The sequence below is a fragment of the Janthinobacterium sp. PSPC3-1 genome (genome assembly GCF_049896105.1).
GTDB lineage: Bacteria > Pseudomonadota > Gammaproteobacteria > Burkholderiales > Burkholderiaceae_D > Janthinobacterium.
The window spans coordinates 1-46,773 of sequence record NZ_JAFCTQ010000039.1 but is presented as its reverse complement, the minus strand read 5'-3'; the positions used below and the strand labels follow the sequence as shown (position 1 = coordinate 46,773).

The 46,773-nt window shown below is 62.2% G+C and carries 37 protein-coding genes and 1 pseudogene; 28 read left to right on the top strand and 10 right to left on the bottom strand.

Features of this window, described 5'->3' with window-relative positions:
- The first annotated feature begins 165 nt into the window (after positions 1-165).
- The 4 genes from ACP7B7_RS26690 (at position 166) to ACP7B7_RS26675 (ending at position 3,120) form a co-directional block, all read left to right on the top strand.
- The gene (locus tag ACP7B7_RS26690; RefSeq protein WP_426078703.1) at positions 166-774 is read left to right on the top strand and encodes a hypothetical protein; all 609 of its coding nucleotides are present in this window, start codon (positions 166-168) and stop codon (positions 772-774) included.
- A gap of 128 nt (positions 775-902) precedes the next feature.
- Positions 903-1,232, top strand: a complete 330-nt coding sequence (locus ACP7B7_RS26685; RefSeq protein ID WP_426078702.1) for a hypothetical protein — start codon at positions 903-905, stop codon at positions 1,230-1,232.
- A 3-nt stretch (positions 1,233-1,235) separates the two neighbouring features.
- Positions 1,236-1,559 carry an immunity protein Imm33 domain-containing protein gene (locus tag ACP7B7_RS26680; protein WP_426078701.1) on the top strand — a complete coding sequence of 108 codons (324 nt, stop codon included), beginning with the start codon at positions 1,236-1,238 and terminating at the stop codon, positions 1,557-1,559.
- 94 nt (positions 1,560-1,653) lie between these two features.
- The gene (locus ACP7B7_RS26675; RefSeq protein WP_426078700.1) at positions 1,654-3,120 is read left to right on the top strand and encodes a serine hydrolase; all 1,467 of its coding nucleotides are present in this window, start codon (positions 1,654-1,656) and stop codon (positions 3,118-3,120) included.
- A 259-nt stretch (positions 3,121-3,379) separates the two neighbouring features.
- Here ACP7B7_RS26675 and ACP7B7_RS26670 read toward each other — a convergent pair whose 3' ends face one another.
- The 5 genes from ACP7B7_RS26670 to ACP7B7_RS26650 form a co-directional block, all read right to left on the bottom strand.
- Positions 3,380-4,153, bottom strand: a complete 774-nt coding sequence (locus tag ACP7B7_RS26670) for a ferredoxin--NADP reductase (protein WP_308921213.1) — start codon at positions 4,151-4,153, stop codon at positions 3,380-3,382.
- Between the two features lie 242 nt (positions 4,154-4,395).
- Positions 4,396-4,971: a DJ-1/PfpI family protein gene (locus ACP7B7_RS26665; protein ID WP_308921212.1), complete on the bottom strand. Its 576-nt coding sequence runs from the start codon at positions 4,969-4,971 to the stop codon at positions 4,396-4,398.
- Positions 4,972-5,037: 66 nt separating this feature from the next.
- Positions 5,038-5,964, bottom strand: a complete 927-nt coding sequence (locus ACP7B7_RS26660; RefSeq protein ID WP_308921211.1) for a Gfo/Idh/MocA family protein — start codon at positions 5,962-5,964, stop codon at positions 5,038-5,040.
- 42 nt (positions 5,965-6,006) lie between these two features.
- A complete protein-coding gene (locus ACP7B7_RS26655; RefSeq protein WP_426078699.1) occupies positions 6,007-6,993 on the bottom strand; it encodes an aldo/keto reductase in 987 nt (328 codons plus the stop codon).
- 15 nt (positions 6,994-7,008) lie between these two features.
- Positions 7,009-7,785 carry an SDR family NAD(P)-dependent oxidoreductase gene (locus ACP7B7_RS26650; RefSeq protein ID WP_308921209.1) on the bottom strand — a complete coding sequence of 259 codons (777 nt, stop codon included), beginning with the start codon at positions 7,783-7,785 and terminating at the stop codon, positions 7,009-7,011.
- A gap of 137 nt (positions 7,786-7,922) precedes the next feature.
- Here ACP7B7_RS26650 and ACP7B7_RS26645 point away from each other — a divergent pair, with 137 nt between their 5' ends.
- Positions 7,923-8,864, top strand: a complete 942-nt coding sequence (locus ACP7B7_RS26645; RefSeq protein ID WP_426078698.1) for a LysR family transcriptional regulator — start codon at positions 7,923-7,925, stop codon at positions 8,862-8,864.
- Here the strand turns inward: ACP7B7_RS26645 and ACP7B7_RS26640 are convergent.
- Positions 8,844-9,671 (bottom strand): DUF2306 domain-containing protein, encoded by an 828-nt coding sequence (locus tag ACP7B7_RS26640; RefSeq protein WP_308921207.1) that lies wholly within the window; start codon positions 9,669-9,671, stop codon positions 8,844-8,846. The genes ACP7B7_RS26645 and ACP7B7_RS26640 overlap by 21 nt on opposite strands.
- A gap of 134 nt (positions 9,672-9,805) precedes the next feature.
- On the opposite strand from ACP7B7_RS26640, the gene ACP7B7_RS26635 reads away from it, so the two are divergent.
- From ACP7B7_RS26635 to ACP7B7_RS26585, 11 genes are all read left to right on the top strand, one after another.
- Entirely contained in the window at positions 9,806-10,885 is a 1,080-nt protein-coding gene (locus ACP7B7_RS26635) for a sensor histidine kinase (RefSeq protein WP_426078697.1), read from the top strand.
- Positions 10,886-10,895: 10 nt separating this feature from the next.
- Positions 10,896-11,654: a LytR/AlgR family response regulator transcription factor gene (locus ACP7B7_RS26630; RefSeq protein ID WP_308921205.1), complete on the top strand. Its 759-nt coding sequence runs from the start codon at positions 10,896-10,898 to the stop codon at positions 11,652-11,654.
- Positions 11,655-11,724: 70 nt separating this feature from the next.
- The gene (locus ACP7B7_RS26625; RefSeq protein ID WP_308921204.1) at positions 11,725-12,825 is read left to right on the top strand and encodes a hypothetical protein; all 1,101 of its coding nucleotides are present in this window, start codon (positions 11,725-11,727) and stop codon (positions 12,823-12,825) included.
- A gap of 139 nt (positions 12,826-12,964) precedes the next feature.
- A complete protein-coding gene (locus tag ACP7B7_RS26620) occupies positions 12,965-13,474 on the top strand; it encodes an RNA polymerase sigma factor (RefSeq protein ID WP_426078705.1) in 510 nt (169 codons plus the stop codon).
- Positions 13,471-14,475, top strand: a complete 1,005-nt coding sequence (locus ACP7B7_RS26615; protein WP_426078696.1) for a FecR family protein — start codon at positions 13,471-13,473, stop codon at positions 14,473-14,475. The genes ACP7B7_RS26620 and ACP7B7_RS26615 overlap by 4 nt, the downstream gene beginning before the upstream one ends.
- A 98-nt stretch (positions 14,476-14,573) precedes the next feature.
- Complete coding sequence (locus tag ACP7B7_RS26610) at positions 14,574-16,973, top strand: TonB-dependent siderophore receptor (RefSeq protein ID WP_426078695.1); 2,400 nt, start codon at positions 14,574-14,576, stop codon at positions 16,971-16,973.
- A gap of 8 nt (positions 16,974-16,981) precedes the next feature.
- Positions 16,982-18,169, top strand: a complete 1,188-nt coding sequence (locus ACP7B7_RS26605) for a PepSY-associated TM helix domain-containing protein (RefSeq protein ID WP_308921201.1) — start codon at positions 16,982-16,984, stop codon at positions 18,167-18,169.
- 32 nt (positions 18,170-18,201) lie between these two features.
- Positions 18,202-18,582: a DUF2946 domain-containing protein gene (locus ACP7B7_RS26600; protein ID WP_308921200.1), complete on the top strand. Its 381-nt coding sequence runs from the start codon at positions 18,202-18,204 to the stop codon at positions 18,580-18,582.
- A gap of 130 nt (positions 18,583-18,712) precedes the next feature.
- Positions 18,713-20,782 carry a TonB-dependent receptor gene (locus ACP7B7_RS26595; protein ID WP_426078694.1) on the top strand — a complete coding sequence of 690 codons (2,070 nt, stop codon included), beginning with the start codon at positions 18,713-18,715 and terminating at the stop codon, positions 20,780-20,782.
- Positions 20,782-22,299 carry a PepSY domain-containing protein gene (locus ACP7B7_RS26590; protein ID WP_426078693.1) on the top strand — a complete coding sequence of 506 codons (1,518 nt, stop codon included), beginning with the start codon at positions 20,782-20,784 and terminating at the stop codon, positions 22,297-22,299. The genes ACP7B7_RS26595 and ACP7B7_RS26590 overlap by 1 nt, the downstream gene beginning before the upstream one ends.
- Positions 22,300-22,342: 43 nt before the next feature.
- Positions 22,343-25,546, top strand: coding sequence for a PAS domain S-box protein (locus ACP7B7_RS26585; protein WP_426078692.1), 3,204 nt, complete (start codon positions 22,343-22,345; stop codon positions 25,544-25,546).
- Positions 25,547-25,809: 263 nt separating this feature from the next.
- On the opposite strand, the gene ACP7B7_RS26580 is transcribed toward ACP7B7_RS26585, so the two are convergent.
- On the bottom strand, positions 25,810-25,974 hold the full coding sequence (locus ACP7B7_RS26580) for a hypothetical protein (RefSeq protein ID WP_308921196.1): 165 nt from the start codon (positions 25,972-25,974) through the stop codon (positions 25,810-25,812).
- A gap of 88 nt (positions 25,975-26,062) precedes the next feature.
- Between ACP7B7_RS26580 and ACP7B7_RS26575 the strand changes: the two genes are divergently transcribed.
- The 8 genes from ACP7B7_RS26575 (at position 26,063) to ACP7B7_RS26540 (ending at position 34,844) form a co-directional block, all read left to right on the top strand.
- Positions 26,063-26,908, top strand: a complete 846-nt coding sequence (locus tag ACP7B7_RS26575; protein WP_308921195.1) for an IclR family transcriptional regulator — start codon at positions 26,063-26,065, stop codon at positions 26,906-26,908.
- Positions 26,909-26,914: 6 nt separating this feature from the next.
- Positions 26,915-28,300 (top strand): sodium:solute symporter family protein, encoded by a 1,386-nt coding sequence (locus tag ACP7B7_RS26570; protein ID WP_426078691.1) that lies wholly within the window; start codon positions 26,915-26,917, stop codon positions 28,298-28,300.
- A gap of 70 nt (positions 28,301-28,370) precedes the next feature.
- Positions 28,371-29,540 (top strand): porin, encoded by a 1,170-nt coding sequence (locus ACP7B7_RS26565; RefSeq protein ID WP_426078690.1) that lies wholly within the window; start codon positions 28,371-28,373, stop codon positions 29,538-29,540.
- The gene (locus ACP7B7_RS26560) at positions 29,530-30,054 is read left to right on the top strand and encodes a sugar dehydrogenase complex small subunit (RefSeq protein WP_308921192.1); all 525 of its coding nucleotides are present in this window, start codon (positions 29,530-29,532) and stop codon (positions 30,052-30,054) included. The genes ACP7B7_RS26565 and ACP7B7_RS26560 overlap by 11 nt, the downstream gene beginning before the upstream one ends.
- Before the next feature lie 19 nt (positions 30,055-30,073).
- Complete coding sequence (locus tag ACP7B7_RS26555) at positions 30,074-31,708, top strand: GMC family oxidoreductase (protein ID WP_308921191.1); 1,635 nt, start codon at positions 30,074-30,076, stop codon at positions 31,706-31,708.
- Complete coding sequence (locus ACP7B7_RS26550; protein ID WP_426078689.1) at positions 31,705-33,105, top strand: c-type cytochrome; 1,401 nt, start codon at positions 31,705-31,707, stop codon at positions 33,103-33,105. The genes ACP7B7_RS26555 and ACP7B7_RS26550 overlap by 4 nt, the downstream gene beginning before the upstream one ends.
- Complete coding sequence (locus ACP7B7_RS26545; RefSeq protein WP_426078688.1) at positions 33,102-34,694, top strand: methyl-accepting chemotaxis protein; 1,593 nt, start codon at positions 33,102-33,104, stop codon at positions 34,692-34,694. Before ACP7B7_RS26550 ends, ACP7B7_RS26545 begins: the two co-directional genes overlap by 4 nt.
- Positions 34,695-34,703: 9 nt before the next feature.
- Complete coding sequence (locus ACP7B7_RS26540) at positions 34,704-34,844, top strand: hypothetical protein (protein WP_426078687.1); 141 nt, start codon at positions 34,704-34,706, stop codon at positions 34,842-34,844.
- A gap of 9 nt (positions 34,845-34,853) precedes the next feature.
- Here the strand turns inward: ACP7B7_RS26540 and ACP7B7_RS26535 are convergent, their stop codons facing one another.
- Positions 34,854-37,826: a Tn3 family transposase gene (locus ACP7B7_RS26535; protein ID WP_314632330.1), complete on the bottom strand. Its 2,973-nt coding sequence runs from the start codon at positions 37,824-37,826 to the stop codon at positions 34,854-34,856.
- A 751-nt stretch (positions 37,827-38,577) separates the two neighbouring features.
- On the opposite strand from ACP7B7_RS26535, the gene ACP7B7_RS26530 reads away from it, so the two are divergent.
- The 4 genes from ACP7B7_RS26530 (at position 38,578) to ACP7B7_RS26515 (ending at position 45,328) form a co-directional block, all read left to right on the top strand.
- A complete protein-coding gene (locus ACP7B7_RS26530) occupies positions 38,578-39,927 on the top strand; it encodes a TolC family protein (RefSeq protein ID WP_314632331.1) in 1,350 nt (449 codons plus the stop codon).
- The gene (locus ACP7B7_RS26525; RefSeq protein WP_308925938.1) at positions 39,924-41,495 is read left to right on the top strand and encodes an efflux RND transporter periplasmic adaptor subunit; all 1,572 of its coding nucleotides are present in this window, start codon (positions 39,924-39,926) and stop codon (positions 41,493-41,495) included. The genes ACP7B7_RS26530 and ACP7B7_RS26525 overlap by 4 nt, the downstream gene beginning before the upstream one ends.
- The gene (locus tag ACP7B7_RS26520) at positions 41,492-44,647 is read left to right on the top strand and encodes an efflux RND transporter permease subunit (RefSeq protein WP_426078686.1); all 3,156 of its coding nucleotides are present in this window, start codon (positions 41,492-41,494) and stop codon (positions 44,645-44,647) included. The genes ACP7B7_RS26525 and ACP7B7_RS26520 overlap by 4 nt, the downstream gene beginning before the upstream one ends.
- A 423-nt stretch (positions 44,648-45,070) precedes the next feature.
- A complete protein-coding gene (locus ACP7B7_RS26515; protein ID WP_426078685.1) occupies positions 45,071-45,328 on the top strand; it encodes a hypothetical protein in 258 nt (85 codons plus the stop codon).
- A gap of 161 nt (positions 45,329-45,489) precedes the next feature.
- Here the strand turns inward: ACP7B7_RS26515 and ACP7B7_RS26510 are convergent, their stop codons facing one another.
- Both ACP7B7_RS26510 and ACP7B7_RS26505 read right to left on the bottom strand, forming a co-directional pair.
- Positions 45,490-45,894, bottom strand: coding sequence for a flagellar basal body rod protein FlgB (locus ACP7B7_RS26510; protein ID WP_426078704.1), 405 nt, complete (start codon positions 45,892-45,894; stop codon positions 45,490-45,492).
- A 231-nt stretch (positions 45,895-46,125) separates the two neighbouring features.
- Positions 46,126-46,773, bottom strand: a pseudogene (locus ACP7B7_RS26505) (hypothetical protein); the annotation flags it as partial.

The window sequence follows — 46,773 nt, the reverse complement described above, 5'->3', positions numbered from 1 at the left end:
AGGCCGGATATAAGACTGCGACCTCAACTGAACCTATCGTGTGAAGTTACTTGACCTCCGGGAGGCGTCCATATAAGTGCTTCCCTAAACGTCAACGTACCCGCGTATTTCAACACAATAGGCCGAAGACGGACAGTCGGATATGACAAACTTGTACTGAGGAATATGAAAGAATTACTGGAATCCTTAAACGAAAATTTTGACGATGCTGAAGGTTGGATTCGACTTGTCGATGCTAACTGGTTTGCAAATGACCTCAAGTTAAATCTGTCGATTCAATTTTACGATGGCCGTGACCCGGAAATGTGGGAGATTTCTTGTCTTGGAGTCGTCGAGGAGTCTCTTTGTTCAAGCGGGGCAGAGGCGCTTTCCCTTTCGAATGATTCCCCATTGCTGAAGCCTTTTCTAGAGCCGGTAGTCGACATCATGTTTTTCAAAAACGCAGTGGCGCCTGAGACTTTGTTCGGTATTGTTTGTTCATGCTGCATAGAAGTCATGGGCAGGCCGGAAAGCATCGCAAGATTCATGAATGCGGCGCCGACCATCAAGGGAATATCCAGTTCGAACTACGGACTACTCGGGAGATTCCCCGAGTCGGTGGCAAAACACATTCTGGCGGCGTTAAAGGACAAGCCCGTTACCTCGAACGCATTACCCGGCCACCTGCCAACGCGCTGGGACGGTTCAAAGCACGTGGGCTATGGGAAACTGCAAGTACTCGAATTTGGGCGGTCGTATATTGTTGCAGAGCAGTTTAGTGCCTGTCGCGTCTAGCAAGGGGCAGAAGATTCCTCGCCAGGGTTGAAGTGCAGCTAGCTACCGGCGTAAAAGGTCGGTCGAGTAGATGTAGAAAATCATGCGGCTTGTGTCAAATTTCTTTATCTACATAATAATCATCTTTTATGGATCAAAATAGAATCAAACAAGCCCACGCCTTGGTCAGCGAGTTGTTGGCCGCCATCAATACACGCGATAGTGAAGCCATACAAACGCTGTGCTGTTTTTCCAGCGCCTGCGCGGACGAAGTATTCGAGGCAATCGACAGTTATTTCCAGCGCGGCGTTACCCTTGCGCTAGGGCCTGCCCCCGACTGGTATCCGATGAACAATGGCGCGCTGGGCATGGCGTGCGAGCTGTTTGCCGATGGCGAGCCGGGCGAGGCGCGGCTGCACCTGGACGTTGCCGACCAGGACGGCGTTCTGATCCTGCATTACCAATACATAGGATCGTGAAGCATGACCATCAACGAAAATCAGCAGCAAATCTGCGCCAGGCACGGCCTGGCCGCGCAGGCGCCCGAAGCGATGGTGGCCGTGGCGACCGCCAGCCTGGACCAGTCGCCCATCTACGGCACCCGCATCGCCTTGCCCGAGAACGGTACCATTAGCTGGTTTATCCATTGCGGCGAACATTCCGATGCGGCGGATTTTTACCAGCCGCTGCACACGGCGCACCTGCGGGAGCTGCTGCCGCAGGTGCTCGACTACCTGGCCTTGCCTAGCGGCGCGAAGTTCATTCTCGACCGCGATGGATACGAGGATGTGTGGATGGAAGAGTAAGCAGCGCGTGCCCCGCGATTTGTTTTGACCTTGATAAATAGATATGCAAGACTGCGAGTCCTTCTTGTAATATTTCTATATGGAAAGAGTCACCATGAACCGTCGCCTGCCGCTGGCTGCCCTGCTGATCGCGCTCGTTGCCGCACCTGCCATCGCCAGTGCTGCGGCCAAGACGGCGCCAGCCGGCCAGGCAAGCACGGTCGAGCAGGGCGTCGCCGCCTTTTTGCAAAACGAAATGCAGGAGCGGCAAATTCCCGGCTTGCAGATTGCGGTGATACAGCACGGCAAGGTAGTCCTGGCGCGTAACTCTGGCCTGGCTTCCCTGCAATTTGGCGTGCCGGTGGTTGACTCCAGCCTGTTTTCCATCAATTCCGCCACCAAGGCATTCACGGGCGTGGCCATCATGCAGCTGGTGCAACAGGGCAAGGTCGAGCTCGACGCGCCCGTCTCGCGCTATCTGCCGGACCTGCCGCAAGCCTGGCAAGCCGTGACGGTCACCCAGTTGCTGAACCATACGTCCGGCCTGCCCGATGTGCTGAACCAGGCCACCGGCAAGCTGGTCGGACCGCAGCCCGATGACAATGATGCGGCCTGGAAAGCCGTGCAGGCGTTGCCGATGGACTTCCAGCCGGGCCAGCGCTACCGCTACAACCAGACCAATTACGTCTTGCTGGCACAGCTGATCGAGCGGCAAAGCGGGCTGGCCTTCGTGGAGTTCATCCGGCGCGGGCAGTTCGATCCTGCCGGCATGCCCGACAGCGGCTTTGGCGACGCCAAGGACGTGGTGCGCAACAAGGCCACCTCCTACTATCTCGCAGGCAAGGATTACCGCAATGTGATCGAGGATTTCCCCGTCTTCATGCGCGCTGGCGCCGGCATCAACAGCAATACGGGTGAACTGGCCAAATGGCTGATCGCGCTGCAGTCCGGCCGCTTGCTGGAAGCGGCCAGCGTGACACGGCTGTGGCAGCTGAGCACGCTCAATGATGGCAAGCCGGCGCCGTGGGCGCTGGGCTGGCCCGCCATCCGCCGCGACGCACACCGCGCCGTGGCCGGTATCGGCGGCGCACGCTCGGCCTTTTATGTGTATCCAAACGACGACCTGGCGATCATCATCCTGACCAACCTGGCCGGCGGACAACCCGAGCAGCTGATCGATACGGTGGCCGGCTTTTATCTGCCCGCCTTGCGCCAGGAACTGGGCGGCAGCCATGCCCTGTATTTGCTGCGGCAAGCCATCGGCAAGGGCGGCTTTGACAAAATGGACCAGCAACTGGCGTCCATCCGCCAGCAGCATGCGCTGCCCGCGCCGGACGAAAACGACCTGAATGCCTGGGGCTATCGCCTGCTGCGCCGGCAGCAGGCCAGCGACGCCATCGCCGTGTTCAAGCTGGCGGTAAGGCTGTACCCAGGGAGCGCCAACGGCCACGACAGCCTGGCCGAGGCCGGCGAGGCGGCAGGCGACACCGCGCTTGCCGTCACCCACTATCGCCGCTCGGTCGAGCTCGATCCGGGCAACCAGCACGCCATCGCCCGCCTGAAAGCGCTGGCGCCGAACTAGGCTACAGGGCCTGCACGGCGGCGTCGACCAGCGCCCTTGGATGACTTTCTTGCGATAGGTCGAGGCCAGGCGCTGATGTTGATTCGCCAGGTAGGGCAGCACGCCGTCTATCCATATGTCGCCATTGCCGCCGCCATTCGCGCGTACGTCGATGATCAACTTGCTGACGCCGCTTTTCCGCATAAATCACCGCTGGAAACGCCAAGGGCCTGGCGTTGCCGCGTACGGCAAGGCCAGGCCCCCGGGAGCAGGAGAGAGATTACTTCTCGGCGAATGCGCGCTCGACGACAAAGTCGCCAGGCGTGGAGGTGTTGCCTTCCTTGAAGCCGCGCTCTTCCAGCATTTCCTTCAGGTCGCGCAGCATGTCGGAGCTGCCGCAGATCATCACGCGGTCGACTGCCGGGTCCAGCGCAGGCACGCCCAGGTCTTCGAACAGCTTGCCGCTTTCGATCAGGGACGTGATGCGGCCCATGTTGCGGAAGTCTTCGCGGGTGACGGTCGGGTAGTAGCGCAGCTTGTCGGTCACCATTTCGCCCAGGAACTCGTGGTTCGGCAGGTGCTCGACCAGCAGGTCGTGGTAGGCCAGCTCATCGACCTGGCGCACGCCGTGCACGAGGATCAATTGATCGAAGCGTTCGTAGATGTCCGGATCGCGCACGATGGACAGGAAGGGTGCCAGGCCAGTGCCGGTCGACAGCATGTACAGGCGCTTGCCTGGCAGCAGGTAGTCGGACACCAGGGTGCCGGTCGGCTTGCGGCCGACGATCACGGTGTCGCCCACTTCCAGGTGCTGCAGGCGCGAGGTCAGCGGGCCGCCCGGTACCTTGATGCTGAAAAACTCCAGGTGCTCTTCGTAGTTGGCGCTGGCGATACTGTAGGCGCGCAGCAGCGGCTTGCCGTCGACGCGCAGGCCGATCATCGTGAAATGACCGTTCGAGAAACGCAACGAAGGATCGCGCGTAGTCGTAAAGGAGAACAGGGTATCCGTCCAGTGGTGCACGCTTAAGACGCGCTCTTCATTCATCGAACTCATAGTATTTGTTTGCTGGTCAAAAAAATGGTTAGGTGCTGGCAACTGCTGGCAAAAAAAGTGACATCCTGCGTAGGTCAACCCCTATTGTAACGGCCCCGACGCGAAATTGTTACCGTCTATCGCCGCCAATGTCGCCGCACGCGGTGCCGACATTATAGTGCCGATGGCAAGATCCGGCTGCAAAAGCACGAAAATGGGGGCGTGGACAGGGCGAAAATCTTGATCTGAGGCAGTTTTGGCGCTTATCCTTGCCGGCCGTGCTCGGCGGCATGCAAGGCCAGGTAACCCTTCAAGCCATCATCGGCGATGCCCAGCGCCGCCAGCACGGCCGCCGTAAATGTCACCGGCGCGGTGCCGGGCGCCGTGATCACGCGCCGGTCCGCCACCGCATGCGGCACGTCCTGGTACAGCGCCGCACCGGCATAGGTGATGATGGACGCCAGATTGTCGGCCGAATTCGAGGTATGGCGTACCTCGTCGAGCACGCCCGCCTGCGCCAGCACGCGCGTGCCGTCGCAGATGCCGGCCAGCACCACCTGGCGCCGGTGCGCGTCGAGCAGCAGGGCCTTGATATCGGGCGCATCCGCGCCTTGCCAGGCCGGGCCGCCGCATACCAGCAGCACATCGAGCCCATCGAGCTCAATGTCATCGATGGCCAGCTGCGGCGTGACCAGCATGCCGCCCGACGACAGCACGGGCTGGCCTTGCGGCGTGGCGAAGCGCGTGTCGAAGTTGTAATACAGGCGGGCGGTGGCATTGAACAGACCGGTTTCCCAGTCGGCGAATTGTTCGGTAAGGATGGTGATGGCGCGCGGCATGTGAATCTCCTGTGAAGTCAGATTGATATGATAGGCCGCGCGCCCGTCAGTTCCTGTCAGCAGCGATCAGCTTTCGAACGCGTCGACCACCTTGCGCTTGCCCAGCATAAAGGCGTCGGCCACATGGCGCAGCGGCGACAGGTCGACGTCGGATTTGCCGCTCTGCACCAGGCCGGCGAAATGGCGGTACAGGGAAGGGTACTCGCCTTCGTCGCCCAGTTCCTGCGCCACGTCGTCCAGCCACAGTTTCGCGCCGCCATCGGCCATGCGCAGCACGCCGGCCTCGGTGGTGACGATGATGTCCCAGCTTTGCTTGCCGGTCTGACGCCAGTCGAATTCGGCATGGACATCCAGGCCGTTGGCGTCGGTAAAGCGCAGGTCGGCGGCGATCGGCGCGTCGCGGTTGGCCGGGAACTCGAGCACGCCGGATTTGAGGAACATGGCGTTCGGCAAAATTTCAGTGACGATCGACAGGGCGTTGATGCCCGGATCGAACACGCCCAGGCCGCCCGCTTCCCAGATCCATTCCTGGCCCGGATGCCAGTGGCGCACGTCTTCCTTCCAGATCACCTGCACCTGGCGCGGCGCATGCTTGGCCAGGAAAGCCTTGATCACCTGCACCGCCGGCGCATGGCGCGAATGCCAGCTGGCGAACAGGGTCACGCCCTTGGACCGGGCCAGCTGGTCCAGGTCTTCCACTTCCGACAGGGTGGCGCCGGGTGGCTTTTCCATGAATACATGCTTGCCGGCCAACAGCGCGGCCCGCGCCGCCTGGTAGCGGTGCTGGGGCGGCATGCACAGGGCGACCGCTTCGATGTCCGGCTGCTGGGCCAGCATCTCGTCGATCGAGGTAAAACCTGGCAAGCCTGGAATGGTGGCGTTGCGGCTGGCCGAGGCCAGCAGTTGAAAGTCGCCGTTGGCGGCGATGGCGGGCAGATGCTGGTCGGTGGCAATCTTGCCGACGCCGACAATCCCCAGTTTGATAGCTGGCATTGAATATTTCTCTTTCTTCTAAGTCACACAGGAGTTGCAATCTTACCAGCGCTGATGCACGAATGGGGCGATGCGATGCTGGTAAAGAGCGCGCAGCGCGTCCATGGTATCGGGGCTCAAGGCGGGCAGGCCGCTGGCCGCGCTGTTGGCCTTGGCTTGCTGCGCATTGCGCGCGCCCGGAATCACGGTGCTGACGCTGTCTTCCATCAAGATCCAGCGCAAGGCGAACTGTGCCATCGTGGCGTTGTCCGGCACCAGACGGCGAATCTCCTCCACCACGTCCAGGGCCACCTCATATGGCACGCCGGAAAAGGTTTCACCCTTGTCGAAGGCTTCGCCATTGCGGTTGAAGGCGCGGTGGTCGTCCGCGGCAAACGCCGTATTGGCGTTCATCTTGCCCGTCAACACGCCGGAGGCGAGCGGCACGCGCACGATCACGCCGATCTCGCGCTTTTTCGCCTGCGCGAAAAACAGCTGGTTCGGGCGCTGGCGGAAAATATTGTAGATGATCTGGATAGACGCCACGTTCGGGTATTCGATGGCTTTCAGCGCTTCCTCGACCTTTTCCACCGACACGCCGTAATGGCGGATCTTGCCGGCGGTGACCATGCGGTCCATCACGTCAAACACTTCAGGGCGGTAATACACATCCGGCGGCGGGCAGTGCAGCTGCACCAGGTCGAGGCAATCGGTGTCGAGGTTGACCAGCGAGCGCTCGACAAAGGCGACCAGGTTTTCCTCGTTATAGCCGTCCGCCACATGTGGCGACAGCCTACGCCCGGCCTTGGTGGCCACATACGGGCGTGCGCCGCCGCGTTCCTTGAGTACCTCGGCAATAAAGCGCTCGGAGCGGCCATCGCCGTAGACGTCGGCCGTGTCGATAAAGCTGGTGCCGGCGTCGAGCGCCGCATGCAGGGCCGCCTTGGCGTCCTCGCTGCTGACGTCGCCCCAGGCGCCGCCGATGGCCCAGGCGCCAAAGCCGATTTCGGAAATGCTGTGGCCGGTGCGGCCGAATACACGTTGTTTCATTTTTTAATCCTTCTCTTAGGGCATTAACTGGCCGCCGTTGACTTCAATAATCTGCCCGGTGATATAGCCGGACAGCGCTTCCGAAGCGAGGAACAAAAAGGCGCCCACGCATTCCTGCGGCAGGCCGGCGCGGCCCATGGGGATGGTGGCGCTCTGCGCGGCCATCATGGCGTCGGGCGTGTCGCGCACGTGGAACGGCGTCAGGATCAGGCCGGGCGCCACCGCGTTGACGCGGATCTTGTCGGCCACGAATTCCTTGGCCTGGCCGCGCGTCAGGCTGCTGACAAAGCTCTTTGCCGCCGCATACAGCACGGCGCCGCCACCGCCGCCATTCCTGGCCGCAATCGATGTCGTGTTGATGATAAAGCCCCCGCCGGCCGCTTTCAGGTGCGGGTGGGCGGCGATGCTGGCCTGCCAGACGGATTTGGCGTTCAGGTCCAGTACCTCGTCGAAATGCGCGTCCGTCGCCTGCACGGTGGGAATGCGGCCCAACATGCTGCCCGCATTGTTGATCAGGCCGTCGAGCCCGCCCAGCAGGCGCGCCGCCTCGCCGACCACGCGTGCCACTTCGCCCGCAGCGCCCAGGTCGCCCTGCAGCACGATGATCTGCTCGGGATACTGCGCGCGCAGCTGCTCGGCCGGCTCCGCGCTGGCGTTGTAGTGCAGCACCACGCGCGCGCCTTGCGCCGCAAAGCCCAGCACCACGGCCGCGCCGATGCCGGTCGAGCCGCCCGTGATCAGGATGCGCTTGCCGGCCAGGTCGCCCAGGGTCATGCTTGTTGATGGATTCATTGCCGCTCCGCTGTTGATGTTGTTGTGGGCACCATCGTACTGTGGATGAGGGCGGCCATGATAAGATTTGAAGTGAATCTGATTCATTGAAATGCTTACGAATTTTCATCCATGCCTTTTCCTTATTTTCGTAACCCATGTCCGTCTTTGACCGTATCGAACTGGCCGACCTGCGGGTCTTTCTCACCATTATGCGCACGCGCAGCTTCAAGGCGGCCGCCATCCAGCTGGGCCTGACGCCGTCGGCAGCCAGCCACGCCATGCGCCGGCTGGAAGAGCGTCTCGGCGCCAAGCTGCTGAACCGCTCCAGCCGCGCCGTGGCGCCGACCGACACGGGCCTGGCCCTGGCCGCGCGGCTGGAGGATGGTTTCGATACCATAGGCCATGCCTTGGCCGAAATCGACGCGCCCGGCGCCGGCCGCTTCGGCGAGCTGCGCATCAATGTGTTCGCCGACGCGGCCCACCTGATGATCGCGCCGGCGCTGCCCGAATTTGCCCGCCTGTGCCCGCACGTGAAACTGACCGTGGTGGTGGAAGACCGGCCCATCGATATCGTGGCAGGCGGTTATGACGCCGGCATCCGCTACGGCGACTATGTGCCGGAAGACATGATCGCCGTGCCGCTGTCGGGACCGCAGCGCTGGGTGGTGGCCGGTTCGCCCGACTACCTGGCACGCCATGGCGTACCGCGGCGGCTGGAAGACCTGGCACAGCACAGCTGTTTGCAATTGCTGCTGGGAGACAATTCCAGCTACCGCTGGGAGCTGAGCAGTGGCGCCAGCGGCAGCGGCGCCCACAAGCCGGCCAAGCGCGGCATCCGCGTGCCGGGCCTGATCACCATCAACGACACGGCCACCACCATCACCGCCGCCAAGGCCGGGGTCGGCCTGGGTTATCTGCTGGAAAGCCGCATCGCGGCCGAGCTGGCAGAAGGCAGCTTGCGCGTGGTGCTGGACGAATTTGCCGCCAGGGGCGAACCGTTCCATATGTATTACAGCAGCCGGCGCCATAATCATCCGGCCTTGCGGACCCTGGTGGACATTATCCGGCGCCAGCAGTCACTGGGCGAGTTGCGGTAGCCACAGGCCCATGGTTGCCACGGCAACGCCCGCCGCCATCGCCAGGCTCAAGCTGGCCAGCAGCAGCGCCATGCACCAGTGTGCCAGCGCGCCGCCATGCGCGCGGCAGCGCAGATACAGCTCCAGCACGGCCAGCGGCAGCAGATACTGGGCCCAGGAAAGAAAGCTCAAGAAGGGACCGCGAAAGGTGGCGGGGTCGAAACCGGCCGGCCCGCCATTCGCGGCCAGCCAGAACATCAGCCCGACCCGGAAGAACCAGACGCCGCTGACGGCCAGGAACAGGCGCGAGGCCCAGCGGCGGTGCGCGGCGATATCGCCTTGCAGCACGCGCCGCAGGGCCAGGCCGGCAAACAGCAGCACCAGCACGGCGTTGACGCTGATGCCCACATGCTGCACCGTATCGCCGACCGCGCCGCGCCACCACACCATATACATCCCGGACAGGGCGGCCACCACGGCGCCGGCGAGATACACGCGGCCATTCCAGCGATGCAGGCGCGGCGCCAGGCGGCGCACTTGGGGCAGCAACTGCAGGGCGCCGCCCAGCATGATGATGGCCGCCAGCAGCAAATGCACGGCGGTGGCGGCATTGCCCACGCCGTCGCCCGCCACATGGCCGTGCGTCATGACCTGGTTCCAGAGCGCCAGATTGCCGCGCGCGGCGTGGCCGCCATACAGCAGGACGATATAACCGGCAAAGATCAGCTGGCCGGCGACGGTGACAAGAAAGAACAGGCCAGCGGCGCCGGCCAGGGCCAGGCGCGGCAAGGCGGGATTGCCGGTATTGCTGAAAGTAATCGATGTCATGAAGTGCTCCCGGTGGTTGTGCAGGCATCAAGATAGGCGCGCGCCGGGCAGGATGCGGGCAATCGCGCGATCGCTGCGACGAACGGCGGTTTTCCGGGCTTGAACCACGCTGGCATAGCGGTTATCGTGTAGGCATGACGCCACCGCTATCCACTCCTGCTGTTTCCGCTGGCGCGCGCCGGCTGCTGCCCACCGCGCGTCAGGTGCTGGTGGTGGCCCTATTTACGCTGGGGCTGTCGTGGATATTGCACCTGCTCAGCGGTACCTCCTACCTGGGCGTGTTCGGCCGCATCGGCTTTATCGGCGCCGCCTTGCTGATGGCCTACGCGGCGGCCGAGGCCCTGCGTCCGCGCTGGCTGCCGCTGGGCGCGGCGCGCCTGCTGGCGGTGGTGCTGGCCGCGCCGGTGGCGGCGCTGGCGACGGCGGTCGCCACCCAGCGCGGCCAGTTCATCGCCTATCTGGCCGACACCCAGACCCGCGTCGGCCACTTCCTGATGGTGCTGCTGGCCGTGTTGTTCGGCCTGCTGTTTTCCCTGCTGGCGATGCGCAGCGAACGCAAGGAGCGCGAGCGCGCCGACCGCCTGCAGGCCGAACTGGAAAAAAACACCCTGGCGCGCGAACTGGTGGACGCGCGCCTGCGCCTGCTGCAGGCGCAGATCGAGCCGCATTTCCTGTTCAACACCCTGGCCAACGTGGAAGCGCTGGTGGCCACCGGGTCGGCCAATGCCGGGCCGGTGCTGCGCCACCTGATTGCCTACCTGCGCGCCGCCATGCCGCGCCTGCACGATGCCGATGCCACGCTGGCGACGGAATTGCAGCTGGTGCGCGCCTATCTGGAACTGATGCGCCTGCGCATGCCCGACCGCCTGCAATTTACCGTGCTTGACGCCGCCTGGGCCGGCAGCCTGCGTTTTCCTGCCATGGCCTTGCTGACCCTGGTGGAAAACGCCGTGCGCCACGGCATCGATCCGGCCCTGGAGGGCGGCAGCATCGAGGTCGGCGCCAGCGTCGCGGCGGCCAGCGGAGAAATCACCGTCTGGGTCAGCGACACGGGCGTGGGCATGAGCGAAACCGCCCAGCCCGGCACGGGTCTGGCCAATCTGCGCAGCCGCCTGCAAGGCTGTTATGGGGCCGGTGCACGCCTGGTCCTGCATGAAGTGGCGCCGCACGGCATGCGCGCCGAATTGTGTTTTACTGCGCCCCTAGCGGCATGAGGAACCCGTCATGAAACCAGTTTCGGCGCTGATCGCCGACGACGAACCGCTGCTGCGCGAACGCTTGCGCAGCCACCTGGCCAGGCTGTGGCCCGCGCTGCGACTGCTGGACGACGCACGCAATGGCCAGGAGGCGCTGGAACTGTTCGAGCTGCACCAGCCGGAGATCGTCTTTCTCGATATTCATATGCCGGGAATAAACGGCATCGCGGTGGCGCGCGCCATGGCGCGCCGCGCCCAGTTGGTGTTCGTCACCGCGTATGAACAATATGCGGTACAGGCGTTCGAGCAGGGCGCCGTCGACTACCTGGTAAAACCCGTCGATGCGGATCGCCTGGCCGACACCATCGACCGTTTGCGACAGCGCCTGACCAGTGCGCCGCCGGCAGGCGCGCTGGACGCCATGTTTGATCAGCTGGCCGCGCGCCTGGCACAGCCGCCAGCGCGCTTGCAATGGATCAAGGCATCGGTCGGCGCCAGCGTGCGGCTGATCCCTGTCGAGCAGGTGCGCTTCCTGCGCGCCGAAGAAAAGTACACGCTGGTGGCGTGGGAGGAGGGCGAGGCGCTGATACGCAAGAGCATACGCGAGCTGGCCGAACAACTGGACCCCGAACGTTTCGTGCAGACCCACCGCTCGGTGATCGTCAACCTGGCCCATGTCAGCGAAGTGGTGCGGGGCCTCAACGAAACGGCGGAACTCCATCTGCGCGGCGGGGGCCAGGTATTGCCCGTCAGCCGCAGCTATCTGCATCATTTCCGCCAAATGTGAGCGGCATCCGGGCTGCCATGGAGCATAATCTGCGGAAATCTTGTTCGGGTAGCCATTCCTTCGGAGCGCCATGAAAAACCTCAGTCCAGTCCAGCCATTTCAAGCGAGCGTGACCACCACCAGCCATGGCGCGCTGACCACCTTGACGGTGGATACCTCGCTGTCGGCCAAGGAAAGCATCGCCTCGGGCGAAAAAAGCCTGCTGACGAACTATGTGTACCGCGAGGACGGCACCTACCAGCTGGTGTACACGCTGGTGGACCGGGATGGCCAGGCCGAGCATTTCGCCGAAGACGACGGCATCCTGCCGACCCTGTTTCTCGGCCCGCGGCAGGAAGCCTGGGTGTCCATCGTGCCGTACCACCCCGACAAGGAACTGGAAATCAGCATTCCCGTGTTCCGGCGCGAACAGGTCGAGGCGCCGAAAGGCAACCGGCCGTTTGTGGGCGACTTTATTGGCAGCACGGAAACGGCAGCGATCTTTCATGATGCGGACTGGTCCGATACCAAGCCCGACAAGATGCTGGTGATGCGGTTCGAGAATGGCTTGCTGAAAAAGAAAAGCAATCTCAAGCTGGCACTGCCGGGCAATAACAAGGTGGCGGTCACCAACTCGACCATACAATTGCTGGCTCACGTGGACGACAACTGGCTGCATCGTGAAATCGATGAGCAGGGCAATGAACTGCGGCGCAGGAGCATTGCGGCCAACGGTATTTATGGCCTGCAGATACTGGCACTGTCGTTTGACGGCGATTCGTACTTGCTGGCCCAGCATGCTGGGCATATCGTGACCGTCAAAATCGATATGGCCGGCAACAGCGAGCTGGTCAACTTGATCGCTTTCGAGGACGAATTCTTCAATACCTGGCGGCCCGAAGCGATCGGTGATGATACCTTTGTAACCCGCTTTAACTGCGAGTTCGGCAATGGCTGGCTGACCACTCGCCAGGACCAGCTGCTTGAGCTGTATTACGGCAAGGATGACAGCGGCTATCGCAACCTGCTGAACGGCGAGCTGCTGCCACTGCCGCAGGACAACCTGGTCATTTCCAGCCTCAACCGCACGGCACAGCACGCCTATGCGGTGGTGCTGTATCCGATGGCCGGCGATGAGGACAGCACCAGGCAATTGCTGATCCTGAACCGCACGCTGGCCGCCGCGATTTAACTCGACAGTCCAGGCCGCGCCCGGCATAATGAGAATCTTTCTTATTTGCAATTGCCCCTACAGATCAGCCGCCGCGATATCTGGACGGTTCACCTTTCACGGCCGTGCCATGCCTGTGCTTGAGCGTTATTAACGAGGACTGCTGAATTTCTGCGCGCGCATGGTACGCGACCGCGATGCGGCCGCCGACCTGGTGCAGGAAAGCTACGCCCGCGTGCTGGCCGTGCGCAATGCCGGCCAGGAGATCCCCGAGCCGCGCGCCTTGCTGCACCAGACGGCGCGGCGCTTGATCATCGACCGCCACCGGCGCGAGGCGATCCGCCAGCACGACGATCTCGACAGCCTGCCCGAATCGGAACAGCCGGCCGCGCCCGCGCACCTGGAACCGGAATCGGTGTATGCGCACGAACAGCATGCGCTGGCCTTCGTCGCCGTGATCGACGCGCTGCCGCCCCGTTGCCGTGAAGCCTTCGTGCTGAACCGTTTCGAGGGACTGTCGCACCAGGAAGTGGCCGAGCAAATGGGTATTTCAAAGCACATGGTGGCGCAGCATATTATCCGCGCGGTACTGGCCTGCAAGGCCTGCGAGGAACGCCTGGGCGTGCCCGCCACCTGGCCGCAGGCGGTGAAGCGAGGACGGCCGGCATGAACCAGCACGACACGATCGGCCACACCGTCGACCTCGACCTGGTAGCGGCCAGCTGGCAGGTGCGCCGCCAGGATGGCTTGACCGCGCAGGAAGAGGCGCAGTTCCAGGCCTGGCTGGCTCTTGATGCCACGCATCGGCAGGCTTATGCGCGCATGGAAGGCGTGTGGAGCGGGCTGGGCGAACTGCATCCCACTGCCGTGGCGCAACTGGCCCGGGCGGTGCCGGCGCGCAAAAAACCGGCGTCCGGCCTGCTGCGCCTGGCGACGGCAGCGCTGGCCGTCTGCGTGTCGGGCGCCGGCTGGCTGGGCTGGGATCATTACCAGCGGCAGCCGATTTTCCATGAAAGCTTTGCCAGCGCGCGCGGCGAACTGCTCGATGTGCACTTGCCCGACGGCAGCGTGATGAAGCTCGATACGGCCACCAGGGTGGAAGTGACGCTGTACCGCCAGCGGCGCGAAGTGCGCCTGCCGGAAGGGCAAGTCATGTTTTCGGTGCGGCACGACAGCCAGAAACCGTTTGAGGTACTGACCGATACCTTGCGCGTGACCGTGGTCGGCACGCGCTTTGCCGTACGCAATACCCATGCCGGCTTCGGGCAGGCGGGTGAAGCCGTGACGGTGGAGGACGGGCGTGTGCGGGTTGCCACGGCCGGCAGCGCCAGCGCGGTGGAACTGACGGCCGGCGAATCGGTGCAGGCCAACCGGGCAGGCGCGCTGGGCACGGTCGACACCCGGCTTGCCCACGGCGCCTTGCTGTGGCGCGAAGGCCGCATCAATTTCGACGGCACGCCTTTGGCGCAGGCGGTGGCGGAATTCGAACGCTATGGCGATACCCGGCTGGTGATCAAGGATCCCATCGTCGCCGCCATGCGCGTCAATGGCAGTTTCGATGCGCGCCTGGCGGCCGATTTCGGCAGCGCCTTGCCACTGGTGTTGCCGGTGCGCTTGCGCGAGCAGGGTGGCGTGACGGAAATCGTGGCGGCGGGCAAGCCCGCCAAATAATGCAAAATAATTGAAAATACATATCAACTAGTGGCAAGCTCATGCGTCTGCATTGGTAGTGATTCTTATTTACCGTGTTGACCCTGGAGACTACCCGCATGCCGCAGCCCCGTTTTTATCCTGTTCCCCTGATCATCGTCGTCGCTATCGCCGCCAGCCTGGCCGCCGCGCCTGTGCTGGCACAAGGCGCCGCCACCTACGCCATCGCCTTGCCGGCCCAGCCGCTGGGCGCGGCCCTCAATGAGCTGGCGCGCCAGGCCCGCTTCCAGTTGCTCGTCCATCCCGACCTGGTGGCCGGCAAGAATGCGCCGGCCGTGTCGGGCAGCCTGAGCGCGCAGCAGGCGCTCGAGCGCTTGCTGGCCGGCAGCGGCTTGCAGGCGGCACAGGAAGGCAGGGTGGTCGTGGTCAAGCCGGTCCCCAAGGCTGATACCGTGACCTTGGCAGGAGTGAGCGTCACGGCCAGCGCCGAGCGCGAAACGCCGACCGGCCCGGTGACCGGCTATGTAGCGAAACGCTCGGCCGCCGGCAGCAAGACCGATACGGCCATCATCGATACGCCGCAGTCGATCTCGGTCGTCACCAATGACGAATTGCGCAACCGCCAGGCCGAAACCCTGTCGCAGGCCCTCAATTACACGCCCGGCTTCACCAGCCAGCCCACCAGCTTCAACCGCACGGCCGACCGTTTCCGCATCCGCGGCATGGATGTGGAGTCCGCCACCAGCGGTTCCATGCGCGATGGCCTGCGCCTGCAAAGCAATTCCTACGACGGCACGCAGGAGCCGTTCGGCCTGGAAAGGGTGGAAGTGCTGCGCGGTGCGGCCTCGGTGCTGTACGGCCAGCTGTCGCCGGGCGGCGTGATCAACGCCGTCAGCAAGCGCCCGACCAGCGCGCCGGTGCGCGAACTCCAGCTGCAAACGGGCAGCAATGACCGCAAGCAGCTGGCCATCGACGTGGGCGGCAAGGTGCCCGGCAGCGACACGCTGGACTATCGCCTGACCATGCTGGACCGCAAGAGCAATACCGCGCAGGACTACCTGAACGACGACAAGCTGTATATCGCGCCCGCGCTGACCTGGCGCCCCAGCGCCGCTACCTCGCTGACCATCCTGTCGTTCTATCAGAAGACGGCCACGCGTTTTTCCGCGCCGCTGCCGTACCAGCTGGTCGAAGGCGTCGGTACCGGCCCGGTGCGCATAGGGCGCGAGGCGTTTATCGGCGAGCCCGACTACGACAAGATGACGGGCGACATGCACGCGATCGGCTATGAATTCGAGCACCGCTTCAGCGACAGGCTCAAGCTCAGCCACAAGCTGCGCTATTTCGAGGCGGACGTGACGTGGAACTACCTGCAGGCGCAGACCACGGCGGCGGCGATCCGCAACGCCAGCGAGCGCGGCCTGCTGGCGCGCCAGTACAGCGACCGGCGCGAACGGGCGCGCGGCATCGTCAGCGACACGAATATGGCCGGCAACTGGCAGTGGATGGGCATGGAACACGCTGTGCTGGCCGGCGTGGACGCCTACCAGACCACCTATGACTCGCGCAACTTTCGCGGCAACGCACCGACCCTGAACTTGCTCACCTATAACTATGGCCAGCCGGTGGTGGTCAACCGCGCGCGCAGCGTCGACCGCGGTTCGCGCATAGAAACGCTACAAAAAGGGATCTACCTGCAGGACCAGGTCAGCCTGGGCGAGACCTGGACCATGCTGCTGGGCGCGCGCCACGACTGGGCCAGTCAGGACCAGACCCTGCGCCGCAACGGCGCCAGGGTGGACAAGGACGACTCGGCCACCACCTGGCGCGCCGGCCTGGTCTACAAGACGGCCGGCGGCATCGCGCCCTATGTCAGCTACAGCGAATCGTTCTTCCCGGTGGCGGCGGCCGATGCCAACGGCCAGTCCTTCAAGCCGACGGGCGGCAAGCAGTATGAAGCCGGCGTGCTCTACCAGCCGCCCGGCAGCAATATGCTGCTGAGCGCGGCCGTGTACGAGCTGACGCAAACCGATGTGCTGAAATACGACGCCGGCAATGACGTCTACCGCCAGGCGGGCCAGGTGCGCTCGAAAGGGCTGGAACTGGAAGCGAAGGCGGATCTCGGCCGTGGCGCCAGCCTGATCGCGTCCTACGCCTATACGGATGCGCGCACCACGCGCAGCACGATTGCCAGCGAAATCGGCCAGCGCAGCGAAGACACGCCGTTCCACCAGGCCGCCCTGTGGCTGGACTACAGCTTCGCCGGCCTGGGCCTGCCGCAGCTGACCACCGGCGCCGGCGCGCGCTACAAAGGGTCGACCCAGCCGTCCGGCATGGCCCGCGCCATGCCGGCGTATACCGTGCTGGACGCCATGCTCAGCTACCGCCTCAGCCGCCACTGGCAGCTGACAGGCAATGTCAGCAACCTGGCCAACAAGCAATTTACCTATTGCGAGTTTGCCATCTGCCGCTATGGCGATGAGCGCCAGGCCACCGCCACCTTGTCCTACCAGTGGTAAGGGGCGGCATGCGCGCGGTGATGTTGCCGGTGCACCGTTACGTGGGCTTGCTGCTGGCGGTATTCCTGGCGATGGCCGGCATCACGGGCAGCTTGCTGGCCTGGAACGAGGAACTGGAAGCGGCCATCAGCCCGCAACTGTTCCACGTGACGGCGCCAGCCACGGCAACGCGGATCGACCCGGTGCTGCTGCATGCGCGGGTCGCGGCCCGCTACCCGCACGCGCTGGCGGCACGGCTGCCGCTGGAGTTCAGCGATGGCCGTTCGGTGCTGTTCGCCTTGCGGCCACTGTCCAAGGGCCAGCCCTTGCCGAACGACCAGGTGTTTGTCGACCCTTATACAGGCCAGACATTGGGCGAGCGGCGCTGGGGAGACATCCGCCAGGGCGCGAAAAACCTGATGCCGTTTATTTATCGGCTGCATTATTCGCTGGCCCTGGACGGCATCGGCACTGTGCTGTTCGGCATCGTGGCCCTGCTGTGGACCTTGGACTGTTTTGCCGGCGCCTGGCTGACCTTGCCGAACAGGCCCGCCAGCGGCGAGCCGGCCCGGCGGTGGCCGGCGCGCTGGTGGCAGGCGTGGAAGTTTCGCAGCGGCAGCACGTATAAAATCAGCTTCAATCTGCACCGCGCGGGCGGTTTGTGGACCTGGGCCATGCTGTTCGTGCTGGCCTGGAGCAGCGTGGCCTTCAACCTGCCGCAAGTTTATGAGCCCGCCATGAAAGCCGTGCTTGCCCACCAGCGGGGACTGGAAACCATCCCGAAGCTGGCCAGGCCGAAGCTGGCGCCAGTGCTGGCCTGGGAACAGGCGCTGCCGGCCGCGCGCGGGCTGATGGCGCAGCAGGCGCAGGCGCGCGGTTTTACCGTGCTGGCGGAAAAGTCGCTGCTGTACGATCCCCAGCGCGGCATCTACCGCTATGACGTGCGCAGCAGCCACGATATCCGCCACAAGGGCGGCCATACCCGGCTGGTGATGGATGCGCAGACAGGCGCATTCAAGGGCCTGTGGCTGCCGACCGGCGCGGCGGCCGGCGATACGCTGTCGACCTGGCTGGCCACCTTGCACATGGCGGCCATGTGGGGCTGGCCGCTGCAGCTGCTGGTGTGCCTGATGGGGCTGGCGGTAACGGTGCTGAGCGTGACGGGCGTGCATGTGTGGCTCAGAAAAAGGCGGGCAGGGCGCATCGCCATGGGCTGAACAGCGGCTATAATGCCGCCATGTTGATATCGATGAAACGACGAACGCTGCAGATCTGGCTGGCCATCATGGCCGTGCTGTTTGCCGCCATTGCGCCGTCGATTTCGCATGCGCTGGCCGCGCCCGCCGTTTCCATTCCATCGTCGCTGCTGATGCAGATCTGTACCGTCGACGGTGTGATGGAGGCGGGTTCGGACGTGAAAAAACCGGGCATGGACCCGGTCGTTCATGCTTTCGAGCATTGCCCGTATTGCAGCACGCATGCGGGCTCGTTTGCCCTGCTGCCTGGTTTGTCGCTGAGCTTTGCCGTCAGCGGCGGCCATGATGTCTATCCTCCCCTGTATTACCGCGCGCCGGCGCCGCTGTTTCTGTGGTCGTCCGGCAATCCGCGCGGGCCTCCCGCCCTGGCTTAAGACCGTCTTTACTGCTGGCTGACCGTCCCTGCGCGCCACAACGCGCGGGTGGCGGCATGCCGACGACTCACTCTTTTGCCTGTCCCATATGAATATCACTCTTTCAAGCCGGTGCGCATTCGCGCTGGCCATGCTTCCTTGCGCCGCCCTGGCGGCCGAAGAGGCGACCTTGCCATCGGTCACCGTCACCGCCGACAAGGCCGGCAGCTTGAACACGCCGGCCTCGACCGGCTCCACCCTGGCGCTGACACTCATGCAAACCCCGGCCAGCGTCGAGCTGATCTCGCGCGAGCAGCTGGAACAGCGCGGCGACAGCAAGCTGGCCGACGCCATCAAGCGCGCCGCCGGCATCAGTTCCATGGCCCATCCGGGCAATGGCGGCAGTTCGCTGTCGGCGCGCGGCTTTACCGACACCAGCTCCGTCATGCGCCTGTATGACGGCGTGCGCCAGTACGGCGGCGTGGGCCTGACTTTTCCGTTCGACACCTGGTCGGTCGAACGCATCGAGGTGCTGCGCGGGCCCGCGTCCGTGATCTACGGCGACGGCGCGATCGGCGGCGTGGTCAATGTGATCCCGAAAAAACCCACGCGCGGCGCCATCCGCAACGAAGTGCAGGCGACGCTCGGCAGCGACAACACCCAGCGCCTGGGCCTGGGCAGCGGCGGCGCCATCGATGAACACTGGTCGTACAGGCTGGACGCCAGCGGCAACCGTTCGGACGGCTGGGTCGCCATGGGCCAGTCGCGCGAACTGGCGTTTTCGGGCGCGCTGGAATGGAATGCGACACCAGACCTGCGCTTCACCTTGCGCCATGCCCAGGGCTTGCAGCATCCGATGCGCTATTTCGGCACGCCCACCGTCAACGGCCGCCAATTGAGCGCCTTGCGCGACAAAAACTACAATGTCAGCGACAGCATCATCCGCTATGACGACCGCTGGAGCGGGCTGGGCATGGAATGGACGGCCTCCAGCACCACCAGCGTGCGCGCCAGGCTCTACCATATCGACAGCCAGCGCCATTACCGCAATGCCGAAACCTATGCCTACAATGCGGGCACCGGCCTGGTCGACCGCTCGGGCGATACCGAGATCCTGCACGACCAGCGGCAAAACAGCGCCACCGCCACCGTCAGCCATACCGGTACCTTGCTGGGCCTGGCCAACCAGGCGTCGGTCGGCGTCGACCTGAGCAGCAGCCGCTTCCAGCACACCAACAATACCTATGCGGGCAGGCCCGATCCCGCCTCGGTCGACCCATTCAACCCGATAGCCGGCCATTTTCTCAGCGAGCAGCCCACCTTGCCGCGCTACCGCAATGGCGCCCGGCAATACGCACTGTTTGCCGAAAACCGCATCGAACTGACACCAGCCTGGGCCGTGATCGCCGGCCTGCGCCACGACCATGCCGACGTGCGCCGGCGCAACCTGGTCAGCGGCCAGAACGAGTTCGACCAGTCGTATGACAATACCGGCTGGCGGCTGGGCACGGTGTTCGACGTCATGAACGACCTGGCCCTGTATGCGCAATTTGCGCGCGCGGCCGATCCGGTCGGCGGCCTGCTGATGATTTCCAGCGCCAACAGCAAGTTTGACCTGTCCACCGGCAAGCAGCTGGAAGTGGGCCTGAAACAGTCATTCTGGGGCCGGCGCGGCGAGTGGACTCTGGCCGCCTACGCCATCCGCAAGAACAATCTGCTGGCGCGAGACCCGCTCAATCCGCAATTGCGGGTGCAGGTGGGCCAGCGTTCCTCGCGCGGCGTCGAGGCGACCTTGGGCATGGACGTGGCGCATGGCTGGCGGCTGGACGCCAACGCCAGCGTGCTGCGCGCCCGCTATGACGACTTTGTCGAGGCGGAGGCCGGCCGCGCCGTCTCGCGCGCCGGCCAGGTGCCGCCCGATGTGGCGCAGCAGCTGGCAAATGCCTGGCTGAGCTGGAATTTCATGCCGGGCTGGAGCGCCAGCGGCGGCGCCCGCTATGTGGGCCGCCGCTATGCCGACAGCGCCAACCGTATCGCCATGCCGGCCTACGCCACGGCGGACCTGGCGCTGCGCTGGCAGGCGGCGCCGGACACCACCGTTTCCTTGCGCGCGGCCAATGTGTTTGACAAACATTATTTCACGACCGCCTATTACACCAGCAATCAGTGGTTCAACGGGCCGGGGCGCAGCGTGGAAGCGACCGTGCATCACCGCTTCTGATGATGACATTCACACTCAAACGCTTGCTGTATCAGTTGCACCGCTGGACGGGTATCGCTGCCTGCGTGCTGATGCTGCTGTGGTTTGTCAGCGGCATGGTGATGCTGTTTGTCGGCTACCCGAAGCTGACGCCGTGGGAGCGGCTGGGGGCGCTGCCCGCCCTGGCGTCAACCGTGTCGCCGGCCGGCTGCTGCCAGCCCCTGGCGCGGGTGGCGATCCCCGTCGATGCGCGCGAGATCGTGCTGACCACGGTGGCAGGCAGGCCCGCCTACCGCGTGCGCGATGGGGCTGGCCGCCCGCGGCTGTTCGATGCGGGCAGCGGCAAGGCGATCGGGCCGGCAAGTGTTGCGACCGCGCTGGCGTCGGCGCGCGCCTTTGTGCCGGGCGCGGACGCGCACTACTTGGGCCTGGTACAGGAAGATCGCTGGACGCACTCGCGCGCCCTCGATAGCCACCGGCCCTTGCACCAGGTACAACTGGACGATGGTGCGCAAACCATGTTGTACCTGTCGTCGGCCACCGGCGAAGTGCTGCTGGACGCGCCGCGCGCACAGCGCTTGTGGAATTTCATCGGTGCCTGGCTGCACTGGGTCTATCCCTTGCGCAACCATTCCACCGACCCCGTGTGGAGCTGGATCGTGATCATCGCCTCGGCGCTGGCCACCTTTACGGCCTTGACGGGCACGCTGGCCGGCATCTGGCGCTGGCGTTTCAAGGGCCGCTACAAGTCGGGCGCGCGCACGCCATACCGGGAATCGTGGATGCGCTGGCACCATGTGACGGGGCTGCTGTTTGCCGGCTTCGTGTGCGCCTGGATCTTCAGCGGGCTGATGTCGATGAATCCGCTGCGCATCTTCGATCCCCAGGGCCAGCGGCCGGACCTGGCCGCCTGGCAGCACGGCACGCCGGCGACAGTCCGGCTGGACGTGACGCCGCCGCAAGCGTTGAACCTGCTTGCGGCTCACGGTTTTCATGCGGTCGAACTGGAATGGCGGGTGCTGGACAAACAGCCCTACCTGCTGGCCCGCGACGGGGCGGCGCGCACGCGGCTGCTGATGCGGCACGACGGCCAGCTGTTGGTGCGCGAGCAATGGCCGCGGGAGCAGCTGTTGCAGGCGGCGCACAGGCTGATGCCGGGCATGGCCGCCGGCAGCGAGTGGCTGAGGACATACGACGCCTATTATTATGGCCGCGAACCGGAGGCGATGATGGGCGCCATGGAACGCCGCCTGCCGGTGCTGCGCGTGCGCTTCGATGACCCGCAAGCCAACTGGGTCTATCTGGACCCGTACACCGGCACCGTGGCGCTGGGCCTGGACCGGCGCCAGCGCGCCGGCCGCTGGCTGTTCAGCTTCCTGCACAGCTGGGACTTGCCGCCGCTGCTGCGCGCCGGGCCGTGGCGTGAAGGCGTATTGATACTGCTGAGCCTGGGCGGATTGGCCCTGAGCGCCACCGGCATGGTGATCGGCTGGCGGCGCCTGCGCACTTGGTGGCGAGCAAGGCTGAAGCCGGTATAATTGACCGCGATCAATTCGCTCCTTCCATCCACGCCGGGATTTCATGACTGCCGCTCCAGCCGCTACCACTTCCACATTTCTACAGGGCGCGGGCGAAGTCGGCGACATTATCCTGGCCAGGGACTGGGCCGCCACCACCCTGGGGCCGATCGCCGGCTGGACGGCCACCATGCGCAGCCTGGTGGCCATGATGGTGCGCTCGCCGGTGGCGATGGTCACCATGTGGGGCGAGCACGGCACGCTGGTCTACAACCAGGCGTATGCCACCTTTGCCGGCACACGCCATCCTGAAATCATGGGCATGACGGCCACCGATGCGTTTCCGGAAATCGCCGACTTCAACCGCGGCGTGATTCCCGCCGTACTGCAAGGCCAGGCGCTGAGCTTTCGCGACCAGGAACTGACGTGGATGCGCGACGGCAAACTGCAGCGCTACTGGCTCGACCTTGACTATTCGCCCATCTTCGACGAGCACGACGTGGCGGTCGGCATTATCTGCGTGGTGGTCGATACCACCGGCAAGGTCAACGCCGAGCGCAAGATCAAGGGGGAACATGCGCGCCTGGCGCAGATGTTCGAGCAGGCGCCCGGTTTCATGGTGCTGCTGCTGGGGCCGGAGCACACGATCACCCAGGCCAACCGCGCGTATGTGGAACTGGTGGGCCACCGCGACGTGCTCGGCTTACCGGTGGTCGACGCCTTGCCGGAGGCGGTGGAGCAGGGCTTTGTCGGCCTGCTCGACGCCATCTATGCCAGCGGCGACACATATACCGGCACGGCGGTGCCGTTCAGCGTGGCCGCCACCGGCAGCACGGCGGCCCACCAGAGCTACCTCGATTTCGTCTACCAGCCATTGAAGGACGAGGACGGCGCCGTGTTCGGCATCTTCGTGCAGGGCTCGGACGTGACGCAGAAGGTGCTGGCTGAAAAAGCCTGGCGCGAAGGCGAATCGCGCTTTCGCGTGTGGGCGCAGGCCATGCCCAACCAGGTCTGGTCGGCCGATGCGAACGGCAGGCTGGACTGGTTCAACCAGCAGATCCATGCCTATAGCGGCATCGCGCCAGGCCAGTTGAACGCGGACACCTGGCCGTCCATCGTGCACCAGGACGACATGGTCGACGCCATCACGCGCTGGCGCGCCTCGGTCGACAGCGGCGCCACCTACGAAATGGAGTACCGCGTGCTGCGCCATGACGGCCAGTACCGCTGGCATCTGATCCGCGCGCTGCCGATCCGCGACGAGGCCGGCAATGTCATCAGCTGGATCGGCACCAATACCGATATCGAGGACCAGAAGCTCAATACCCTCAAGCTGGAACACCTGAACGCCACCCTGGCCGAGCAGGTCAGCATGCGCACCGCCGAACGCGACCGCATGTGGCGATTGTCGAACGAAATCATGCTGGTCAGCGATTTCGACGCCAACGTGATGTCGCTCAATCCCGCCTTCGGCCGCCTCTTGGGCTGGAGCAAGCCCGAAGTGCTGGGCAAGTCGCTGATGCAATTCGTCCATCCTGACGACCGCGAAGACACCCTGGCAAGGGTGCGGGTGATGGCCTCGGGCGAGCGCACCATCCAGTTCGAGAACCGCTACCTGCGCAAGGACGGCGGCTACAGCATCCTGTCCTGGAGCGCCGTGCCCGACGCGCAGTATATCCACGCCGTGGCGCGCGACGTTACCTATGACCGCGCCGCCGCGCAGGCGATGAAGCAGACCGAAAAGGCGCTGGAACAGTCGCAGAAGATGGACGCCATCGGCAAGCTGACGGGCGGCGTGGCGCATGATTTCAATAACCTGCTGCAGGTGATCTCCGGCAATCTGCAGATGCTGGCCACGGTGCCGTTCGCCCATCCGCGCGCGGCGCAGTGGGTGGAAAACGCCATCGGCGGCGTGAACCGGGGCGCCAAGCTGGCCAGTTCCCTGCTGGCCTTTGGCCGGCGCCAGGCGCTGGAGCCGCGCGTGCTCAAGATCGGCAGGCTGATCACCGGCATGGAAGACATGCTGCGCCATGCGCTGGGCGAGCCGATCGATATCGAGACCATCGTCTCGGGCGGACTGTGGAATACCCTGGTCGACCCGACGCAGGTGGAAACGGCCTTGCTGAACCTGGCCATCAATGCGCGCGACGCCATGGCTGGCCCGGGCCGGCTGACGATCGAGGTGGGCAACGCCTACCTGGACGAGCCGTATTGCCGCAACCACGCGGAAGTGTCGCCCGGCCAGTATGTGACGTTATCCGTCACCGACACCGGCTGTGGCATGAGCGCCGAAGTGCTGGCGCACGCGTTTGATCCCTTCTTTTCGACCAAGCCGGAAGGCAAGGGCACCGGTCTGGGCCTGTCGATGGTATATGGCTTCGTCAAGCAGTCGGGCGGCCATATCAAGATCTACAGCGAACTTGGCCAGGGCACCACGGTGAAGGTCTATCTGCCGCGCTCGATGGATGAGGAGGCACGCCAGGAAACCGTAGTGATGGACGAGGCGGCCGGCGGCGAGGAAACCATCCTGGTGGCCGAGGACGACGAGGAAGTGCGCGCCATCGTGGTGGAAATGCTGGGCGAACTCGGTTATCGCGTGCTGAAAGCCAACGATGCGGCCGCGGCGCTGTCGATTCTGGAAAGCGGCATCGCGGTCGACCTGCTGTTTACCGACGTGGTGATGCCCGGCCCGCTGCGCAGCGCCGACCTGGCGCGCAAGGCCGTCGAACTGCTGCCCAACCTGGCCGTGCTGTTTACGTCGGGCTATACGGAAAACTCCATCGTGCATGGCGGCCGGCTCGACCCGGGCGTGGAATTGCTGGGCAAACCATATTCGCGCGACAGCCTGGCGCGCAAGATCCGCCAGGTGCTGGGCAACCGCAAGCCGGCCGCGCCGGTCGCGCCGCCCGATGCCAGGCCAACGGCGCCAGCGGCCCCTGCCGCGCGCAGGATACTGCTGGTCGAGGACGAAGAGGCGGTGCGCGCCATCACCTTCGACATGCTGCAACTGCTGGGCCACGAAGTGCGGGCGGCGGTCGACGGCCCTGCGGCGCTGGCCGCGCTGGAAACGGCGCCATTCGATATCCTGATCACCGACCTGGGCTTGCCGGGCCTGTCCGGCGCGGCCGTGGCCGAGGCGGCGCGCCGCTTGCAGCCGTCCATCCATATCGTGATTGCCAGCGGCCAGGCAAAAATCGACGGCGCGCCGGCCGATGCCGTGTTGCTCAAACCTTATGACTTTGCCAGCCTGCAGGCGGTGCTGCCGTAACATCCAGCGGCTGTTTTGGGGTAAACGCCGGCAGAACAACAACCCCTTGAACAGCCAGGGTCAGACCCTCAATCCCGCTAACGCAAAGGTCATTGCCAGCGTACGAGGGGGCGCCGACCCCAGCACTTTCGCCGTTCGGGTGAGTGCAAAATATTCAGTTGACTTGACAGTAAAACGAGCGCCCTGGCCCCTCTGCGGGCCAGGGCATGCCTTGTTTTGCCCGCGTTCCGCTGTCTTATGTCTTATAGTATTTTTGATCAAAATCAAATTTTTTCTGGTAAACGGCGTATAATTTTGCGGAAGGGCAATAGCTGTACCGCATCAATACCAGCAAGTCCTACACTGCCGCCGATCGAATCGGCATTTTTTACGGTCAGTAGTGCGAATAAAAGTTCGCCATCCGAATTAGTCGGTTTATCAAACAACATGCGCCGGCAGGAAAAGTGGCCATCCGGGGAATCTTCCCCTACAAGATTCAAACTATAATTCGCATTCCGAATTATTAAAGGGGAAGCAGTGAATACGACAGATCAATCAGCATTTGATAACGGCAAGCCGGCGCCCGCCAATGCCAAGAACACGGTGCAGTCGCTGGCCAAGGGCTTCAAGGTGCTGCAGGCGTTTACGGCCCAGGAAGCCGAGCTGACGATGGCCGAAGTGGCGCGCAAATGCGGCATGGACAATGCCACCGCGTTTCGCTTCCTCAATACCCTGGTCGAGATCGGCTATGTGGAAAAGGTCGACAACTCGCGCCTGTTCCGATTGTCGCTGAAAGTGCTGGACCTGGGTTTCCATGCGATCGCCCGTTCCGACCTGCGCACCCTGGCGCGGCCCATCCTGCGCGGCCTGGTGGGCGCAGTCAATGAAGCCGCCTCGGTGGCCGTGATGGATGGCAGCGACGTGATGTATGCCGAGCGCGTGCAGGCGGGGCTGACGCAGCTGGGCGTGGATGTGCGCATCGGCAGCCGGGTGCCGGCGTATTCCAGCGCGGTGGGGCAGGCGATCCTGGCCTGGCTGCCGCGCGAAGCGCAGCTGCGCGTGCTGCGCGGCCAGCCGCTGATCAAGCGCACCGCCACCACCCTGACCGATATCGATGCGCTGGTGCAGCGTTTGGACACCGTGCGCGCGCGCGGCTATGCCGTGTCGGACCAGGAAAACGTCTCCGGCGTGTATGTGGTGGCGGCGCCCGTGTTCGATATCGACGGCTTGCCGATCGCCGCCCTCAGCGTGGCCGCGCCCGTCTGGCAAACCAGCTTGCAGCAATTCGAAACCGGCACCGCCGGCGCCGTGATGCAGGCGGCGTCTACCCTGGCGCGCGCGCTGCAGGCCACCGGCGGCTATGCCTCCAGCGCGGCGCAGTAAATCCTGATGGGCACGTTCAGTTCAGGCGACACCGCCATCATCATTGCCATGGTCATCGCCTACATCGGCTGGACCTCGTGGCTGACGGTGCGCTCGCGCAGCCGCACGGCCAGCGAGTTCATGGTGGGCGGGCGTACCGTGCCGGCTACCGTGGTCGGCGTTTTGATGCTGTCCGAATTTATCGGCGCCAAGTCCACCGTCGGCACGGCCCAGGGCGCGTTCGAATCGGGCATGGCGGCCTCGTGGGCGGTGCTGAGCGCGGCGGCAGCCTTTCCGCTGTTCGGCTGGCTGCTGGCCAAGCGCCTGTACAACACCGGTGAATGCACGATTTCGGGCGCGATTTTCAAGCGCTATGGCAAGTCGACCCAGCTGGTGGTGTCGCTGATCATGATCTACGCGCTGCTGCTGGTGAATGTGGGCAACTATATCAGTGGCGCCGCCTCGATCGCCGTGGTGCTGAAGACCGATTTGCCGGTGGCGGCCTGCGTGATCGCCGCCGTCAGCACCTTTTATTTTGCCTTTGGCGGCATGAAAAGCCTGGCCTATGTCAGCCTGATCCACAGCGCCGTCAAATACCTAGGCGTGCTGGTGGTGCTGGGCGTGGCGCTGCAGCTGACGGGTGGCCTGTCGCCGATGATGCAAGCCTTGCCGGTCTCGTATTTTTCCTGGGATGGCGAACTGGGCGCCACCACCATCGTCGCCTATTTCATCGGCACCCTGGGTTCCGTGTTTTCCACCCAATACATTATCCAGGCGATCGCCTCGACCCCGAATGCCGAGGCGGCGCGGCGCTCGACGTTTATTGCCGCCGGCCTGGCGATACCGGTCAGCCTGGCGCTGGGCCTGATCGGCGTGGCGGCGCGCTATCTGTACCCGCACATGGACAGCCTGTATGCGCTGCCGGTGTTCCTGCAAAGCATGAATGTCTGGCTGGCCGGGTTTGTCACTGTGGCCCTGGTGGCGTCGATCTTTATCAGTGTCAGCACCGTGGCGCTGGCGATTTCCTCGCTGGTGGTGCGCGACTTTTACGTGCCGCTGTGCCAGCCCACGCCGGAACGCGAATTCCTAGCCACGCGCCGCATGGCGCTGCTGATCGGCTTTATTCCCCTGGTGTTCGTGTTTTTTGCCCCGGGCCTGCTGCAGCTGTCGTTTTTTACGCGCGCCTTGCGCCTGTCGATTTCCATCGTCGCCATGATCGGCTTTTACCTGCCTTTCTTTTCCAGCAACCGCGGCGCCACCGCCGGCCTGCTGGCGGCCACCGTGACCACCACCATCTGGTATCTGCTGGACAACCCTTACGGCATCGACAATATGTATATCGCCCTGGTGACGCCGGCGATCGTGATCTTTATCGACAAGCTGTTCCACTGGAAAGCCGTTTCCCGCATTTGATTTTGCGCCGCAGCCTGGCGCGTTTTTCCGGCCGCTCACGCTGGCCCTGACTTGAAGCATGGACTTGAATATGAAACAGAACAAACTTTTCCTCCTGGGCGGCATCGTGCTGTCGGGCGCCTGTGGCACTGCCGTGGCCCAGTCGAACGTCACCGTCTACGGCATCGCCGACGCCGGCCTGGCCTACACCAGCAACCAGAAGGGCAATTCCAGCACCTATGTGCGCAGCGGTAGCAAGGACGGCAGCCGTCTCGGCTTCAAGGGCACGGAAGACCTGGGCGGCGGCACGCAAGCGCTGTTCCAGCTGGAAGCTGGCTACAACATCGATGACGGCGCGGCGGCGCAAAGCGGCAGCCTGTTCAACCGCGCGGCCTTTATCGGCCTGGCCGACAAGCGCTATGGTACTTTGACGATGGGCCGCCAGTATTCGCCATACTTCGCCTTCCTCAATCCGCTGGGACCGGTGCCTGCCGTGACCGGCGCCACCGGCGCGCATGCGGGCGATATCGACGGTTTCGATATTACCGTGCGCCACAATAACTCCGTCAAATACATCTCGCCCGACTGGCGCGGCGCCAGCATCGGCCTGATGGTGGCGTCCGGCGAACAGGCCGGCCACACGGGCAGCGGCGGCGCCATGAGCGCGGCCGTCAAATACGACACGGGCGCCTGGCACCACGCGCTGGCGTACCAGGTGCTGAAAAACGGCCCCAACCAGGCCACCTGGGACCCGACCACCTCCAGCAGCTTCTCCAAGTCGCCGATCAACGTCGGCTATCTGTCGGCGAAGGAAGTGCAATACCTGGCGGCGGCCACCTCGTACCAGCTGGGCGCGGTGACCCTCGGTGGCAACCTGAGCAACGTGCAATACCGTCCCAACGCGAGCTCGCGCTTCCAGGGCACGGCCATCTTCAACACGGCCGCCTTGCTGGCCAACTGGAAAACCGCCACGCCGTGGCAGTTCGGCGCCGGCCTGGCCTACACGCGCGCCACCAAGGCCAACGGCGTGCAGGACGCGGCCGACTACCGCCAGCTGTCATTCCAGCAAACCTACTGGTTCAGCAAGCGCACCGCCATCTATATCCTGGAAGCGACCCAGCACGCGCGCGGCAAGACCCTGGCGGCCGACGGCGTGACGCAAATCGATGCGGTGGCCCTGGTGGGCGACTCGCAGGTGTCCACGCCGTCGTCGAACGGCAAGCAGAATGTGTTCATGGTCGGCGTGCGCCATGCATTCTGAGCGCCCGCCATCATCGATGCCGTCGCGCCGCAAGTTCTTGCTGGGCGCGGCGGCGCTGACCGGCGCCTGGGTGACCTGGAGCATTGCCGCGCCGGCCGCCGCGCCCGCAGTGGATAACGCCGCCTTCATGCGTTTGTCCGGCCTGCTGGTCAACCATCGCTTGAACCCCGGCGTCGGAGCGCGCATCGCCAGGGCGGCCGCCGTCAAGTATCCGGACGGCGCCAACATGATGGCGGCCATTATCGCGATTGCCACGGCAAGGCAGGCCACCGAGGTGGAAGGCTTTTTTGCCGATATCCCGGCCGGCCCGCTGCAGGATTTCGCCCACTGGATCATCTTTGCCTGGTACACGGGCTGCTCGTCGCCGAAAAAGGACGCCCAGGTCTTCGCCTACGAAGAAGCGCTGACCTACAAGACCACCGGCGACGTGGTGGCGATCCCGTCCTACGGCGTATCCGGCCCCAACCAGTGGAGCCGCGCCATCGTGCCGCTGTCGCCGATGCCGCACTTTTAAACCCGAAAAGTTCAAGAATATGTCCAAATTAACAAGCGCCGACGTGGTTATCGTCGGCACCGGCGTGGTCGGCGTGGCGATTGCCGAGCAGCTGCTCGACGCCGGCCTGCAAGTGCTGATGCTCGAAGCGGGCCCGCGCGTGACGCGCGCCGAAATCGTCGAGAATTTCCGCAACCTGCCGCTGGCCCTGAAGGGCGACCCCTCGTCCTGCTATCCGCCGGCCCCATGGGCGCCGCACCCGATGCCGTCCAGCGATACGGCGGAAGAGTCGTATCTGCAACTGAGCGGCCCCGACCGCTACGCCCAGACCTTTATCCGCTACGCGGGTGGTTCCACCTGGCACTGGGCCGGCACCTGCTGGCGGTTGACGCCGGCGGACATGCAGCTGCGCACGCGCTATGGCGTGGGCCGCGACTGGGCCTTCGATTATGCGACGCTGGAGCCGTATTACGCGCGCACCGAATACCTGCTGGGCATCTGCGGCCCGTCGGACCCGGCCGAACAATGGCCGCCGCTGCGCTCGAAGCCGTATCCGATGCCGCCGCTGCCGTTCGGCCCCGGCGAGCAGCGCTTTACCGAGGTGGTGAAAACCCTCGGCTACCACAATATCCCGACGGCCCAGGCGCGCAACAGCGGCATGCCGTATGACGACAGGCCAGCCTGCTGCGCCAACAACAACTGCGTGCCGGTCTGCCCGGTGGGCGCCAAATACGACGCGGCCACGGCGCTGGCGCGCCTGGAAGCGAAGGGCGCGACCATTACGGCCAATGCCGTCGTGTACAAGGTGGAGACCACGGCCGGCAACAAGATCGAAGCCGTCAATTATTTCGACGAGCACAAGCAGAGCCACCGCATCACGGGCAAACTCTTCGTGCTGGCCTGCAATGGCATCGAAACGGCCAAGCTGCTCTTGATGTCGGCCAATCCGCGCAACCCGAACGGCCTGGCCAACAGCTCCGACCAGGTGGGCCGCAACATGATGGATCATCCGCAGCTGACCATGACCCTGACCCTGGCCGAGCCGTACTGGGCCGGCGTGGGTCCGGTGGTCAACAGCGGGATCATGGAAACCTCGCAGGGCGATTTCCGCTCGGAACACGCGGGCGCCTATTTCCGCTTCAATAATTTTGCCCGCAACCGTTTCGTCACCTTCAATGCCCTGAAACAAGGGCTGGTCGGCAAGTCGCTGGATGCGGAAATTCGCCGCATGACGGCCTGCACGGCCGATATCGTGCTGGCCCACGAGGTATTGCCGCAGGCCGACAACCGCTTGACCCTGTCGAACAAGAAAGACTGGCTGGGCCTGCCCAAGCCGGCCATCCACTATGACGTCGGCGACTACACGCGCAAGGCGGCGGAAGTCTATTCCTTGCCGATCGGCAAGCGCATCGCCGAAGCGATGGGCGCCACGGACATCAAGATCAGCCCGAAATTTGCCCAAAGCAAGCACATCATGGGTGGCACCATCATGGGCCTCGATGCGGCTGATTCCGTGGTCGACGCCGATTGCCGCGCCTACGACCACGACAATCTGTTCCTGCCCGGTGGCGGCGCCATGGCCAGCACGGCCTGCGGCAACAGCACCATCACCATGGTGTCGCTGGGCCTGAAGGCGGCCGATGCCATCGTGCGCCAACTGCGGGGTGCGGCATGACCACCTTGAAAAAACTGTGTTTTCTGGCAGCGACCAGCCTGCTGGCACTGCAGGCCAGCGCGGCGGCCTTTTCGCCGGCGCTGATCGAACAGGGCCGCTACCTGGCCACGGCCTCGGACTGCATTGCCTGTCATAGCGTGCACAATGGCACGCCGATGGCGGGCGGGCTGCGCATGGCGTCGCCGGTGGGCGAGATCGTGTCGACCAATATCACGCCGTCCAAACAGTTCGGCATAGGGAACTATACCGAGCAGCAATTTGCCGACGCCTTGCGCAAGGGCATCCGCGCCGATGGCGCGCCGCTGTATCCGGCCATGCCGTACACGGCGTACGCCATCATGAGCGACGCCGACGTGCATGCCTTGTACGCCTACTTTATGCAGGGCGTAGAGCCAGTTGATAAGGCAACTACGACGACCAGCCTGCCATTCCCGATGAATATCCGTTCCTCGATGCATGTGTGGAATGCGCTGTTCCTCAACGACAAGCCGTTGACGCCGGAACCGGCCCGTTCGGAACAATGGCAGCGCGGGCGCTACCTGGCCGAAGGCGCGGCCCACTGCAGCACCTGCCATACGCCACGCGGCGTGCTGATGCAGGAGAAAGCGGGCGAGTTCCTCGGCGGCGCGCAAGTGGGCAGCTGGTATGCGCCGAATATCACCTCGCACGCCACGGCCGGCATCGGCGGCTGGACCGAAGCGGAACTGGTGCAATACCTGCGCACCGGCCGCATCGCCGGCAAGGCGCAGGCGGCGGGCAGCATGGCCGAAGCGATCAGTTTCAGCTTCAGCAAGATGACGGACGGCGACCTGCAGGCGATCGCCACCTATATCAAGAGCGTGCCGCCGGTCGACAGTGGCGAAAAAGCCGCGCGTTTCGGCCAGGGTCAGCCCGGCCATGCGCTGGACCAGCTGCGCGGCGTCGGCTACAAGACCGCCATGCAGGGCCAGCTGCAAGGCGCCCAGCTGTTTTCGGCCAACTGCGCGTCCTGCCACGGCGCCAGCGCGCAAGGCACGAAGGATAGTTACTACCCGAGCCTGTTCCACAACTCGGCCACGGTGAACACCAGCAATCTGCTGGCGACCATTTTGCTGGGGGTGGATCGCAAGACGCAGGAGGGCCACGTCTTTATGCCGCCGTTCGGCAAGCAGGCCAACGCGCTGAACAGCCTGTCCAATGACGAGATCGCCTCGCTGGCCAACTATGTCCAGGTGCAATATGGCGCCGGTGCGGACGCGGCCACCGTCAAGGCGAGTGACGTGGAAGTCATCCGCCAGGGTGGCCCGGCATCGCACCTGTTGCTGCTGGCGCGCCTGGGCATGGCCGCGGGGTTGCTGGCCGTTATCGCCATCGTTGTTTTGATCGTGCGCCGCCGTCGCCGGAAAGTATCAGCATGAAAATCGCCAACCTGAAGATCGGCACCCGCCTGGGCGCCGCGTTCGCCATCGTGCTGTGCATGCTGGTAGGCGTGGCGGCCCTCGGCATCAGCCGCATGGCCATGCTGCAGGGGGAAATCGACTATATCACCAGGGCCAGCAATGTCGAGGCCAATGCGGCCACCGCCATGCGCTTTGGCGTCTCGAACCGCATGCTGGCCCTGCGCAACCTGGTGCTGTTGCAGGAAAAAGCCGATATCGATGCCGAGGCGGCCCTGTTTGACGAGCACGCCAGGCGCTACGCGACGGCGGAAAAAGCCTTGCGGGACGCATTTGCGCAATTCGGCGTGACCGACGAAGAAAGCCAGGCCCTGGCCCGCGTAGGCGCAGCCAGCGAGGCGGCCGCGCCCGTCATGCAAAAGGTGATTGCGCTGGGCCAGGCCAATGACAACGAGCAGGCGACCCGCGTGCTGTTCCAGGAGCTCAAACCCTTGCAGGTCCGCTGGAGCAAGGAACTGATGGCCCTGGTCGCCATCAAGACGCGGCTGAACGAGGAAGCCAGCGTGCTGTCCGCCCGGTCTTATCTGTTCGCCCGCAACCTGACGGTGGGCCTGGCGACGCTGGCCGTGCTGTTCGGCGCCGGCATCGCCTGGTTTATCACGCGCAGCGTGACGGTACCGATCCACCGCGCGGTGGCCATCGCCCGTACCGTGGCCGCCGGCGACCTGACCAGCCGCATCGAGGTCGGCGGCACCGATGAAACGGGCCAGCTGCTGGCGGCCCTGCGCAGCATGAATGACGGCTTGCAGGAGATTGTCGGCCAGGTGCGCTCGGGTACCGACCTGATGGCCACGGCCAGCGTGCAGATCGCGGCCGGCAACCTGGACCTGTCGTCGCGCACGGAAGAGCAGGCCAGTTCGCTGGAAGAGACGGCCTCGTCGATGGAAGAGCTGACCGGCACCGTGCGCCAGAACGCCGACAATGCGCGCCAGGCCAACAGCCTGGCCTTGTCGGCTTCGACTGTCGCCAGCCGTGGCGGCGCGGTGGTGGCGCAGGTGGTCGAGACCATGGGCGCCATCAATGCCTCGTCGAAAAAGATCGTCGACATTATCGGCGTGATCGACGGCATCGCCTTCCAGACCAATATCCTGGCCCTGAACGCGGCCGTGGAAGCGGCGCGCGCGGGCGAGCAGGGCAGGGGCTTTGCCGTGGTCGCCACCGAAGTGCGCAACCTGGCCCAGCGCTCCAGCCAGGCCGCGAAGGAAATCAAGGAACTGATCACCGCCTCGGTCGAACAGGCCGACAGCGGCGCCAGACTGGTCGACACGGCCGGTGCCACCATGATGGAAGTGGTCGACAGCGTGCGCCGCGTGTCCGACATCATCGCCGAAATCACGGCCGCCAGCGGCGAACAGACGGTGGGCATCGAGCAGATCAACCAGGCCATCGTGCAGATGGACAGCGTGACCCAGCAGAATGCGGCGCTGGTCGAGCAATCGGCCGCCGCTGCCGCCTCGCTGCAGGCGCAGGCGGGCCAGCTAGCCGAGGTGGTGGGCAAATTCGTACTGAATCGCAATGCCTTGGCGCCAGCTCAACTTTTATTGAAGTAAACAACAACCATGCATCCACAACAAATCAATCGCCGGCTGGTCCTGAAGGCGGCCGGCCTGGGCGCCGTCATGCTGTCCGGCATCGCCGGCCCCTTGCTGCTGTCGGAGGGCCGGCCGGGATTGCGGATTTTTCCGCAAAAAGAAGTCTAACCAATTGATTTATTTAGTAAATTCGACTTTGTAATTCATCGGGGCCACCTCGCGCTCAAGGTCCAGCATGTATTCGCCGAACCGGTTGATGTGCCCTTTACGATATGGCGCTAAGCCGCGAAGCACCTCCTCCGTTAGCACATATCCTTTGGCTTGTATTGCCTTGAGGAGCCGCGTCATCGCATGGACATTGTGCAGGATGACCATGTTCGCAACGAGCTGGTTGTACTTGATAACCTTGCGTTGTTCGTGCCGAACGTTTTCGGCAATGATGCCTTCGCCCCCAAAAAACAGCCATTTGATGAAGCCGTTGAATTCCTCGCTCTTGTTGGTTGCGGCATGTATGGTACGACGCAGTTCCGCGTCATTGATGTACTTGAGCAGGAACATGGTCCGATGTACCCTGCCGAGCTCGCGGAACGCGTAGTAGAGCTTGTTCTTGCGGCTAGCCGTGCCTAGGCGGCGCAGGATCGTCGATGGCGCGATCTTGCCCGCTTTAATGGAAATGACGACGCGCAGCATGTCCTTCAGATGGCGCGCGATCAGTTCCCAATCGATCGATCCACGGAACAAGCTGCCGATATTGTCATACTGGTCGGCCTTGTCCGCCTTGAAGAACACCAGATCTTTGATATTGCGGATGCGCGGCATCAGGTCGATACCCAGCAGCGAGGCCAGGCCAAACACAGGCGTGCTTTGGGCCTGCGTATCGCCGTGCAGCGTATCTGGCTGGATATCCGATTGGTTGTTAATCAGGCCATCAAGGATGTAAACCGCCTCATAGACGCCGCATGGAATAAAGTGGCTGAACAACGCGATGTACTTGTCGGACACATGGTAGTAGCCAATGCCCCCGTATCCACCGTAGCGGATATGGTATTCGGAAAGCAGGTTAGCCTCGTAAATATTCCATTTGGTACCGTCGGCCGACGCGCTCTTTCCCGACCCCCAATAACGTGGCAACGCGAAGCGGTTGTATGCATTGATCACCTTGACGATCGCCTTGTCCAGGCGCTGCTCGGTGACATGCTTGAGATTGAGCCAGGCCACCTGCTTGCGGCTCAAGCCCTTGATCGAGCGCGCGGTCTGCGTGGCGCCCAGGTTACAACCATAGCAAAACAACGTCGTGATGAAGCGCTTGCGCGGATCGTCTACTTTGGCCTCGAAGCCGGACAACGGACCAAAGAGTTTATGCAAGTCCAACCATTTTTCAGTCTCGGTCAATACATCAAGGATGCTCACCGGATCCATTTCATTGGTGACCATCTGCTCGATGGCGTTAAGTTCGGGCGGCGGCTTTGGACGCTCCATGCGACGGATCACAATGCCGCTCCCGTCGATATCGGCAAGGCTATTCTCCGGGAAGCGGCTGTCGACGTCGCGCGCCAGGTTGCCCAATTTTTCCCGCAACTGCGCGACAAAAGCCTGTGCCTCTACCGGCAGCCCTACTAGTTCGCCATAGGCTTTAACCTCGCGCTCGTATTCTTCCCATCCCACCAAATGGTTGCGATAATCATCGTAGTCGCCGCTGTGCTCGACGTACAGATCGCCCGACTTGAGTTCATCCATGACTTCCGTCATCACGGCGAGTTCGAAATACTTGCGATGCACACTCGCTGGGGCGTTGGCTGCGACTCGGCCAAAAACCAGCTTGCGCCACTTATCTGACATCCAGTCCAGTGCCAATTCAGGTAGCGCACCTTCTGCCGCTGGCAGTTGTTCCTTGTGGCTGGAGCGATGCTTTTGGATGATGGCGATCGCTGCCAGCAGGCTCTGATCCTGGGAGCTGGATTTCAGGCTGAGCGCTTCGAGGCACTTGAAGAGCAGGCTGCGCTTGCCAACATACCCGACCAGCATGAACGGATAATAGTTATTGCCAGCATACGCCATGTGCTCGTCGCATTCAGTAATCCATGCCGCCAGATCCCCGTCGAGGGATTGCTCGACCCGGGCGACGCGCTCCTCTTCGCTGGCCTCTTCGCTCAGGACGGTCAGCACTTCGCGGAACTGTCCGATCAAACGCTCAATCTGTTCGGCGTGCTGCAGGTGATATTGCCGCAACCGTTCCTCGGCGCCGTTATGCAAACTGCGGATGGTCTTGATGAAGATTTCGGCGATATCGTCCATTGCCTTCTGTAACTGGCTTTGAATCAGCAGCACGATGAGGGTGTGGCGCTTGAGAGGCTTGATCCGCCGCATTTCCGCCACATCCAGGGCACGCGCCTCCAAAACGAGTTGTTCACGCTTGGTTGCGGCGATGGCCTCAGTATTGGGCAGGTCCTGCGCCAGCGCGATCATGGTGTCAATGTGGGCCAAGAAATCCGTCACCGCACGCACATTGGGCTGCTTCGGCTCGCGTTTGAGGCTATCCCATATGCGCAGGTTCTCACCGGCAGAGAGCATGTGTTCAAAACGCTCGACCACGCATGTTGGCAATTCGCTAGCCACGGCCTTATAGATGCCGTCGTTGACGCTGGTGCGGGACTGGCGAGCCAGCCTGAACAAGTAGGTGAATCCAGGCAGTTCCAGGCGACGCTGGACCAACTCCTCAATCAGGACATTGATAATGTCGGGTAGCTCCTGCTTGGTATGGGCAGCCTGCAGGGCCTGATCTTCCAACCAGTATTCATCGGACGAGTCCATCACCCGGATCCCCACATACCCGCGCAGACGGCGCTGGTGTATTGTCTTGCTACCGGATTGATCATATTGTGCCAGTGCCCGTTTGGCCGGAACGCGCAGACCGCTATGTTCGCAGATATGCCGCACCACGATAGCCGGGACGCTCGACAAGGGGACGAAATATCCAAGCCTTTGCAGCAGCATAAGTTGGATCAGCAAAAAAGTACGATGCGATGCTTGGCGATACAGAGTGAAGATATGGTCAATTTGAGCGCGCGAAGGCGTGTAGATCGCCCCGAGCTCCTGCTCAGTGAACTCTTGTTTCAGGCGTGGATAAGCCGTTTCATGAATATTCGTCATTGAAATCAGTCGACACCGGTCCAGTGAAGGAATTGCCGGAAATGGTGCATCGATTGCAAGTTTTTTGTCAAGCAATTAAACGTAAAGCATTCCAATCCGGCGACATATGTCTTTGAGCTTCCCATTATGGTAATGCGTATAGTGATGATACCTGTCATTCGGATCCGTACTTGCTCACGGTCAAGTGCAGCGCAGCAATACCTTGACAGTGGGTTTGATACAACCTAGGCTACGAATACCGTCCATATAGATAGTTTATGAAGACCTCCCGCACAGTGCGATTGTTCACGACTCTTGTCGCGATACTTAGCATGCTGTTCATGCAGCATGCGGTTGCTTCGTACCTGTGCCCTGGCGTACCGATGGGAGGCGGTGGCTCTGTTGTAGCCGCAGGTGTTGGGGCATCTGCGATGCCCGCGATGACAGATTGCGCTGGCATGGACACTGACCAGTCGACGTTGTGTCAAATTTATGCTGTGGGAGATGCATCCAGGCAGTCGCTGGACAAGACACCTGTCGCCGACCACCCATCTTTCGTCCCTGTTGTCCTGCTTTTGACGTTAGCTATTTATGACACTCCCGTAGTGTATTCAGCAAAACCTCCTTTGCTCATTACCTTGGCGAGACCGACGGCACCGCCTATCGCTATCCGCCATTGCTGTTTCCGTATTTGATACTCCAGACTGCCTAGATCGTCATCGCCTTGTCGGATTCGACAAGGCGTTGCTTCCCATCGCATTCTGGAGCTGCCATGTCATTCCCGTACACCGTGCATACGCATGCACGCGTCGTCCGCCTTCACCCATTCATGAAGACGGCGTTAACTCTCGCCCTTACTGTTCCGCTGCTTGCCTTCGTTCATGATGCGCGCGCGGCCCCCCAGCCGGTCACCTTCACCGAGGCGCTGCAGCAGGCTGTCGTCCGCTCGCGCCAACTTCATGCGCAGGACCAGGCCACTGTCGCTGCACATGAAATGGCGGTAGCGGTGGCGCAGCGCCCCGATCCCACTCTCAAGGTCGGCATCGATAATGTGCCCTTAAGTGGCAGCGATCGCTTTAGTTTGAGCGGAGATTTCATGACGATGCGTCGCATCGGCATTTCGCAGGAACTGACGCGCGCCGATAAATTGCGCTGGCGTTCCGCACGTCTTGAGCGCGAAGCCGACAAGGCGCAGGCGCAAAAAGATGTCGCACTCGCCGCGATTCAGCGCGACACGGCGATCTCCTGGCTCAACGTCTACTACATTCGGAAAATGTCAGTTGTTCTGACAGAACAAGTGGTCTTTTCCCGCCAGGAAATTGACGCCGCTACGGCCGCCTATCGGGGCGGGCGTGGCAGCCAGGCCGACGTGCTGGCTGCGCGATCTGCCTTGTTAACCATCGAAGATCGAACCAGCCAGGTCGAGCGCGACCTCAACACGGCAAAAAACATGCTGGTGCGTTGGACCGGCAGCAGCGGCGAACTTGCCGAGGCCAGCATGCCCGACCTGGGCACCATCCCTCTGGATCCGGCCTTGCTCGATACCGAACTGGCGCACCGCCCGCAGATCATGGTGTTGAATCGGCAGGAAGAAGCCGCCCAGGCCGACGTCAATCTGGCACAAGCGAACCGGCGCCCGGACTGGAGTATCGAGTTTGCATTCCAGCAGCGCGGCGCGGCCTATTCGAACATGGTCTCCGTTGGCCTGTCCCTGCCATTGCAGTGGGATCGCAAGAACCGGCAGGACCGCGAGCTAAGCTCCAAACTTGCCTTGGTCGAACAAGCGAGGAGCGAACGCGACGAACTTCTGCGAGAAGATGCCGCCAACATCCGTGCCTTGCTCATCGAATGGAGGAGCGGCCAAGAACGTAGCGAGCGCTACGCGCTCCAGCTGTTGCCCCTTGCCGACGAGCGAAGCCAGGCAGTCCTGGCCTCCTATCGTGGCGGAAAAGCCTCTTTGGCTGAGGTGCTCGCGGCCAGGCGTAACAGTGCGGACATGCACGTTCAGTTGCTGCAGTTGCAGATGAATACAGCCCAGTTCTGGGCACAGCTTCGCTTTCTCTTTCCCGACATCGCAATCACGCAGATTTCCGCAGTACATCGCCAGCAGGAATTCAAATGAACAATAAAAAATTACGCGTCCTGGTACTTGCGGGTGCCCTTGCAGCGGTCGCTTATGCCGGTTACCAGTTTGGCGTACGACAAGCACATGAAGCAGTATCTCCAGGTGACGTCAAGGCAGTATCCGGCAACGCAGCAGGCGCCGCGAGTGCTGCCAACAAGAAACCACTATATTGGCATGACCCCATGGTGCCGGGCCAGAAGTTTGACAAACCCGGCAAGTCACCGTTCATGGATATGCCGCTAGTGCCCGTCTATGCTGCGGGAGATGGTGAGGATAGTAATGTCACGATCAGCCCGCGGGTCCAGCAAAATCTGGGAGTGCGTACAGCACTTGTCACATCAGGAAAGATGTCCGGCGGCTTGGTTGCCGTCGGTAACGTCGCCTATGACGAGCGCGACGTGGCACTGGTGCAGGCGCGCAGCGGTGGATTTGTAGAGCGCTTGTATGCGCGTGCCCTGCTCGATCCGGTGAAAAAGGGGCAACCCTTGGCTGACTTGTATGTCCCTGACTGGATCGCGGCACAAGAAGACTATCTAGCGAGCCGTCGTATGCAAGGCAATGAAACAGCATCCCTGGTCGACGCTGCCCGCCAGCGCATGCGGCTAGTTGGTATGAGTGACGGGCAAATCCGGCTAGTCGAATCGAGTGGAAAGCTCCATCCACGCTTGACAGTCTCAGCACCCATCAACGGTGTGATCGCAGAACTTGGCGCCCGGGAAGGAATGACCGTCTCCGCCGGTGCGCCGCTGTTTCGCATCAATGGGCTCGCGACAGTGTGGGTCAACGCGGAAGTGCCCGAGAGCGTGGCGGCCAAGGTTCGCCCCGGGGACGCCGTCGAAGCGCGGGTACAAGCGCTAGCCGGAAGTATTTTCAAGGGCACGGTGAATGCCATTTTGCCGGAAGTTAATGCCGCGACGCGAACCCTGAAAGCCCGTGTGGAGCTGTCTAACCCCGGCGCTCAGTTGCTGCCCGGCATGTTTGCTACGCTGACCTTCGCGTCAAACAGTGGCGCCGATGTTTTGCAGGTGCCATCGGAAGCAGTCATCCAGACGGGTACACGCAGCGTTGTCATGCTTGCCCAGGAGGGCGGCAAGTTTATGCCCGTCGATGTGGAGGTCGGCAGCGAAGGCAATGGTCTCACCGAAATCCGCAAGGGCCTGTCCGCTGGCCAGAAGGTGGTCGTCTCGGCGCAGTTCCTGGTCGATTCGGAGGCCAGCCTGAAGGGAACCACGACACGCATGAGCGATACGCCATCCCCGAACGCAGACAAGGCCCCCCCGCGCCACCATGGGGTAGGCAAGGTCGAACAGATCGGCAAGGATGAAATCACCATCTCGCATGGCCCTATCACGTCGCTGCAGTGGGGGGCAATGACGATGGGCTTCAAAGTGCCTTCCACGGGCATGCCGCGCAATATCGGTATAGGTGACCGAGTCGCCTTCGACATCAAACAAGGCGAAGATGGCAGCTTTGAGATCGTGGCCATTGCGCCGACCTCCGGTGCGCCGAAACCCGAGAACAAACCCATGGGTGGCATGAAGGCACCTGCGGGAGTGGCAAAATGATCGCAAAACTGATCCGCTGGTCTATCAGCAACCGTTTTCTGGTCTTGTTGGCGACTGTATTCATTACGGCCTGGGGCATATGGTCGCTGGCGCGCACGCCGCTCGATGCCATTCCCGACCTGTCGGACGTGCAGGTTATTATCCGCACCAGCTATCCGGGGCAGGCGCCACAAATCGTAGAGAATCAGGTCACGTATCCACTGACCACCACCATGCTGTCGGTGCCGGGTGCCAAGACAGTGCGCGGATACTCGTTTTTCGGTGACTCCTTCGTCTACATTCTGTTTGAAGACGGTACCGATCCGTACTGGGCGCGTTCACGGGTGTTGGAATATCTGAACCAGGTGCAGTCACGCCTGCCACCGCAGGCAAAAACTGCGCTCGGACCCGATGCGACCGGCGTCGGCTGGGTCTATGAATATGCGCTGGTCGACCGTAGCGGCAAGACCGATTTGTCGCAATTACGCGCCTTGCAGGACTGGTTTCTCAAGTATGAGTTGAAAGCGGTGTCCAACGTCTCGGAAGTGGCCAGCATTGGCGGCATGGTGCGTCAGTACCAGATCGTGCTCGATCCGGACAAGATGCGCGCCTTTAACATCCCGCATGGCAAAATTATCGATGCCGTGCAGAAAGCCAATCAGGAAACTGGCGGCTCCGTGCTGGAATTGGGCGAGGCCGAATACATGGTACGGGCCTCCGGTTATCTGAAGTCGCTGGACGACTTCCGCAAGATTCCCTTGATGACGACTGACGCCGGCGTATCGGTGCGGCTGGGCGATGTTGCGCGCATCCAGATCGGGCCTGAAATGCGGCGCGGGATTGCCGAATTGAATGGTGAGGGCGAAGTTGCTGGCGGCGTGATCATCATGCGTTCCGGGAAAAATGCGCTGGAAACCATCGATGCCGTCAAGGTCAAGCTGGAAAAGCTAAAAGCAAGCCTGCCTCCTGGCGTCGAAATCATTCCTACCTACGACCGGTCGAATCTGATCAAGCGTGCTGTGACCAACCTGAAAGAAAAGCTGATCGAGGAATTCATTGTCGTCGCTGTGGTCTGTGCGCTGTTCCTGTTTCACTTGCGCTCGGCGTTGGTGGCCATCATCACGCTGCCGATCGGCATCCTGATCGCCTTTATCGTCATGTATTATCAGGGAGTCAACGCCAATATCATGTCGCTGGGCGGTATCGCCATTGCCGTCGGCGCCATGGTCGATGCCGCCGTGGTGATGATCGAGAATGCCCATAAGCATATTGAAGTCTGGAATCATGCCCATCCGGGTAAACAGCTGAAGGGCAATGAGCACTGGCGTGTCATTGGCGACGCTGCGGTTGAGGTTGGGCCAGCACTGTTCTTTTCGCTTTTGATCATCGTTCTCTCGTTCATTCCTGTGTTCACTCTGGAAGCGCAGGAGGGGCGCATGTTTTCGCCGCTGGCCTTTACCAAGACGTATGCGATGGCGGCGGCGGCTGGATTGGCGGTGACGTTGATTCCCATTTTAATGGGCTATCTGATCCGAGGCCGGATTCCCGATGAGCAAAAGAATCCCCTCAATCGCTTCCTGATCGCGCTATACCGCCCCCTGCTCGATGTCGTACTGCGTTTTCCAAAGCTGACTTTGCTGGCGGCAGCGCTGGTAGCGGCCATCACGATCTGGCCCATGAGTCGACTCGGCGGCGAATTTATGCCGCCACTGGATGAAGGCGATGTGCTGTACATGCCGTCGGCGTTGCCCGGTCTGTCGGCCGGCAAGGTCGCGCAGTTGTTGCAGCAGACCGACAGGCTGATCAGAACGGTACCTGAGGTACAAAGCGTCTTCGGCAAGGCCGGCCGAGCCGAGAGCGCCACTGATCCGGCGCCGCTGGAAATGTTCGAAACCATGATCCAGTTCAAGCCGCGCGATCAGTGGCGCCCTGGCATGACGCCGGAAAAATTGATACAGGAACTGGATCGCACCGTCAAGGTGCCTGGGCTGTCCAACATCTGGGTGCCGCCGATCCGCAACCGAATTGACATGTTGGCCACCGGCATCAAAAGCCCGGTCGGCGTCAAGGTGGCAGGCGTTAGCTTGCAGGAAATTGACCGCATCACAGGTGAAATAGAACGCGCAGTCAAGAAGGTGCCAGGCGTCTCCTCGGCGCTGGCCGAGCGCCTGAATGGCGGACGGTACATCGACGTCAACATCAATCGCGACGCGGCCGCCCGCTACGGCTTGAATATTGCAGACCTGCAAAGCGTGGTGTCAGCAGCGATCGGCGGCGACAATATCGGTGAAACTGTCGAAGGATTGCAGCGTTTCCCGATTAATGTGCGCTATCCACGCGAGGTGCGCGACTCAGTCGAGAAACTGCGCCAGCTACCGGTGCTGACAGAGCGGGGTGCGCAAATCCGGCTGGGTGATGTCGCCGCGATCCGCATTGACGACGGACCGCCGATGCTCAAGAGTGAGAATGCCCGGCTGTCAGGCTGGGTGTATGTCGATATTCGCGATCGCGACTTGAGTTCGACTGTGTATGACATGAAGCAAGTCGTCGCCCGGGAAGTCAAATTGCCAGCGGGTTACTCCATTGCTTGGTCGGGGCAGTTCGAATATTTAGAACGTGCCACAGAAAAACTCAAAATCGTCGTGCCAGCGACCTTGCTCATTATCTTCGTGCTGCTCTACCTGACCTTCAAGCGCTTTGACGAAGCGGCCTTAATCATGGCAACGCTACCGTTTGCGCTGGCCGGCGGCATTTGGCTACTCTGGTTGCTCGACTATCACCTGTCAGTCGCCGGCGGCGTCGGCTTCATCGCGTTGGCTGGTGTCTCGGCCGAATTCGGCGTCATCATGCTGCTTTATTTGAAGCATGCCTGGGAGGAACGTCTGGTGAATGGTAACGCCAATGAAACCGATCTGCTCGATGCAATTCGTGAAGGTGCGGTCTTGCGCGTGCGCCCCAAGGCAATGACGGTGGCGGTCATTATCGCCGGCCTGTTGCCGATCATGCTGGGCACCGGCACCGGGTCGGAGGTCATGCAACGCATCGCCGCGCCGATGGTTGGCGGCATGATCACCGCACCGCTGTTGTCCATGTTTGTGGTCCCGGCGGTTTATCTGCTGCTACGCCGGCGTCAGATTCGCGCCGCCGCCACGGCAGCAGCAGAGGAGAGTTAGCCTTCATGAGACCGTTTGGCACCTACCGCTCGACTAAGCACTTCGTGTATTTCGCGAGGTGTGCGGTAGTGTTGTCTGGTTTAATCTGGTGCAGCCATGTGCCGGCGTTTCCACGGCAATACGACATGCGTGCATCTGCGGCGATCGTGCAGCCGATGGCCATGCCAAGATGCCAGCCATGCGCCTTCTGCTATATAGGACCACATTTTGCAGTATATAAAGCAAGCGGCGACTATCCGGATCTCGCTGCTACCACTGCAACGCTGCGTTTTTTTTCACACACGGACAGTGCGGCGTTTGCTTCTGATATTTCAGAAGTTCCCGCAGTTGCGCTGCGGCTCTTGTATTGTCGATGGTTGAATTAGCCACTTGACCATGGGGATGACGATACGTACATCAAATTAGTTTATCGAGGAGCTTATCATGAAAAAATTACTAGTTACGCTGGTTTGTATCAGCACCCTTAGCGCTGCATTTCCCGCCTTCGCCGGCCCCGACTGGCAGCTGATTAACCAAGGGCGCAAGGCCAAACAGGCACAAATGATGCAAGGGGCCAATAAAGCCCCGGAAACCGGAATGGATCATCAGATGGGCAAAAAAAAGGATCATCAAATGGATCCGAAAATGCATGAAAAAATGGATCAAATGATGAAGGATTGTCAGGACATGATGAAGAAGTAACGCGGTTTTGAGTACTGGATGCGATCACTACTGCTGGCATATGCAACTGGGAGTGATCGTATCCATTCAGGTACTTCCCCGATCACGCCATGACTTAATCTTTCCGTTGCCTGCGATAGTTGCATTCAGTTGCTACTGTCAGTATTTCCAAGTAGGGATTACTAATATGGTGTATTTTTCAAAAGGTCATCTATTTCCTTGAAGCGTCCCTTGACACGATCAACACTGTATTCATACATGAGGGAATTGTGAGCAAACTGGGCCCGTTCAACATCCATATCAACGGTATTGCCATCAATGCTACCTTGTGCCGGAAGACGAAATTGCAGGGAAACGTCATCTTTTGACTTTCCTGTTTTTAAGGCCTTTTCAATGTCGATATCCACCGCCACATATCCAGGCGTATCGGCATTCGCAATATTGGAGGCGAGCAGTTCTTGACGGTATGCCCGCAGTCCGAGCGCACGCTCATTGATACTCGGCTGCTGCCAAATCTTAGCAGCGGTCAAATTCAATGGAAGATCAAACGGTGTGTGTTGAATAGATGCCACTGGAGGCAAGGCCATCACCACTTTTGGCGTCGATCCAAGTGCATTAGCTAACGTGGCAGAAAACACTTGCCCTGCCTTCATGCCTTCCATGCTGGTGCTACCCTTAACAATGACCCCGATAGGTGCCTGGGTCGATGCAATTTTAATCATGGATTCCTACCTCATTGACATTCGACTTCTGACGTTTCTGAGAGCTGGCCGGATGATAGCGTAACTACCCTGTTCGGTTTGCGGATCAAACGCGTCTCAATCGTGATGGGAACTAGCTTTCGTCGCGATAGAGCTGATTTCATCAGCAGTGCGCTCGTCGTCCAAACTATAAACAGGTGCAAAACCACCTCCAGGGGTGCGAAAGTTGGTGGTTTGCCCCTGATACATCCTGGCTGCGGTCCACTGCACCTTTCCGTCATAAACATAGATTCGAAGGTCGAATTTCAGCGAGCTAGGATTATCGGTGGAGCCGATCGAGCGCTCACCGGGTGTGACGAGGGCCTGAGCGACATAGTCGCCAGCCAGAATGTCCTGCCATACCCGTTTGGTGATTTTTTCTCCACGGTACGCGGCTCGCCCCCCGTAACCTGCAACAGGTTTAAAAAAAAGCTTGCGGCGCTCTGTCCACAAGCGATCCGCATCGGAGGCTGTCACAATCTGCGTCCGAGGTATACTCTTGAGCAGAATATCTTGCACGGCTGGGGCTACGCCAAGTGCTACGAGTTCTTGCGTATCCGATAGCAGAACCAGATTTGCTTTATTTGCATACAGGGCATGCGCTTGGGGGTGGGGTGTTAGCACGATCGCGCTTTCTAGATACGCCGACCGCAATGGGAGACACTGGGGCGACTCAAGCATGAAATCGGTCAGCCGGTTATAGACCAAGTCGATAGCAAGATCCCC

Coding starts and splice junctions, on each gene's coding strand:
- ACP7B7_RS26530 (WP_314632331.1), top strand. CDS start 38,578: ATGTCATTCCCGTACACCGTGCATACGCATGCACGCGTCGTCCGCCTT.
- ACP7B7_RS26685 (WP_426078702.1), top strand. CDS start 903: ATGGATCAAAATAGAATCAAACAAGCCCACGCCTTGGTCAGCGAGTTG.
- ACP7B7_RS26560 (WP_308921192.1), top strand. CDS start 29,530: ATGCATTCTGAGCGCCCGCCATCATCGATGCCGTCGCGCCGCAAGTTC.
- ACP7B7_RS26540 (WP_426078687.1), top strand. CDS start 34,704: ATGCATCCACAACAAATCAATCGCCGGCTGGTCCTGAAGGCGGCCGGC.
- ACP7B7_RS26600 (WP_308921200.1), top strand. CDS start 18,202: ATGAAACGACGAACGCTGCAGATCTGGCTGGCCATCATGGCCGTGCTG.
- ACP7B7_RS26635 (WP_426078697.1), top strand. CDS start 9,806: ATGACGCCACCGCTATCCACTCCTGCTGTTTCCGCTGGCGCGCGCCGG.
- ACP7B7_RS26510 (WP_426078704.1), bottom strand. CDS start 45,894: ATGGCCTTGCCTCCAGTGGCATCTATTCAACACACACCGTTTGATCTT.
- ACP7B7_RS26585 (WP_426078692.1), top strand. CDS start 22,343: ATGACTGCCGCTCCAGCCGCTACCACTTCCACATTTCTACAGGGCGCG.
- ACP7B7_RS26565 (WP_426078690.1), top strand. CDS start 28,371: ATGAAACAGAACAAACTTTTCCTCCTGGGCGGCATCGTGCTGTCGGGC.
- ACP7B7_RS26595 (WP_426078694.1), top strand. CDS start 18,713: ATGCTTCCTTGCGCCGCCCTGGCGGCCGAAGAGGCGACCTTGCCATCG.
- ACP7B7_RS26590 (WP_426078693.1), top strand. CDS start 20,782: ATGATGACATTCACACTCAAACGCTTGCTGTATCAGTTGCACCGCTGG.
- ACP7B7_RS26655 (WP_426078699.1), bottom strand. CDS start 6,993: ATGAAACAACGTGTATTCGGCCGCACCGGCCACAGCATTTCCGAAATC.
- ACP7B7_RS26550 (WP_426078689.1), top strand. CDS start 31,705: ATGACCACCTTGAAAAAACTGTGTTTTCTGGCAGCGACCAGCCTGCTG.
- ACP7B7_RS26555 (WP_308921191.1), top strand. CDS start 30,074: ATGTCCAAATTAACAAGCGCCGACGTGGTTATCGTCGGCACCGGCGTG.
- ACP7B7_RS26520 (WP_426078686.1), top strand. CDS start 41,492: ATGATCGCAAAACTGATCCGCTGGTCTATCAGCAACCGTTTTCTGGTC.
- ACP7B7_RS26525 (WP_308925938.1), top strand. CDS start 39,924: ATGAACAATAAAAAATTACGCGTCCTGGTACTTGCGGGTGCCCTTGCA.
- ACP7B7_RS26625 (WP_308921204.1), top strand. CDS start 11,725: ATGAAAAACCTCAGTCCAGTCCAGCCATTTCAAGCGAGCGTGACCACC.
- ACP7B7_RS26650 (WP_308921209.1), bottom strand. CDS start 7,785: ATGAATCCATCAACAAGCATGACCCTGGGCGACCTGGCCGGCAAGCGC.
- ACP7B7_RS26690 (WP_426078703.1), top strand. CDS start 166: ATGAAAGAATTACTGGAATCCTTAAACGAAAATTTTGACGATGCTGAA.
- ACP7B7_RS26660 (WP_308921211.1), bottom strand. CDS start 5,964: ATGCCAGCTATCAAACTGGGGATTGTCGGCGTCGGCAAGATTGCCACC.
- ACP7B7_RS26580 (WP_308921196.1), bottom strand. CDS start 25,974: ATGTTGTTTGATAAACCGACTAATTCGGATGGCGAACTTTTATTCGCA.
- ACP7B7_RS26535 (WP_314632330.1), bottom strand. CDS start 37,826: ATGACGAATATTCATGAAACGGCTTATCCACGCCTGAAACAAGAGTTC.
- ACP7B7_RS26665 (WP_308921212.1), bottom strand. CDS start 4,971: ATGCCGCGCGCCATCACCATCCTTACCGAACAATTCGCCGACTGGGAA.
- ACP7B7_RS26640 (WP_308921207.1), bottom strand. CDS start 9,671: ATGACATCGATTACTTTCAGCAATACCGGCAATCCCGCCTTGCCGCGC.
- ACP7B7_RS26570 (WP_426078691.1), top strand. CDS start 26,915: ATGGGCACGTTCAGTTCAGGCGACACCGCCATCATCATTGCCATGGTC.
- ACP7B7_RS26670 (WP_308921213.1), bottom strand. CDS start 4,153: ATGAGTTCGATGAATGAAGAGCGCGTCTTAAGCGTGCACCACTGGACG.
- ACP7B7_RS26615 (WP_426078696.1), top strand. CDS start 13,471: ATGAACCAGCACGACACGATCGGCCACACCGTCGACCTCGACCTGGTA.
- ACP7B7_RS26645 (WP_426078698.1), top strand. CDS start 7,923: ATGTCCGTCTTTGACCGTATCGAACTGGCCGACCTGCGGGTCTTTCTC.
- ACP7B7_RS26545 (WP_426078688.1), top strand. CDS start 33,102: ATGAAAATCGCCAACCTGAAGATCGGCACCCGCCTGGGCGCCGCGTTC.
- ACP7B7_RS26630 (WP_308921205.1), top strand. CDS start 10,896: ATGAAACCAGTTTCGGCGCTGATCGCCGACGACGAACCGCTGCTGCGC.
- ACP7B7_RS26605 (WP_308921201.1), top strand. CDS start 16,982: ATGCGCGCGGTGATGTTGCCGGTGCACCGTTACGTGGGCTTGCTGCTG.
- ACP7B7_RS26680 (WP_426078701.1), top strand. CDS start 1,236: ATGACCATCAACGAAAATCAGCAGCAAATCTGCGCCAGGCACGGCCTG.
- ACP7B7_RS26610 (WP_426078695.1), top strand. CDS start 14,574: ATGCCGCAGCCCCGTTTTTATCCTGTTCCCCTGATCATCGTCGTCGCT.
- ACP7B7_RS26675 (WP_426078700.1), top strand. CDS start 1,654: ATGAACCGTCGCCTGCCGCTGGCTGCCCTGCTGATCGCGCTCGTTGCC.
- ACP7B7_RS26515 (WP_426078685.1), top strand. CDS start 45,071: ATGAAAAAATTACTAGTTACGCTGGTTTGTATCAGCACCCTTAGCGCT.